Annotated in this window: 50 protein-coding genes, 1 pseudogene and 2 riboswitches (1 of these 53 running past the window's edge); of the genes and pseudogenes, 38 read left to right on the top strand and 13 right to left on the bottom strand. The window is 48.0% G+C overall.

The window, feature by feature from the left end; all coding sequences use genetic code 11:
• The 3 genes from JWH17_RS15645 to pstC form a co-directional block, all read right to left on the bottom strand.
• Window positions 1-785 carry the 5' portion of a PstS family phosphate ABC transporter substrate-binding protein gene (locus tag JWH17_RS15645; RefSeq protein ID WP_205223571.1) on the bottom strand. It extends 268 nt beyond the left edge of the window, so the window shows 785 of its 1,053 coding nt (coding positions 1-785); the start codon lies at window positions 783-785; its stop codon lies off the left edge, out of view.
• A gap of 105 nt (window positions 786-890) precedes the next feature.
• Window positions 891-2,162: a phosphate ABC transporter permease PstA gene (pstA, locus tag JWH17_RS15640; RefSeq protein ID WP_232371120.1), complete on the bottom strand. Its 1,272-nt coding sequence runs from the start codon at window positions 2,160-2,162 to the stop codon at window positions 891-893.
• A 26-nt stretch (window positions 2,163-2,188) separates the two neighbouring features.
• Window positions 2,189-3,574 (bottom strand): phosphate ABC transporter permease subunit PstC, encoded by a 1,386-nt coding sequence (gene pstC / locus JWH17_RS15635; protein ID WP_205223570.1) that lies wholly within the window; start codon window positions 3,572-3,574, stop codon window positions 2,189-2,191.
• Between the two features lie 336 nt (window positions 3,575-3,910).
• Here pstC and JWH17_RS15630 point away from each other — a divergent pair, with 336 nt between their 5' ends.
• Window positions 3,911-5,065 (top strand): 6-phosphofructokinase, encoded by a 1,155-nt coding sequence (locus JWH17_RS15630; protein ID WP_205223569.1) that lies wholly within the window; start codon window positions 3,911-3,913, stop codon window positions 5,063-5,065.
• Window positions 5,066-5,310: 245 nt separating this feature from the next.
• Window positions 5,311-5,646 (top strand): hypothetical protein, encoded by a 336-nt coding sequence (locus JWH17_RS15625; protein WP_205223568.1) that lies wholly within the window; start codon window positions 5,311-5,313, stop codon window positions 5,644-5,646.
• 443 nt (window positions 5,647-6,089) lie between these two features.
• Here the strand turns inward: JWH17_RS15625 and phoU are convergent, their stop codons facing one another.
• Entirely contained in the window at window positions 6,090-6,755 is a 666-nt protein-coding gene (gene phoU / locus JWH17_RS15620; protein WP_232371119.1) for a phosphate signaling complex protein PhoU, read from the bottom strand.
• Between the two features lie 173 nt (window positions 6,756-6,928).
• Between phoU and JWH17_RS15615 the strand changes: the two genes are divergently transcribed.
• From JWH17_RS15615 to JWH17_RS15595, 5 genes are all read left to right on the top strand, one after another.
• The gene (locus JWH17_RS15615) at window positions 6,929-7,627 is read left to right on the top strand and encodes a response regulator transcription factor (protein WP_205223567.1); all 699 of its coding nucleotides are present in this window, start codon (window positions 6,929-6,931) and stop codon (window positions 7,625-7,627) included.
• An 82-nt stretch (window positions 7,628-7,709) separates the two neighbouring features.
• The gene (locus JWH17_RS15610) at window positions 7,710-9,518 is read left to right on the top strand and encodes a HAMP domain-containing sensor histidine kinase (protein ID WP_205223566.1); all 1,809 of its coding nucleotides are present in this window, start codon (window positions 7,710-7,712) and stop codon (window positions 9,516-9,518) included.
• 739 nt (window positions 9,519-10,257) lie between these two features.
• Window positions 10,258-11,307, top strand: coding sequence for an efflux RND transporter periplasmic adaptor subunit (locus JWH17_RS15605; protein WP_205223565.1), 1,050 nt, complete (start codon window positions 10,258-10,260; stop codon window positions 11,305-11,307).
• A 5-nt stretch (window positions 11,308-11,312) separates the two neighbouring features.
• Complete coding sequence (locus JWH17_RS15600; protein WP_205223564.1) at window positions 11,313-14,447, top strand: efflux RND transporter permease subunit; 3,135 nt, start codon at window positions 11,313-11,315, stop codon at window positions 14,445-14,447.
• Between the two features lie 58 nt (window positions 14,448-14,505).
• On the top strand, window positions 14,506-16,005 hold the full coding sequence (locus tag JWH17_RS15595; protein WP_205223563.1) for a sensor domain-containing diguanylate cyclase: 1,500 nt from the start codon (window positions 14,506-14,508) through the stop codon (window positions 16,003-16,005).
• Window positions 16,006-16,037: 32 nt separating this feature from the next.
• On the opposite strand, the gene JWH17_RS15590 is transcribed toward JWH17_RS15595, so the two are convergent.
• A complete protein-coding gene (locus tag JWH17_RS15590) occupies window positions 16,038-18,497 on the bottom strand; it encodes a cache domain-containing protein (RefSeq protein ID WP_205223562.1) in 2,460 nt (819 codons plus the stop codon).
• A 365-nt stretch (window positions 18,498-18,862) separates the two neighbouring features.
• Here JWH17_RS15590 and JWH17_RS15585 point away from each other — a divergent pair, with 365 nt between their 5' ends.
• Window positions 18,863-20,287: an NAD-dependent succinate-semialdehyde dehydrogenase gene (locus JWH17_RS15585; protein ID WP_205223561.1), complete on the top strand. Its 1,425-nt coding sequence runs from the start codon at window positions 18,863-18,865 to the stop codon at window positions 20,285-20,287.
• Between the two features lie 55 nt (window positions 20,288-20,342).
• On the opposite strand, the gene JWH17_RS15580 is transcribed toward JWH17_RS15585, so the two are convergent.
• From JWH17_RS15580 to JWH17_RS15565, 4 genes are read right to left on the bottom strand one after another with little or no spacing between them, the layout of a single operon-like run.
• Window positions 20,343-20,543, bottom strand: a complete 201-nt coding sequence (locus JWH17_RS15580; protein ID WP_205223560.1) for a hypothetical protein — start codon at window positions 20,541-20,543, stop codon at window positions 20,343-20,345.
• A gap of 30 nt (window positions 20,544-20,573) precedes the next feature.
• The gene (gene cbiB, locus JWH17_RS15575) at window positions 20,574-21,542 is read right to left on the bottom strand and encodes an adenosylcobinamide-phosphate synthase CbiB (protein ID WP_205223559.1); all 969 of its coding nucleotides are present in this window, start codon (window positions 21,540-21,542) and stop codon (window positions 20,574-20,576) included.
• A gap of 7 nt (window positions 21,543-21,549) precedes the next feature.
• Entirely contained in the window at window positions 21,550-22,626 is a 1,077-nt protein-coding gene (locus JWH17_RS15570) for a pyridoxal phosphate-dependent aminotransferase (RefSeq protein WP_205223558.1), read from the bottom strand.
• On the bottom strand, window positions 22,623-24,137 hold the full coding sequence (locus JWH17_RS15565; protein WP_205223557.1) for a cobyric acid synthase: 1,515 nt from the start codon (window positions 24,135-24,137) through the stop codon (window positions 22,623-22,625). Before JWH17_RS15565 ends, JWH17_RS15570 begins: the two co-directional genes overlap by 4 nt.
• Before the next feature lie 535 nt (window positions 24,138-24,672).
• A riboswitch (cobalamin riboswitch) is annotated at window positions 24,673-24,857 on the top strand.
• Between the two features lie 492 nt (window positions 24,858-25,349).
• Here JWH17_RS15565 and JWH17_RS15560 point away from each other — a divergent pair.
• The 30 genes from JWH17_RS15560 (at window position 25,350) to JWH17_RS15415 (ending at window position 54,627) form a co-directional block, all read left to right on the top strand.
• On the top strand, window positions 25,350-26,252 hold the full coding sequence (locus tag JWH17_RS15560; RefSeq protein ID WP_205223556.1) for a sirohydrochlorin cobaltochelatase: 903 nt from the start codon (window positions 25,350-25,352) through the stop codon (window positions 26,250-26,252).
• Between the two features lies 1 nt (window position 26,253).
• Complete coding sequence (locus JWH17_RS15555; RefSeq protein WP_205223555.1) at window positions 26,254-27,294, top strand: FecCD family ABC transporter permease; 1,041 nt, start codon at window positions 26,254-26,256, stop codon at window positions 27,292-27,294.
• The gene (locus JWH17_RS15550) at window positions 27,275-28,105 is read left to right on the top strand and encodes an ABC transporter ATP-binding protein (protein ID WP_205223554.1); all 831 of its coding nucleotides are present in this window, start codon (window positions 27,275-27,277) and stop codon (window positions 28,103-28,105) included. The genes JWH17_RS15555 and JWH17_RS15550 overlap by 20 nt, the downstream gene beginning before the upstream one ends.
• A complete protein-coding gene (locus JWH17_RS15545) occupies window positions 28,099-29,040 on the top strand; it encodes an ABC transporter substrate-binding protein (protein WP_205223553.1) in 942 nt (313 codons plus the stop codon). The genes JWH17_RS15550 and JWH17_RS15545 overlap by 7 nt, the downstream gene beginning before the upstream one ends.
• A complete protein-coding gene (locus tag JWH17_RS15540) occupies window positions 29,037-30,407 on the top strand; it encodes a cobyrinic acid a,c-diamide synthase CobB (RefSeq protein WP_205223552.1) in 1,371 nt (456 codons plus the stop codon). Before JWH17_RS15545 ends, JWH17_RS15540 begins: the two co-directional genes overlap by 4 nt.
• Window positions 30,401-31,030 carry a precorrin-8X methylmutase gene (locus JWH17_RS15535; protein ID WP_205223551.1) on the top strand — a complete coding sequence of 210 codons (630 nt, stop codon included), beginning with the start codon at window positions 30,401-30,403 and terminating at the stop codon, window positions 31,028-31,030. Before JWH17_RS15540 ends, JWH17_RS15535 begins: the two co-directional genes overlap by 7 nt.
• Window positions 31,031-31,035: 5 nt before the next feature.
• Window positions 31,036-32,130 (top strand): cobalt-precorrin-5B (C(1))-methyltransferase, encoded by a 1,095-nt coding sequence (locus JWH17_RS15530; RefSeq protein WP_205223550.1) that lies wholly within the window; start codon window positions 31,036-31,038, stop codon window positions 32,128-32,130.
• Window positions 32,117-33,328 carry a precorrin-6y C5,15-methyltransferase (decarboxylating) subunit CbiE gene (cbiE, locus tag JWH17_RS15525; protein ID WP_205223549.1) on the top strand — a complete coding sequence of 404 codons (1,212 nt, stop codon included), beginning with the start codon at window positions 32,117-32,119 and terminating at the stop codon, window positions 33,326-33,328. The genes JWH17_RS15530 and cbiE overlap by 14 nt, the downstream gene beginning before the upstream one ends.
• Entirely contained in the window at window positions 33,325-34,089 is a 765-nt protein-coding gene (cobI, locus tag JWH17_RS15520) for a precorrin-2 C(20)-methyltransferase (RefSeq protein WP_205223548.1), read from the top strand. Before cbiE ends, cobI begins: the two co-directional genes overlap by 4 nt.
• Window positions 34,086-34,868, top strand: a complete 783-nt coding sequence (gene cobM, locus JWH17_RS15515) for a precorrin-4 C(11)-methyltransferase (protein ID WP_205223547.1) — start codon at window positions 34,086-34,088, stop codon at window positions 34,866-34,868. The genes cobI and cobM overlap by 4 nt, the downstream gene beginning before the upstream one ends.
• Window positions 34,869-34,886: 18 nt before the next feature.
• Entirely contained in the window at window positions 34,887-35,867 is a 981-nt protein-coding gene (locus JWH17_RS15510) for a cobalt-precorrin 5A hydrolase (RefSeq protein ID WP_205223546.1), read from the top strand.
• 20 nt (window positions 35,868-35,887) lie between these two features.
• Entirely contained in the window at window positions 35,888-36,658 is a 771-nt protein-coding gene (cobJ, locus tag JWH17_RS15505) for a precorrin-3B C(17)-methyltransferase (protein ID WP_205223545.1), read from the top strand.
• A 6-nt stretch (window positions 36,659-36,664) separates the two neighbouring features.
• Window positions 36,665-37,249 (top strand): class I SAM-dependent methyltransferase, encoded by a 585-nt coding sequence (locus tag JWH17_RS15500; protein ID WP_205223544.1) that lies wholly within the window; start codon window positions 36,665-36,667, stop codon window positions 37,247-37,249.
• A gap of 173 nt (window positions 37,250-37,422) precedes the next feature.
• Window positions 37,423-37,496, top strand: a riboswitch (cyclic di-GMP riboswitch).
• Window positions 37,497-37,566: 70 nt separating this feature from the next.
• Window positions 37,567-38,496, top strand: a complete 930-nt coding sequence (locus tag JWH17_RS15495; RefSeq protein WP_205223543.1) for an MBL fold metallo-hydrolase — start codon at window positions 37,567-37,569, stop codon at window positions 38,494-38,496.
• A 90-nt stretch (window positions 38,497-38,586) separates the two neighbouring features.
• The gene (locus JWH17_RS15490) at window positions 38,587-39,036 is read left to right on the top strand and encodes a NifB/NifX family molybdenum-iron cluster-binding protein (RefSeq protein ID WP_205223542.1); all 450 of its coding nucleotides are present in this window, start codon (window positions 38,587-38,589) and stop codon (window positions 39,034-39,036) included.
• 275 nt (window positions 39,037-39,311) lie between these two features.
• Window positions 39,312-40,349, top strand: a complete 1,038-nt coding sequence (locus tag JWH17_RS15485) for an Mrp/NBP35 family ATP-binding protein (RefSeq protein ID WP_205223541.1) — start codon at window positions 39,312-39,314, stop codon at window positions 40,347-40,349.
• 1 nt (window position 40,350) lies between these two features.
• A complete protein-coding gene (locus JWH17_RS15480; protein WP_205223540.1) occupies window positions 40,351-41,382 on the top strand; it encodes a putative manganese transporter in 1,032 nt (343 codons plus the stop codon).
• 128 nt (window positions 41,383-41,510) lie between these two features.
• Window positions 41,511-41,783 carry a hypothetical protein gene (locus tag JWH17_RS15475; protein ID WP_205223539.1) on the top strand — a complete coding sequence of 91 codons (273 nt, stop codon included), beginning with the start codon at window positions 41,511-41,513 and terminating at the stop codon, window positions 41,781-41,783.
• 145 nt (window positions 41,784-41,928) lie between these two features.
• On the top strand, window positions 41,929-42,246 hold the full coding sequence (locus tag JWH17_RS15470; protein ID WP_205223538.1) for a hypothetical protein: 318 nt from the start codon (window positions 41,929-41,931) through the stop codon (window positions 42,244-42,246).
• 42 nt (window positions 42,247-42,288) lie between these two features.
• Window positions 42,289-43,365, top strand: coding sequence for a V-type ATPase subunit (locus JWH17_RS15465; protein WP_205223537.1), 1,077 nt, complete (start codon window positions 42,289-42,291; stop codon window positions 43,363-43,365).
• Window positions 43,349-45,355, top strand: a complete 2,007-nt coding sequence (locus JWH17_RS15460) for a V-type ATP synthase subunit I (protein ID WP_205223536.1) — start codon at window positions 43,349-43,351, stop codon at window positions 45,353-45,355. The genes JWH17_RS15465 and JWH17_RS15460 overlap by 17 nt, the downstream gene beginning before the upstream one ends.
• 114 nt (window positions 45,356-45,469) lie before the next feature.
• Complete coding sequence (locus JWH17_RS15455) at window positions 45,470-45,790, top strand: ATP synthase subunit C (RefSeq protein WP_205223535.1); 321 nt, start codon at window positions 45,470-45,472, stop codon at window positions 45,788-45,790.
• A gap of 13 nt (window positions 45,791-45,803) precedes the next feature.
• Window positions 45,804-46,112, top strand: a complete 309-nt coding sequence (locus JWH17_RS15450) for a V-type ATP synthase subunit F (protein WP_205223534.1) — start codon at window positions 45,804-45,806, stop codon at window positions 46,110-46,112.
• A 6-nt stretch (window positions 46,113-46,118) separates the two neighbouring features.
• Window positions 46,119-46,736 (top strand): V-type ATP synthase subunit E, encoded by a 618-nt coding sequence (locus tag JWH17_RS15445; protein WP_205223533.1) that lies wholly within the window; start codon window positions 46,119-46,121, stop codon window positions 46,734-46,736.
• On the top strand, window positions 46,733-48,547 hold the full coding sequence (locus JWH17_RS15440; RefSeq protein ID WP_205223532.1) for a V-type ATP synthase subunit A: 1,815 nt from the start codon (window positions 46,733-46,735) through the stop codon (window positions 48,545-48,547). Before JWH17_RS15445 ends, JWH17_RS15440 begins: the two co-directional genes overlap by 4 nt.
• Window positions 48,548-48,600: 53 nt before the next feature.
• Window positions 48,601-50,040 carry a V-type ATP synthase subunit B gene (locus JWH17_RS15435; RefSeq protein ID WP_232371118.1) on the top strand — a complete coding sequence of 480 codons (1,440 nt, stop codon included), beginning with the start codon at window positions 48,601-48,603 and terminating at the stop codon, window positions 50,038-50,040.
• Window positions 50,041-50,157: 117 nt separating this feature from the next.
• Window positions 50,158-50,775 carry a V-type ATP synthase subunit D gene (locus JWH17_RS15430; protein WP_205223531.1) on the top strand — a complete coding sequence of 206 codons (618 nt, stop codon included), beginning with the start codon at window positions 50,158-50,160 and terminating at the stop codon, window positions 50,773-50,775.
• A 182-nt stretch (window positions 50,776-50,957) separates the two neighbouring features.
• The gene (locus JWH17_RS15425; protein ID WP_205223530.1) at window positions 50,958-51,419 is read left to right on the top strand and encodes a universal stress protein; all 462 of its coding nucleotides are present in this window, start codon (window positions 50,958-50,960) and stop codon (window positions 51,417-51,419) included.
• A 201-nt stretch (window positions 51,420-51,620) separates the two neighbouring features.
• A complete protein-coding gene (locus JWH17_RS15420) occupies window positions 51,621-53,624 on the top strand; it encodes an ABC transporter ATP-binding protein/permease (RefSeq protein WP_205223529.1) in 2,004 nt (667 codons plus the stop codon).
• An 823-nt stretch (window positions 53,625-54,447) separates the two neighbouring features.
• Complete coding sequence (locus JWH17_RS15415; protein WP_205223528.1) at window positions 54,448-54,627, top strand: hypothetical protein; 180 nt, start codon at window positions 54,448-54,450, stop codon at window positions 54,625-54,627.
• A gap of 732 nt (window positions 54,628-55,359) precedes the next feature.
• On the opposite strand, the gene JWH17_RS15410 is transcribed toward JWH17_RS15415, so the two are convergent.
• From JWH17_RS15410 to JWH17_RS15395, 4 genes and pseudogenes are all read right to left on the bottom strand, one after another.
• Window positions 55,360-55,746, bottom strand: coding sequence for a hypothetical protein (locus tag JWH17_RS15410; RefSeq protein WP_205223527.1), 387 nt, complete (start codon window positions 55,744-55,746; stop codon window positions 55,360-55,362).
• Window positions 55,733-56,983 carry a group II intron reverse transcriptase/maturase gene (ltrA, locus tag JWH17_RS15405; protein WP_205223526.1) on the bottom strand — a complete coding sequence of 417 codons (1,251 nt, stop codon included), beginning with the start codon at window positions 56,981-56,983 and terminating at the stop codon, window positions 55,733-55,735. The genes JWH17_RS15410 and ltrA overlap by 14 nt, the downstream gene beginning before the upstream one ends.
• Entirely contained in the window at window positions 56,980-57,315 is a 336-nt protein-coding gene (locus JWH17_RS15400) for a hypothetical protein (protein WP_205223525.1), read from the bottom strand. The genes ltrA and JWH17_RS15400 overlap by 4 nt, the downstream gene beginning before the upstream one ends.
• 26 nt (window positions 57,316-57,341) lie before the next feature.
• Window positions 57,342-57,671: pseudogene (locus JWH17_RS15395) on the bottom strand (hypothetical protein); the annotation flags it as partial.

Here is a 57,671-nt window from a genome sequence, read left to right as displayed (position 1 = left end):
ATCTTGTCACCATTCTGATCGAGAAAGCTGAATCCGAAAATGCCCAGGCTCTGTGGGTTGGCATCAAGCTTCTGCACAATCAGGTTATCGTTTTCACCGGCTTCAATGTATGCACCGTCTTCACGAACAGTGTGACAGATGCCTTTGTAGGCATTCTTGTCTGATTTCTTCATTGCCTTGATAAAATCAAATTTTTTGCAACCACCTTCCATGGCGAGTTCTACAAATGCATCACGGGTGCCGGAGGTAGGAGGAGGTCCGAGGACTTCAATTGCTGTTGCAGGTAACTCTGGGTTAACATCCTTCCAGGTTTTATAAGGATTAGGCACAACCTTTTCTCCACCCTTTGGATCGGGTACATCCTTGGCTAAAGCGAGGAAGAGATCCTTGCGGCTTAATTTGAGTTGTTCAGCTTTTTTGGAATTGGCTACAACAATCCCATCGTAACCGATCTTGATTTCAACAATATCCTTTACACCGTTATCCTGACATTTTTTGAATTCAGAAGACTTGATGCGACGGGAAGCATTGGTGATATCCGGGGATTCAACACCAACACCTGCACAAAACAACTTCATTCCCCCGCCCGAACCCGTGGATTCAATTTTCGGAGTTTTAAACTTGGTGGTCTTGCCGAATTGCTCAGCCACAGTGGTTGCAAACGGGTATACAGTTGATGAACCGACAATGGAAATGTAGTCTCTTCCACCTGCTGCCGACGAGGTATTCACAGCGGACACAGCCAGTAAAGATACTGCTCCAAAAATAAGCCCTTTTTTCAACATTACTCTTCTCCTAATAATTAGTTTAAAGCCAATTGTTAATTGTTATCAGTGAAGGACTGCTTGCCGCTTCACTATAAAAAAACACTTCTACAACATTTCCTTCTGTTACCAGCGCCGTTCAAATTTCTTTCTCAAAAATACGGCCACCCCGTTCATGCAGATCAAGAAAGTAAGCAGCACCATGATGGCAGCGGAAGTACGTTCGACAAAAGCTCGTTCCGGTGAGTCGGCCCAGAGATATATCTGGACCGGCAGCACTGTGGAAGGATCAGTAAAAGAACCTGGAACATCCACGATAAAGGCAACCATACCAATCATCAAAAGGGGTGCTGTCTCACCGAGTGCCTGGGCCATGCCGATTATAGTACCGGTCATCATGCCAGGCATAGCAAGCGGTAAAACGTGATGAGTGATGGCCTGCATTTTTGATGCACCCACCCCAAGAGCAGCTTCCCTGATGGATGGAGGGACAGACTTAAGCGACGCTCGACTGGCTATGATAATGGTCGGCAGCGTCATCAACGTCAGTACCAGCCCACCAACAAGCGGAGCAGAGCGCGGTAAACCGAAAAAATTAAGAAATACGGCCAGGCCGAGAAGACCGAAAACAATAGAGGGAACCGCAGCCAGGTTATTGATATTGACTTCAATAAAGTCTGTCCATTTATTAGATGGAGCGAATTCTTCCAGGTATACGGCTGCTGCCACACCAATAGGAAAAGACAGGGCCAGTGTGACCAGCAAGGTGAACATAGATCCCATTATTGCCCCCTTAATACCGGACAGTTCAGGTTCTCTGGAATCGCCTGCAGTAAAAAAAGTGGTATTAAATTCAAGCTGCAAACGGCCTGCTTCCACCAGTTGATCCACCCAAGCAATCTGCTCATCGGAGATACGGCGTTCCGACTCCGGGACGTCGCGGGAAATATGTCCTTTGAGCAGCATATCCACCTCATCATCAACCGGAAGACGAACCAGCTTGGTCGTACCTATAAGTCCGGGATCACTTAACACCATGTCCTGCAATTCAAACGCGGCTCCGGAGCTGACAAGTTTGTTCAATCGACGCGTCTGCGACCTACCGCTTACATCGGGAAAAAGCTCGGCCATGGAGGTTTTAATGAGTTTCCCGTAATTGGCATTGCGCAGGTTCTCCACCTGTAGCGCCTGCTCATCAAAGGTAATATCGAGATATATTGCCCCTTGCCGAAAGGCAGTCCATCCGTTGGCGACAATTGAACCAAACAGAAAGACCAAAAACATAAGACTAGCTATAATTGCCGACAGGCCAAGCAGTTTAAACTGTTTTTCCTTACGATATCGCCTGGCAAGACCGCGATTGACGATATCCATAGTCGATGGGGTTTGTTTTTCCATGCTAAGATCCAAACAACGAGGTGGTATTATTCGTACTCTTCGCGGTATTTGCGAACCACATAAAGAGCGATGACATTGAGTATCAAGGTGATAACAAATAGCAATAATCCAAGGGCAAAAGCTGCCAAGGTCTTGGGGCTGTCAAATTCCTGATCCCCAACTAGCAAGGTGACAATCTGCACCGTAACAGTGGTGACAGCCTGTAAGGGGTTGGCAGTCAAATTTGCGGAAAGGCCCGCAGCCATCACCACAATCATGGTCTCACCAATAGCCCTGGACACTGCCAGCAATATGGAACCAACGATTCCCGGCAATGCTGCCGGCAGGATAACATTGGTAATGGTTTCACTCTTTGTCGCTCCAAGTCCATACGATCCATCCCGTAGCGACTGGGGAACGGCATTAATAACATCATCTGAAAGTGACGAGACAAAGGGTATAATCATCACGCCCATAACAATGCCTGCTGCAAGGGCACTTTCAGAGGAAACAGACAGGCCGAATGTCAGGCCGGCATTGCGAATAAATGGTGCAACAACAAGAGCTGCAAAAAATCCGTAAACAACAGTGGGAACACCGGCCAGGATTTCAAGCAGCGGCTTCACGATTGCCCGGAACCGATTGCCTGCATACTCTGAAAGATATATAGCTGCCATCAGCCCAATTGGAACGGCAACTGCCATGGCAATCCCTGAAATCATAAAGGTTCCGGCGAGCACAGGAATCGCACCAAAACTACCGGAGCTGCCTGCCTGATCGGCCCTGATAGCCATCTGCGGGCTCCATTTAAGGCCGAACAAAAAGTCAGTAACCGGTACCTGCTGAAAAAATCGGTAGGATTCAAAAAGGACAGACAGGACGATGCCGACAGTGGTAAGAATCGCAATTGCAGAACAAAAAATCAGAAATATTTTTACAATACCTTCCACCTGATTCCGCGCTCTCATGGCCGGCTTTATTCGCGAATAAACAAATAAACAGCCGATCATGGCACAGGCAAACATAACAATGCCCAGTGCTATCGTACCAACACGCTCCATGGCAATGTATCTGTCTGCAGCAACCTGCAACTGCGGATCTACATCAGCGGAAAAGTAATTTCCGGCGACCAGGTTACGCAAATCATTAACCAACAGGTTAACCTGCGCAGTGTCTACGGGGGCACCATGACCAACAATAGCCCCCATAACCATGTTGGTGAGGACAGTGTCTGCTACAAACTGCCATACACCAAAAATGAGCAGTGCAGGAATCCCGCACCACAGCGCCGTAAGTAATCCGTAATAACCGGGACGAGAGTGCAACCTTACAGACTCATCCTTACGTACAAGTGCAAAAGCTTTCTTCTTCCCAACCCCATAGGCAAGGGAAGACAATATGAGGGTAAAAATAACGAGCAGATTTGGCGACATTATGGGTGCCCCTAAAAAAAAGTATGATTTTCAAATCTCAGACCCAAACAATACCGCCTCTTTGTTAACTGTTCATTCGGCGATTGTTAGAATTCTGTTAAGACGGTTGCAACTCCATCTCTTTTGCGCTTATTGTAAGAATACAATATGGGGTTATGCCATGAGTTGTAGTCTACCTACCTCCCAGGTAAGAAAACGCTATCTTGAACACAAACGACCTTAATTCAATATCATCAGCCTCGCACCCAGGCTCAGTTCTGGTAAACTCGTGGATAATGAATATTGTATTCAATTATTTTTCAGGCATAAGCAATAACGATGTCAAAGGAGAACAGAATGGGAAAATGCATAGGCGTATTGACAGCAGGTGGTGACAGCCCAGGGCTGAATGCCGCAATTCGTGCCATCGGCAAAAGTGCTCTCAATTCTTATAACATGCAGGTTATTGGTTTTAGAGACGGTTTTCGAGGACTCATGGAAAACCGAACAGTACAGCTCCAAAGTGATACGCTCTCCGGTATACTGACCCTTGGCGGTACCATTCTGGGCACCAGTCGCGACAAACCGCATAAAATGCCGGTAGGATCAAAGATGCAGGACATGACCGAAGTCATGCTCGACAACTACCATCGTCATCATCTGGAAGGACTCATTTGTATCGGTGGCGGGGGTACCCAAAAAAATGCACTCCGCCTTGCCCAGGCCGGCATGAACATCATTACCCTGCCCAAAACCATAGATAACGATGTTGCCCAGACCGACATCACCTTTGGCTTTGACACCGCCCTTTCCATAGCAACGGACGCCATAGATCGGTTGCACTCAACAGCCCACAGCCACCACCGTATTATTGTAGTCGAGATCATGGGGCACAAAGCCGGCTGGTTGGGACTCGGCGCCGGCATGGCCAGCGGAGCTGATGTTATCCTTATCCCGGAAATCCCTTATGACGTGAACCTTGTGGCAGAGGCCATTCGCAGAAGAAGACACAGAGGAAAAAATTTCAGCATTGTGGCGGTTTCAGAAGGTGCTCTGGCAAAAGATGACGAGCAACTTTTCACCGAGTTACAAGCAAAAAAGAAAAAAGCCAAAGAAAACAGTGACGAAAAAAAACTGAAAAAAGTCTTGGATTCACTTTCGCAATTTAAGGCAGTCCAGAAAAAAAACACCTTGCTCCTGTCCAGTAAACTGGAAACCCTGACAGGACTGGAGAGTCGGTTGACCATTCTCGGTCACCTGCAAAGAGGTGGAACGCCTTCGGCTGCAGACCGAATTTTGGCAACGCGGCTTGGTACCAAAGCCGTTGAAGCAATAGCCAAACAACAATACGGCAACATGGTTGCCGTCAGTGGGGAAAGCACTAAATTGGTCCCTCTGAAAGAAGTTGCCGGGCAGCGAAAAATAATCCCCCTCGATCACCCGTGGATTCACTCTGCCATCGAGACCGGAACCTGCCTTGGAGAGGAAATCTCTTTGCATGACATAATGTAGATTGGTTCAGGAAAACTCTGTAACGAGCTTGAGCCACCTTTGATTTACTTGACTGGAGAGGAGCGGATTCATTTTGAAATCCATGTCTTCCCAGGCATTACCCAAACTAAACAAGTTCCGATGCAGTGATAGAAAATAATGCCAACCAGTGGTAAAGTACTTTCACATCACGTGGTAACACTATATAGCATACTGCCCTATAATTACTGACCCGGACAAAGGGAACTTACTCGAAAGGTTTTAAGATGACATTTATAGAATTCAAAAAATTACTGCTGGATGCAGAGATAACACTTCCTAAATTTTGCAAGCTGATAAAGGTCAGTGATAAAAATATCCAGTCATACAAAAAGAAAGGCTATGTTCCCAATACGATAGCAGTCATAGTTACATGCTTTGCAAAGATGCAAGCAGACCAGGTAGATTACCGCGCCCTGATAGATAGTCTTGAATTAAAAAAGCAGACTAAAAAAGGAGGATTCAAAAAAAAGAATCCTGAGGTTGAAAATACGTCTACGGAGAGCAAAATTTCAGGCTCGGACCCTGCATCTTCAGTGGCTGAAAAAAAGAACAATGCATAATGAAAAACTTTGAAGCTGACGCCGCCTGAACTGATGAGAAATCCAGGTTAAGCATTTCGATGTGGCTGCTAAAAAATGCCGGTTTCAGCAGCACCCTACACTGTCTGCTGAAACCGGTTTGTAGTTGACCGTTTTATTTTACCGGCCTGTCAATAGCCTTGAAAAGGCTGACGACAGGATCAAGGTAGATCAAATCCGTCAAAATTCATTACTCTATCCCATGCGGCTATAAAGTCGGCCAGAGACTTGTCCTGAATCAAGATACTGCCTGGAATCATTGAATGTACCATCTTTTTGTGAATGTCAATTCAAGCAGGAGCGCCACGCCACGCTTATACAAGTACTATGGCCACCGCTTACAACACTTTTCAACAGCACCAGACATCGGGTTCTCTTTGCCTGACCCATGCTGACCCATGCTGACCCCTCCAGCACAAAAGGGATTACAGATTTCCTCCCCCGCGAACGATTTCCCCTTCCACCAGATAAATTACCTCTTCGGCAATATTATTGGTTCGATCACCAATACGTTCGAGATGGCGTGCAATAAGATACATGTTGACCAAACCGGCTCCATCCCCTCTATGCTTGTCAATTTCCTCAATCACAGCTTTATAGGCAAGGTTACGATACCTGTCGACCTCCTCGTCCATATGGAATATCTTGCGGGCAAGATCAGCATCTTCCGACACTAGCGCATCCAAACCGACCTTGACCATTTCCAACACCTTTTCAGCCATGGGCTGATAGTCAAAATGAAAACTAACATTGTCCGTCTTTTCTATGGTTAGTACCCTTTTAGCAATGTTAACGGCATAATCGGCAATCCTTTCCAATTCACTGTTTATTTTTATGATAGCTACAATCAAGCGTAGGTCTCTGGCCACTGGTTGATGCAGAGCTAAAATTTTCAAACACTCTTCTTCAACCACGATCTCCATATCATCTATTTCCCAATCTGAATTAAGAAGAGCGTTAGCCTGCTCGTGATCGTGATTTTCAATGATACTACAGGCTTTTCGAACTCTATCTTCGACCAGGCCGCCCAGCTCAAGTATTTTCTGTTTCAATCCTTCAATTTCACGATGAAAATGCATGTGTCTACCCAAGATACCCTCCTGTTGGTACAGTAAATTAAAATGAGACTATATTAAAATCACCTGGCGTTACCTCGTTGTTAGGAAATGATTAGGAATACATTAGCATTTTTCTTTTTTCTTGCAACAGCACGGCCAAAGGGTAATGTACTTGTTATTTGCTAAGGGAAACAAGAGGATAGAAAGTGAGTAAACACCGCATTTTGATCGTCGAAGATGATGCCGACATCCAACAGCTGGTCAGTTATAACCTGATCAAGGCTGGTTATAATGTGACCTGTGCCGACACCGGGGAAGAAGCATTACAGATCCTGGAAAACGAATCCATCGATGCCATGCTCCTTGATCTCATGTTACCGGGACAAGACGGCATGGAAATATGCAGTGCTGTCAGGGCGACCGAAAAGACATGTGCTCTGCCCATCATCATGCTCACTGCAAAAGGTGAAGAGGATGATGTTGTCTCAGGACTGGAATATGGTGCCGACGATTATGTTACCAAACCTTTCAGTCCACGGGTATTGCTTGCCAGAATCGAAGCTGTGCTCCGCAGAAAATCAGGTCGACAGCTAGAAGATCAAGGTGATGAAAAAGACGGTATTTTTCTCCATTCCATGGAGATCCATCCTGGTCGCCATGAAGTTCGCATCGAAGGCGTGAAAATACACTTAACCATCACCGAGTTTACAATCCTCACCTTGTTGGCGAGTCGACCGGGTTGGGTTTTCTCCAGGCAGCAAATTATCGATCACGTTCGCGGCTATGACTATATGATTACCCCTCGCGCTGTGGATGTGCAAATATTTGGTCTGCGCAAAAAACTTGGCCAGGCAGGCAGTTATATCGAGACCGTACGAGGCATTGGCTATAGAATTAAAGAGTAGACAATCCCATATCATATCAACGGCATACACCTGACAGGCTGCACTAACCAGCCCTCCTCACCTTTTCAACTGATCCAAATTCATGAAAAACATACGTCTTTTTTGGCAAATATTTCCGGCAATCATCATTACCACCATGATTACCCTGGTTACTGTTGTCTGGTATATCTCAACAACAAGTCGTGATTTTTACCTGGAACAACTCCAGGTAGGACTGCAAGACAGAGCCCTGCTCATTGAGTCGTCCATCGCCTCGTATGCAGCAACCTCCCAGGAACGACTCCATTCATTTATTCGGACCGCAGGCAGAAAGGCATCCACCCGCATTACCCTGATCGACAAAGACGGGCTGGTATTAAGCGACTCCAATGAAGACTATAAACAAATGGATAATCATGCCAACCGTCCGGAGATCCAAATGGCCAGGGAAGGGAAAACAGGGACATCCATCCGGTTCAGTAAAACCCTCGGCCAGTCCATGCTCTACGTCGCTCTTCCGATTCAGCTTAAAGATGGAGAACAGGCAATTCTTCGTCTTTCAGTGGCCACCACCTCCTACGAAGAAAAACTCAAGTCGATTTATACTAAAATTGGATTAATAGGTATCGGCATATTTTTTATTGCCGCCTTGCTCGCCCTCTTTAGCGCACGCCGTATCAGTCGCCCATTGGAAAAGATGAAAAAGGGAGCAGAACAGTTGACCAAGGGCCGGATTGATCATTTAATAAAAATAAGCAGTGACCATATGTCAGTAGAAATGGCTGGTCTTGCCGGAGCTCTCAACCAGATGGCAGAGGAAATCAACCGTCGGGTTCGAGTTATTATCCAGCAACGAAATGAATTAGAAGCGGTTTTCGCCAGTATGGCCGACTCAGTGGTGGCCATTGACGCAGAGCAGAAAATTCTCCGTATGAACAAAGCCGCAAGCGGATTGTTTACCCTCTCTTCGGAGGCGGTAAAAGGAGTGCCCATTCATGGAGTAATCCGCAACCAGAAATTGCTCAGCCTTATAGAGCAGGCATTACAGGAAAACGTCACCATCAAAGAAGAGGTTACTCTTTTTAACGGTACCCAGCCGCTTATCCTGCAAGTTCATGTAGTGCCACTGTGCGACGAGCAACATCCCTTGGGAGTACTGTTGGTCATGCACGATCTCACCAAACTCAATCGACTTGAAAATATCCGCCAGGACTTTGTCGCCAATGTATCCCATGAACTCAAAACCCCAATTACAGCAATAAAAGGTTATGTAGAGACGCTGTTGGACGGTGCTTTGGAAAACCACGACGATGCCGTTAAATTCCTGACAATTGTCGCAAAACAGACCTCCCGGCTCAACTCAATTATTGATGATCTTCTGGCCCTTTCACGGATAGAAAATAAACAAGAAGCCGGGGGAGTGGAGCTGACGCTCCAGCCGGTAACTCCCCTTTTTGAAGCGGCCATACAGACGTGCAACAGCCAGGCTCATGAAAAAAACATGACCGTTACAATAGAAAATAATGATGAGCTCCAGGTCCCCATGAACCGCCCGTTACTCGAACAGGCCATCATCAATCTGCTTCAGAATGCTCTGGCCTATAGCCCGGAACACTCAAAAGTGATTCTCAGAGCCGCAAGCAGTCAGACCATGACAGGTGGACAGATGATAAATCTCAGTGTTATTGATCAGGGACCTGGAATTGCCAAAGAACATCTTCCTCGGCTTTTCGAACGCTTTTATCGATGCGATAAAGCAAGGGGAAGGAATTTGGGAGGAACAGGTCTGGGACTGGCCATTGTTAAACATATAGCCCATACTCACAACGGCAGAGTGGATGTGACCAGTTCCCCGGATACGGGTTCTACCTTTACCCTTACAATACCAATCAATGCAGCAGAGTTAAGTTAACCAGTGAGGCAAAGAAAGACTCGTTGAATAAAAAAGGTGCCGCATGCGGCACCTTTTTTAATTTTTTGGGGGTATGTTGAATTGTTACTATTTAGTTCGAGGTCAGGTCAGCCTCAACAGGGTGATTTCATGCTGCACTATTCTTAATACAACTCCAACAAGTTACTTTTAAACCAGAACATTCTTTCATAGGTACGATACGGTTATATTAACCCGTTAGTTAATAACACGAGAGAATTATTTTGGATCTATCCCAAGTTGTCGTCCGTCCAGCTCAGCTTTACGCCACGTAGAGTTCTCGATTATCTAAAATTAACAGGAAATACACTCAGGCTATATCAACAGCTTGACAATTAGCATGATTTTATCCTGGGCAACACCCTGTAAATATAAATTTTTAAAAGTCAACCATAACTCCTCCCCAACACAAACCGGCGGGATCCCACCCCTTGAAAGCAAACAGGATGGGGGAGATATGACCCGCTTGGCGTAAAGTGATTTTCACCATGTCCTTTCTCTACCTGCAAAGCCTGTTTACCGAAAAAGCAGTTGAGTTTACAACTGGGCTACATTATTGTTATAGGTTAATTTTTCTTACATGAGGCCATCGATACCGCTTCATGCAAATACCATCTTGGTGTCACCTGCACAGTGTTACCCGGCACACTCCGCCGGGGATTCCACATGTGAATCAAAATCGAACAGGTGCTATCGGAAACCTTTTATCCAAGGAAATGCAATGCGTCTTTTTTTGCTTGTTTGTTTCTTTTTCTCCTCTCTCGCAGTCACAGGTTATTGCCAGGATCCTCCACCGGCAAAAGTGCGAACTGCACCCATCACCAAAGAACAGGTTTCCAGAAATAAACCCTTCCTGGGAATCCTGTATTACGACAGGTTGAGCAAGGTTTCCAGTGAGGTAGCCGGGCTGGTGGAAACGATTAATGTCAGGAGCGGTGATAGAGTCAAAAAGGGGGAGCCTTTGGTACAACTCAACACCGACTTGCTTGATCAAGATATCAAGTTAAGTACCACCAGGGTAAAACAGAAAAAACTGGAAAACGAACTGGCACAAAAAAACTACGATCGACAAAAGAGCCTTCTCGAAAATCGGGGAGCCAGTCAAAAAAAGTACGATGATGCCCAATTTGCCTATAATAATTCCATGATGGAACAACAGGCGGCACAGCATATTCTGGCAAGATTACGCCTCCAACAGAAAAAATCCCTGATTACAGCCCCGTTTGACGGTATCATCCTTGAAAAAAATGTAGATTCAGGTGACTGGGTACAACAGGGTGGGCAGGTTGCGGTAATTGGCGCCTCTGATGCCCTTTTTGTAAAAGTTCCCGTGGGTGAAACGCTGCTCCAATTCATTCAACCAGGTGCGGAAGTGGAAGTGGTTATCAATGCTTTTGCTCAATCCCTGACCGGTACCATTGACACCATCGATCCTCGAGCCGATACAAAAACAAAAAATGTTTCCATTAAAATTCGCATCCCCGTGATTGCAAAAAGTGTGGAAAACTTATCAGCCACGGTTCATCTCCCCATCAGCAACAAGCAGCAACTCAGCATCATCCCCAGGGATGCCCTGATCAAATTCAAAGGCAAGGATTTTGTGTACACGGTAAAAGAGGGAAAGGCCGGCATCCTTCCTGTGAATATCGTCACCTTTCTTGGTGATAAGGTTGCAGCAGACAACCCCTACCTCGCTCCGGGTATGCCGGTTGTTATTGAAGGTAACGAGCGTCTTCGCCCCGACCAACCTGTAACCATCATAGGGGAATAAGCGCTATGGATATCATTCGCTACTCCCTTGAAAAACCAGTCACGGTAGCAGTTGGGGTTATTCTGGTCATACTTTTCGGGATCATCGGTCTCAATGCTTTACCGGTCCAACTGACTCCAGACGTAGAGACACCGCAAATAACGGTCAACACCAGCTGGAGCGGAGCAACGCCCTATGAAGTGGAAAAGGAGATTATCGAGCAGCAAGAAGACACCCTGAAAGGATTGCAGGGGTTGACGAAAATGGAAAGCGCCAGCTACAATTCATTTGGAGAAGTCACCCTTTCGTTCCAGGTCGGCACCAATATTGATGATGCCCTGCTCCGGGTCTCCAATAAGCTCAACGAGGTTTCCGACTACCCTGAGACTGCCAAAGAGCCCGTTATTGAAGCTGCCGGCGCACAGAGTTCCCCTGTCATCTGGATGGTCATTCGCCCCAAGCCTGATAACAAAGAACCCATTAACCACTATCGTACTTTTTTCGAAGATACAGTACGGCAGCACTTGGAAAGGGTACCAGGAGTCGGCTCCCTGTTCGTCTTCGGCGGCACTGAGAATCAACTCGAGGTTGTGGTGGCCCCACAGCAAATGGCTCGTTTCGATGTCTCGATTAACCAGATTGTACAGGCTATCCAACAGGCCAACAGTAATATAGCCGCAGGCGTGCTCGGTATAAAAAATAAGAACTACCGAATCAGAACCGTCAGTCAGTTTCAAACTGCCGGTGATGTCCTCGACGTTGTCATTGCTGACGACGGCGTCAACCGGGTCTACCTCCATGATGTGGCAACAGTTGAAAATGGTCACAAAAAGGAAGACGTCTCTGTATTGCATAACGGAGACCAGGTTATTGTTGTCGGAGTGCGTCGAGAGCAGGGCGCAAATGTACTGCACATGACAGATCAGCTTGAAATTGTCATTAACAGGCTCAACACCTCCATGCTCGACCAGGAGGGCTTATACATTGATTGGGTCTACGACCAGAGACCGTACATCAACCGGGCTATCTCCATTGTTAAGCAAAATGTCCTTATCGGTGGTCTGCTCGCTATAGGGGTACTTTTACTTTTTTTGCGCAGTCTCAGATCCACAGCAACCATTGCCATGGCCATCCCTATCTCCGCCATTGGAGCCTTTGTTTTCCTTTGGCTGACAGGTCGAAATCTGAATGTGGTCAGCCTGGCAGGTATTTCTTTTGCCGTCGGTATGTTGGTGGACAACTCCATCGTTGTTTTGGAAAATATTGATCGCCATCGACAAATGGGCAAAACTGCCATTAAGGCTGCCTATGAAGGTACTCAAGAGGTATGGGGCGCCATTTTTGCTTCGACCGCGACCACGGTAGCCGTATTCCTGCCGGTTGTTTTTATCCAGGAAGAGGCAGGGCAACTCTTTCGTGATATTGCTATCGCCATCACTTCCTCAATTCTCCTCAGTCTTGTTGTTTCCATTTCCGTGATACCCACCCTCATTAATCTGCTCTATCGTAACAGGGGAGTGAGTCAAAAAAACAAACTACAGCGTTCCGTTGTTGGCCCATGGCTTGCGGCTTGGATCATGCGTTTTTCCAATCTGTGCATGAAAAACGTTTTTACCCGGATCACCTCGGTGGTGGCATTTACAGCGATGTCCATAGTGCTGATAATAAGCCTGCTGCCCAGTGCTGAATATCTTCCCCTGGGAAACAGAAATCTGATCCTTAACATTTTGATCCCGCCACCGGGCTATTCTGTAGCGAAACAAAAAGAACTGGGCCGTTATATATACAATGAAGCAGCCCCTTACTTTAAAGAGGACGGCAAAGACGGTGTTCCACAGATAAAACAGATGTTTTACGTAGGTGCTGACCGCATCAACCTTTTTGGCGGGATCAGCGAGCATGAGACCAGGGCCAGTGAAATGATGCCGCTTTTCAATCGAATTATGCAATCTATACCCGGCATCTTTGGCGTGAGTATCCAGGCAGGAATCTTTGAATCCGGCATAGGCAAAGGACGTACAGTAGAGGTCAATATCGCGGGCAATGACATCGACGCTATTATTGACGCGGCTCGAACTGTCTACGGCATGACCAGCCAGAATATTAAAGGGGCACAAATAAGACCGGTTCCATCGCTTGAAACGAGTTATCCCGAGGTCAAAATCATACCCGACAAAGAAAAGTTACGCGCCAACGGTTTAACCGAATCAGATCTCGGCGTGTATGTGGATATCCTCATGGATGGTCGAAAAATAGACGAATATCGTCCTGAAGGTACCAAACAAGTCGACTTGGTTATCAAAGGGGACGAAGCACTCTTTCTCACTCCGGAAGACATTCTTAACGCGACCATTGTCTCGGGTTTGGGTGATCTGATTCGTATTGGAGACGTGGCGGAATTATTCTATACCCAGGGAATGCCGCAAATCAACCACCTGGAAAGAAATCGGACCATCACCCTCCAGGTCACGCCCCCTCCTGAGGTTGCCCTGCAGGCGGCCATGGAAATCATTGAAAAGGACATCGTGGGTTCCCTGGCAAAGGCAGGCAAACTGAACAATGTTACGGTTTCCATTGGCGGCAATGCCGACAAACTCACCGAGACCCGTAAGGCACTGCAATGGAACATGCTACTGGCTCTGGTTATCACCTACCTCTTGATGGCCGCGCTTTTTGAAAACTTTCTCTACCCCTTGATCATCCTCTTTACCGTCCCCCTTGCCGCGGCCGGAGGGCTCATAGGGCTCCGTGCTGTTAACGCTCTGGTTGCACCCCAGGCACTGGATGTGCTCAGCATGCTTGGATTCATTATCCTTATCGGCACCGTGGTTAACAATGCGATCCTCATTGTGCACCAGTCGTTGAACAATATACGTTACAAAAACATGGCTGGGACGACAGCCATCTCAGATGCAGTCAAAACCAGAATACGACCCATTTTCATGAGTGCCACCACCAGTGTACTCGCCATGTCGCCCCTGGTTATCGCCACAGGATCAGGGAGTGAACTGTATAGGGGATTGGGCTCTATCCTACTGGGGGGATTAGGTATATCAACCATGTTCACGTTATTTGTTATTCCTTCGCTGCTGAGTTTTTTTATTGTTTTTGAAAAGCCCAAAATCCAAACAGATTCTGCAAATGCAAAAGATGCCCTATAGAGCATGGATATTCCGGCAATTGCTCAACACGACTTTTTTCCTAAGGAAAGACTACTAGATGACGGATTTGCAAGAGTTTATAAACCAGACGACCCGATTACCTACACCCCCTGCAATTGCACTGAAAATTCTGGAGGCGGTTCGCAGTGATGAGATAAATTTTGAAGAACTGGCAGATATCGTCATGGCCGATCCGGTACTCACGGCTCAAGTCCTGAAAGTTGCCAACTCTTCGCTTTACAGCTTGCCCAAGCAAGTCACCTCCCTGTCCCAGGCCACAGGACTGCTAGGCACCCAAACGCTCAAAAACATTGCCCTTTCTTTTGTCATTGTCGACAGCTTTAAAGACATCCCACAGGGGGGATTTGATCTCGACCTTTTCTGGAAAAGATCCATTTCGACAGCGGTTTCTGCAAAAACACTGGCAAAAAAAACAGGCATTGCCGACGAAGATATATTCATCACGGCTCTACTCCAGGATATAGGTATACTAATCTTCTTTCTGGTAGATGCACCCGCCTTCACAGAAATGCTTGATAAAAACCGCATCACCGGGAAACGCTTTTACGAGGCAGAAAAAGATCAATTCGGATTTGACCATACAGAACTTGGGTCCCACCTGCTCAAATCCTGGAACCTGCCGGAAACAATTTACAATCCTATTAGGTACCATCACACCAGCGAAACCTTTGACAACCAACATGGGCCTGCCCAGCTACTCAACATATCCGACAAGATCTCTTCAATATACCATAGTTCACAATCAAACAAAAAATTTGCAGAAGTCCATAACTCGCTGGCAAAAAATTTTGGGGTGGAGCATGAACAGATAGATGAGTTGATTGATTCCATTGGTGAAAAAGCAAGAGAAGTAATGGGTCTATTTGCCGTGGATCCAGGAGAGATGAAACCCTTTTCTCAGCTGATGCAGGAAGCCAACGATGAGCTACGACGACTTAATTTCTCTTATGAACAAGTTGTACTGGAGCTGAAACAGGCCAAGCAGACTGCAGAACAACTGGCTCTCAATCTGAAAGAAGCCAATGACAAATTGCGAAAACTCGCCTTTCGTGATGATCTAACCGGACTCTACAATCACAGATATTTTCAGGAAATCCTTGAAGCAGAAATTCAGAGGTCAATCCGATACAAACATTCTGTCTCTCTTTTACTACTGGATGTCGATTTTTTCAAACGAGTGAATGACACCTACGGCCATCCTGCCGGCGACCATGTACTCCGCCAGGTCAGTCTGAAAATGGCTAAATTGGTTCGCCACTGCGACATAGTTGCCAGATATGGCGGAGAAGAATTTGCCATTATACTCCCCGAGATAAAGAAAAGCGGTGCCAAGGTTCTTGCCCAGCGTATCCGCCGTGGCATAGAACAACTGGAGCTCACCATCAACAGCCAGCAACTTAAAATTACAGTCAGTGTCGGTGTTAGCAGCACCGATGATATAGAGGGAGTTAAAGACGCTAGACCAGCACTCATCAGCAACGCTGATCAAGCTCTGTATACTGCCAAAAGAAATGGTAGAAACAGAGTCGAAATTTAAATAAAATGGCAGGCCCTATGACCCACCAGTTGTCACCGCCTCGGCTCGGCTAAAACCCGCTTGATTGTCAAACCTATTTTTTCAACGGTATATGGCTTTTTCAGATACTGCCCCACGCCAAGCATCATGGCCGCTTTCACCCTTGCGGTTTCAGCATATCCGCTGGCTATAATCGCCTTTTGCCCCGGGTAGAGCTGCACAATTCTTTTGTAGGTCTCCAGTCCGTCCATATAGGGATCAGCCAAAATCATATCCAATACCACCAGGTCAACTCTCTGCCGCTGAAGATAGGCCAATGCCTCTTCGCCGCTGCTAACCGCATCGGCCTGATACCCGAGTTGGGTAAGAATAGCCACCGCCAGGTCACGCTGCTCCACTACATCATCAACGACCAGAAGCCGTTCCCCGTGACCGCGAACATCATTTTGGTTCTGCAATCGCACTTCCTGTGCAATATCTTCACGGGTTGCTCGAAAAAAGAGTTCAAAAGTAGTCCCTTTTCTCTCCTCGCTGGTAACATTAACAAACCCCTCGTGATCCTGAAGAGTTGCCCACACAACGGCGAGCCCGAGCCCGGTCCCACTCTTTCCCAACCGTTTTTTTGAAAAAAAAGGTTCAAAAACATGCCCGATATCCTCCTGGGCTATCCCATCGCCCTGATCGACGACCCTCAGCACCACATATTCCCCTTCCTTAACCTGCTGGAAGCCATCAAGAAAATGGTCAACATATTTATTTTCAGTGGTAATGAGAACATGCCCTCCTTGGGGCTGAACCTCGATGGCATTATTAACAAGATTGAGGATCGTTTTTTCCAGATGTAATGGCGCTCCCTTCATTTTCATCAACTCAGATTCCAGCTCTACATCCACCACTACTTCAGGATGCTGCTCCAACATTTTTGTATACTCGGAGGACCCAAGGTACTTTTCTATCAGGTTATTTAAATTAAGCACCATCCGCTGCTCAACTCCCCTCCGGGCAAGGGTCAGTAAATCTTCAACTACATTGGCAGCTTGCAGGCCGGCCTCCTTAATTATAGTAATAGGCTTCCTTTGCGGACTATCAGGCGGCAGACTGTTCATAATAAGGTCAGGATAGCCGATCATTGATGAAAGAATGTTATTAAGATCATGGGCAACACCGCTTGCGAGGAGCCCCAGAGCCTCCATTTTTTGACTTTTTACAAGCTGCTCCTGCACATTTTTCAAATCTTCTGCAGCTTTTTCCTGCCTGTCCACCATCCTGTTAGCTGCTCGGACGAGCCCTTGAAACTCTTTGAAATGAACATCTTGGGCCTCTATTTTCCTTACATCTTGTAATGATTGTTCTAAAAAATCGGTAAACAGGACAATATTATTACCAATACCTCGGGTCAAATAACGAGATAACAAAATAATCGGCACCATGCTGACAAGTAATATAAACAAGAAAATAACAGCATGATTTTGTATCTTTTCTATCAGCGCCCTTCGTTTTAAAGCGAGGGTTTGGTTAATTGCATCCACATACAGCCCGGACCCAACCATCCACTGCCAGCCATCCACACCTCGCGAATACCCTACCTTTGGAGCAGGCAATCCGGTACTCGGTCTGATAGTCCCCACATATTCCAGAAACCCACTTCCCTCGTTACGGGCCATACGGATAAATTCCTGCAGCACCGCCGTTCCGTTAGAATCCATAAATGTCCAGCGATTCACTCCGATATTTTCAGGTTTATAGTGGGCCAGGGTCGTTCCCTCGTAATCATAGACAAAAATATACCCTTCCTCGCCATATCGAACCTGATTTATCCAGCCCAGTGTTCTCTGCTGAATTATTTGCGTATAATTTTCAAGATAAGTGCCTGTCCCAATGTACCATCCAAGAGGCTCAAAAGATTTGATGAAGCCTAGCTTTTCCTTCATCTTTGCCGACTTATCGGGTTCATACCAATACCAATTTAAAAATCCCTCCCCTTTGGTTTTGATCAACTCAATTCCTCGCCTGACCGTATACCCCCCTTTGCTGTCCTTTAAATCAATCATGTTGGTCCCTTCCAGCTCAGGTGAAAAGGGGAGCAGTATGTTATTGCCGTCCAGGTCATAAATAAAAAAATAACCGGCTCCACCATCAAAGCGAACATTGCGCAGTGCCTCGGTAATAAGCAGCTTTACCTCCTGCTCACTTTTTGAGCCTGCAAAGCCGGCATACAGAGTCTGCGCAATATTGATAGCCTCCTCAACCCTGGCTCGCAGAGTGACTTTCAACTCCCTTTCGGTTTGCCTTCGCTGGTAGTTGATAAAATCAACGATCCTGTCGACTTCCATACGGGCAACAGCTTTGTGTTCTTGGACATACGCCTCTTTCCGGGCTTTGGCTTCGGCATCAAACTTTATAAATTGATCGGCAACCCAGAGCGCGCCGACAGAAAAATAAACAAGCATTATGATCAAGATTATGCTGGCAGTTATTGTTCCCTGAAAGCTCAAGCGTCGCAGCCACTGCATAAATATCCCCGATTCTTTAAGAAAGGACTGATAATACAGCCCATATAATGCACACAAAAAGATATGAGTGTGTAGCTCACCTGTCCGGCCTAGCACAAACACTAACTAAAAAAGGGCTATGCGATTTCCACCCTTGACCGTTACACTATATGATAGGTATAAAATTGTTGTCAACAAGCCAGTCATCAGGCCCTTTGTACAAAGCCCTCTGCATAAAAAACATATATTTGCAGCCTAACCCGAATTTCTCATCAGTTCAGACGGTGCCGGGTTAAATGCTCATGAAAAATTCCGGCTGAACGTTTCGGCTGCCTGTGTAACAATCGAGTCTCATACCAAGGAATTCGACTCTCAAGGAGACGTACATGTTTATCAACGGACAATGGATACAAACAAAGGCAACCTTTGCGGTTATCAATCCAGCTACCGGGAATACCATTGCCAGGGTGGCCGATGGTGGGATTGAAGAGACCCGTTTGGCCATAGCAGCCGCCGAAAATGCGTATTCTTCCTGGTCAGCAACAACCGCCTACGAACGCTCAGCATACCTGTACCGTGCTCATCAAATAATGCTCCAGGAAAAACAAGCGCTTGCCGAAATGATGACCATGGAGCAAGGAAAACCTCTCAAAGCAGCCACCACTGAGGTGCAATATGGAGCCGATTTCCTCCTCTGGTTTGCAGAAGAAGCAAAACGGATTTACGGCGAGACCATCCCCTCATCGCGCAGTAACCAGCGTTTTCTGGTTCAGAGGCAACCGGTGGGTATTGTTGGTGCCATCACGCCGTGGAATTACCCTGTTTCCATGATTACCCGTAAAATTGCCCCGGCTCTTGCTGCAGGATGTACGGTGATACTTAAACCGGCAGAGGCAACACCGTTATGCGCCATAGCCTTGTTTAAAATTTTTGAAAAAGCAGGCATTCCCACAGGAGTAGTGAATCTGGTAACCGCAGCTGATCCCGTCCCTGTGGGGCATGAGCTGTGCACCAACCAATCTATACGCAAAATCACCTTTACCGGCTCCACCAGGGTAGGCAGACTACTTGCCACAGAGGCTGCGCCACAACTCAAGCGTGTTTCCATGGAACTGGGTGGGCATGCGCCCTTTATAGTCTTTGCTGATGCCAACCCTGTTCATGCTGCCAAAGGTGCTGCCCTGGTCAAGTTTCTCAATACCGGCCAGGCATGTATTTGTCCAAACCGCATTTATGTCCACCGGCGTATCCTCACTCCCTTTCTTGAGACCCTAAGTGAACGTATCACAGCTATGCAAGCTGGAAATGGGTTGAAAAAAGGCATTACCATCGGCCCCCTGGTCAACCAAACGGCACTGGACAAAGTGGCCAACCAAGTAGAAGATGCACGCGCAAAGGGTGCCGAACTCCTTGTTGGAGGCAGAAGAATATTGAAACAAGGACTGGAGAATGGATTTTTCTATGCCCCCACCCTGCTCAGTGAAGTAACGCCGGAGATGCTGATTTACCGTGAAGAGACCTTCGGCCCGGCAGCAGCGGTGATACCTTTTGACGATAACGATGACATTATCGGCATGGCTAACGACACTGATTACGGGTTGGCAGCATATATCTACACCAACGATATTAACCGGGCAATACGCACCTTTGAACAACTCAAATTCGGTATGGTCGGCATTAATGATATAAACCCTACCAGTGCGGCAGCGCCCTTTGGCGGTATCAAACAAAGCGGATTGGGGAGGGAAGGCGCCAGAGCAGGGCTTGAGGAATACCTTGATACAAAACTTGCGGGTATTGCGCTCTCCTGATCAGGTACTTTAAAAGAAATGTCACCTGATAGGTGTGGGTGTGGGAGGAGTTAACCTAGTCGGTTTTGTCCCATACCTCTCGTACCACCTGCTTTTTATCTTCCGGGCTCATGACCCGGCAGCCGATAACCCCTTCTTTAAAGGTTCCATAAAGAGAATAAGCAGGGATTCTCAGCGTTCCGTCATCTTCAAGTGGCACCATTGCCACGACGTCACCACCATTGCCCAGGGTCAGCTCACAGGGTATTTTTTTCATCCGTGTTTTCCTCAATATCGTTTTTCATCGTTACAAAACACTTTGCAAAAGCACGCCCAATCCCCATGCAAGCAGACATCCTATCTCCGAGGACCGTAACATGAGCCGGCAGGCTATCTTAATATGCTCCACACCAGGGGGATCAAAGCGCATACCAATAAATGGCTTTTCAACAAGCCGGCCACCGTAATAATTAGGTCCATTCAGTCTGATGCCCATAGCTCCGGCAAAAGCGGCCTCTGGGTGGCCTGCATTAGGACTGCTGTGATTTCGCCCTTCTTTTCGTGCTACAGCAAGTGCACGACAGCCACTTTTCAATACAGAAAATTGTGCGGCAAGCCCAATAACATAGATGGAAAGTCGGGCTGGAATAAAATTGGCGACATCATCTATCCTGGCAGCAGCCCTGCCAAAATAAAGATACCGTTCATTCTTATAACCAACCATGGAATCCAGGGTATTGACCATCTTATAAGTAAGGGCCAGGGGACCGCCTCCAATAACCGCAAACAAGAGGGGAGACAGGAAACCATCAACAAAATTCTCGGCCACTGTTTCCACAGTTGCCCTGGCAATATCGTCTGCCTGGTACGACTGGACATCCCTGCCAACAATCATTGCCACTGCGTTGCGAGCCTGGTCAACCTGACCACTCGCCAACAACTTGTGTATGTCCAACCCAGCCTGGGCAAGTGACTTGGACGAAAAACAATAAAAAACCATAACTACTTCAGTGACAAACCCAACAGCAGGATGGATCCACTGCATGGCCATGAGCAAAAGAAAACAAAGCAACCAGCAACCGCTGATCAGAATCAAAGCGAATAAGGTTCCTGCTATTTTTTCATTTTTAAAAAGGTTTCGAAAAAAAGGTTCACAGCTGGTGATGGCGTTGCCCATCCACCGGATAGGATGTGGCAGGGAGGGAGGGTCACCTATTAACCTGTCCAGAGCAAAGGCTGTCGGCAGTACCAGCAGGTGTAACCACAAAAAAGACATAGCAGCCTCACCTCCCGATAGCAGCAACAAAAAGCCGAGCTGCCATTCGGTTGATCTCTGCTTTTTTCAAGGATATCCGAACATATCCACTATCAAGCCCATGAAAATTACTGCAATTCCTGATCAAAAGCCGATCATCTACCAACCGTTCGCAAACCTCCTCAGCCGTATGGCCACGAGGTAACCCGATCAACTGATATGGGGTTACACTGGGATAGAGCGTGGCACCACACCCTGCCAGTTGGCTGCGAAAGGTCGCCATTTCTTCGGCCAAATACATTTTGGTCTTGCTGACAAAATCTTCAAGTATCTGCTTATTTGCTGCCAGGTAACCAATTGCCTCCTGGGCCAGACTGTTTGCGCACCAAGGCTGCATATAGCGCCTGAACTGCTCGACTACACCTGCACTGCCAATCAGAAAACCAGCCCGCAATCCGGGAATACCATAAATCTTGGAAAGTGACCAAAGAACAATCACATTCTCACATGCACAGCTGGTCATACTCTGGTCAACCTGCTGTGGTGCAAACGGCAGATATGACTCATCAATGATAAACTTCGTCTGCGGGAGACGTTTACAAAGTGCAAGCAACTCCTGATGGGGAATCAAGGCCCCTGTAGGGTTATTAGGGTTGCAGATGAAAACGGTATCAAACTCGCTAGCCTTTTCAGCCAGTTGTTCACAGTTTACCTGAAAATCTTCCCCTGGTTGTGCCAAAAAATAGTCAGGGACTATACCATGCATCCGGCAACTGGAGGTGTAATCAGCATAGGTCGGCCCAACGATTAACACCTTTTTTGCGCCAAGGGCAGGGCAAGCAGTATAGATAAATTGAGTTGAGCCTGTTCCCATCAGCACCCGTCCTGCATCAATCCCCAGAATATCGGCAATACCGGCAACCGCTGCTCCGGCATCAACCTCAGGCAGTGACATGACGGTGTCCAGTCGCTGGTGCAAATGCTCAAGCAAACCAGGCACAACCCCCAGCGGATTGATATTACTGCTCATGTCAACAATTTCATCAGGCTTGCACCCTAATCGGGCTGCCACTGAGGCAACATTTCCGCCATGTCCCTGGATCATGCTTGTTCTCCACTCGTGGTTGTGTCAATCAATTCAAGAATGGCCTCAATGTCGAGATGTTGCGCTGCATGTTCGGCAAGCTGGTCATAGGCTTTGTCGCGGCCTGCAGGACCGTGCAACTGCTCTTCAGGCTGCAGCCCGTCAAGACCGATCAAGCGCAACCAATGACGGGTGACCGAAGGGCTATCAAAAAAGCCATGTACATAGGTACCAATGACATTTCCATTATCATTGACACAGCCATCTCTATCCTGACACTGCTCCTGATTTCTGGACAGCACATCCACCAGTGGTTGCCCACCGGCGAGATGGGTTTGTCCCATGTGAATCTCGTAGCCGCATCCTTGCTGCCCAGCCCAGGAAAAATCGGTAAGAGTGGTTGTTTTAGGGGCCTTTAAGGTCGTTTCCACCGGGAGCAAACCTATTCCCTCGGTGGACCCGGGCCTTCCTTCGATACCGTCTGGATCATGTACCCAGGTTCCCAGCATCTGATAGCCACCGCACACTCCCAACACATGACCACCGTTTTCGGCAAACACTGTGATATGATCCAGCCAGCCACTGGCCCGCAGCCAGTCAAGATCGCTACAAGTACTTTTTGATCCAGGCAAAATCACAGCCTTAAAGGCAGACAAATCCTGTGGCTGCTGCAAGTACGCTAAATGAAGCCCCGGTATATGCATCAGTGGATCAAAATCGTTAAAATTGGAGATATGAGGCAACTTGATGACAGCAACGGCAGTGTCTCCAGCGGCTGCAGGGACATACGAAGGCGCATTCTCAATAACCACCGCATCTTCTGCCTCAATATGAAAATGTTTGTACCAGGGCAGTACCCCATAGACACGTTTGCCGGTTTTTTGTTCTATCCAGTCAATACCGTCTTGAAACAACTTGATATCGCCGCGAAAACGGTTGACCATAAATCCTTTTATCTGTTCCTGCTGGGCTGCATCCAGGCAGGCTAGAGTACCGACAATCTGGGCAAACACCCCACCTCTATCAATATCAGCAACAAGGATAACCGGGGCGTCTGCATAAGCTGCGCAACGTAAATTAACGATATCATTGGCCATGAGGTTAACTTCTGCGCACGATCCGGCACCTTCCATAACAATCACATCGTATTGGTCGCGCAAACGATCAAGGGCGGCACAGCTCTCAGCAAACAGATAGTCTTTTTTTTCATAATAAGAGACCGAAGAAGCCTCCATCCAAGCCTTACCGTTAAGCACAACCTGGGAGCCGACATCGCTGGTGGGTTTTAGCAGCACCGGGTTCATATCCACATGTGGCGCTATCCTGGCTGCCTCTGCCTGTACAATCTGAGCCCGACCCATTTCCAGCCCGTCAGCAGTAACCCCTGAATTATTAGACATATTTTGCGCCTTAAAGGGTGCTACTCGATACCCCTTGTTCACCAAAATACGGCAAAGGGCGGAGGTAACAATGGATTTGCCCACGTCGGATCCCGTTCCCAATACAGCTATGCACACCGCTTTGTTAGCCATGTTTCCCCACTATATTTCATGTAATTGTTTATCCAGAACAATGTATATGCAGCACAACTCCACTCGCCGGCAGAGTGGACACAAAGCTGACAACATAATACGAATCAACCACATGAGCCACCCCTTTCCATTCAACTCTGCAGGTCAGCCTGAAAAATGAGTTTTTTCTTTCAAGCGTGAGACATGCGAAAAAAAACAATTCTGCAGGGTAGCCTGGGACAGGAGCCCATTGATCAGCTCTCTATATCTTTTTGAAAAAACACGTTCAAGAGAGGAACCATAGACTCACTCGAAAGAGGGATTTCACTAGACTAGCGGGTATTACCTGCTTGACTATCCAGAGACCTGCAGGTAAGTTAGCTCGAAAATTTTGGTAACTGTTCAGCAGCACTCCAACTCTCCACGATCTGCCCGCCCAGCATACCGATGTACCGAAGTCGGGGCTTATCTGCTAATCGGTCAGCTTGTGAATATTTGGAGCACTGCTGAACAGTTACAGTTCGGGGTAGATTGTCAGTTTTTAGATCTTCGCTGAATAGTTACAAATTTTGTAGGTTTCTACTGAAATAGAAAAAGGGAATCCGGTTACAATCCGGAACGGGCCCGCCGCTGTAACCGGGAACAAATCTCACAAAAAACCACTGTTTGTTTAGCAAATGGGAAGGTGTGAGAGGAGAATGATCCGGGAGTCAGAAAACCTGCCTGCAAAAAATGACCATACTTCCGGCAAAAAGTTGGTCCTCCGACTCAGGGATTAAAGGGATAACCTGAATCAACACTCTAGTTGATTCAGGTTTTTTTTTTGACAAATTGACAGTGAAGACCAGCCCGGATTTCTCATCAATAAAGTTTTTCGCAGGGCAAGGCACAAACCACGCAGTAGGTAAGCGAAGACTCCGGGTAAGCGAAGACTCCGGGTAAGCGAAGACTCCGGGTAAGCGAAGACTCCGGGTAAGCGTAGACTCCGATAGTAAACTACCGCAAGTGGTTTGTAACGTAGATCCTGCGGAAAAATCTATTGACCCGAAGGGAGAACTTTTTGATTTAAAACGAAAAACAGACTGTTAATTGTACAATTAGCCTTTAAGCAATAATATCAATTAATTGAGTTTGAAATCAAAAAGGTCATGAGAAATTCGGGCTAGGACCTTGTGCTCGTCTGACTCCCTATACCTTTTCCCATAAGCGCAGAGGTTACAAAGGCAAAATAGTATGGCCCCAAAAAATGCAATAGTACTTGCCATGTTCGGCACAACCGAGGAGTCGGCCCTGCCCGGCCTGCTGAAAGTTCACGAATGTTTCCGGCAAGCCTACCCCCTCACACAGGTTCGCCTGGCCTTTACGTCTAACATCATTCGCAATGTCTGGCGGAAACGTGCTCATGATACCGAGTACAGACTAAAAAATACGTTTATTCCCGAAGAAATTTTCACCGTGCAGGGCCAGCTGGCTGCCATTGCCAATCTCCAGGATCAGGGATACAGATCCATAGTAGTCCAGGCGATCCAAATGGCACCTGCCGAGGAATTCCATGACCTGGCGAGCTATGTCAAGTCACTGGCAGGAATTCGGACCATGAAACCCCGATGGCAGCCGTTTGAAAAACTTGTTATCGGGCGACCGATTCTTGGCACCTATAGCCCGACGCACCCCTACGGCAATGATATTCTGGAGCTTGCCAAAGCCCTGGAAGAGGATGTCAAACAAGCAGCAAAACACGGCGCTGCTCTGGTCTATATGGGACACGGCAACCCTTTTTTTCCATCCGGCGGTCTCTATCTTGAACTCGAATCGAGAATGCGGACCATGTATCCGCAAATACCAATACATATAGGCACCGTCGAAGGGTATCCGTCTCTGGATGAGGTCCTTGCCGGGCTTGCAACACAAGGTGCACAAAAGGTATTGCTCAAGCCGCTGCTGATTGTTGCAGGCAGCCATGCTCTTAAGGATATGGTCAGCCAACAACCTGCTTCGTGGCAATCACGGCTGGCCACAGCAGGACACCAGGTTATCCCCATGATCAAAGGGTTAGGAGAACAAACACCGGTCGCCCGATTATTTGTTCAACACGCTGCCCAGGCAGCAGAAAATGCCGGTATCGAGTTGCAGTAAAATGAATATCGTTACCAAAGAATTATATCCCATTCTTTTTCTGACCACGGCACTTTTTCTTTTAATTGCCGTTTCCGCCACCATGGGATTTTTATCGGTTTCGGTGATGGATGTGGTCCGAATCATAAGTGCAAAACTGTTACAGCAACCGCTGCCGGACATTGATCCGGTGGCAGTGACGGTGGTTACCGATGTCCGGATGCCACGCATTGTTGCGGCAGTGCTGGTGGGCGGCATGCTGGGGGTCAGCGGGACGGTTTTCCAAGCCATCCTTCTCAACCCACTGGCTGATTCCTACACCCTCGGCATCTCCACAGGTGCTGCTTTCGGAGCCTCCCTAGTCATCGTGCTGCAAATTTTCGGTCTAGCTCTGCCTCCCGCTGTATCGGTTCCTATTTTTGCCTTTGCCGGCGGCATTGGCACCCTGCTGTTGGTTCTCTTTCTGGCCTCCGGAGACCGTCGCCTGTCATCAACCAATCTCATTCTCGCCGGAGTTATAGTCGCGGCTATACTTTCTGCTGCCATCGGCTTTCTTAAATTTTTGGCTGATGAACAGGTGGGCATCATCATCTTCTGGCTCATGGGCAGCCTTTCCGGTGTATCCTGGTACAACATTCTTCTCCTTCTCCCCTTTGCCTTGATCGGCACAGGCCTGGCTTTTTTTTACGGCAGAGACCTTAATATCATGGCAACCGGCGACAGAACCTCTGTTTCGTTGGGTGTGAATACTGTCCGCCTCAGAATTTTCCTTTTAGTCTGCTGTACGCTCATGACGGCGCTTTCGGTTGCGGTTGCCGGCATCATTGGCTTTATAGGCCTTATAGTTCCCCACCTGCTGCGCCACCTCACAGGCCCCGATAACCGACGGTTGATCCCTTTTTCCTTTTTTGCAGGTGGAATGCTGCTGCTGGTTGCTGATACCATTACCCGTGCAGTGCTGCCGGCAGAGGTTCCTATTGGTGTCCTCACAGCTCTTCTCGGAGGGCCATTTTTCTGCATCATCTTCAAGAAGAGGCAACAGGATGGTAACGCGGGATTTTAAAACAGACACATCATCTCCCCTGTGGTCACTTTCCGGTATCCGGTTCAGCTACGGCAAGACAGAAGTACTACAAGATATCAACCTCAAACTTTTCCCGGGTCATTGCTACGGTATTCTCGGCCCCAACGGCAGCGGCAAGACCACCTTGCTTGATATCCTGGCGGGTGTATTAAAGCCCATCGCCGGCACGGCAACTTTCCAGGGAAAACCACTCAACCAGTGGCCCAAAAAACAGTTGGCAAGAGTGCTTGGCCTCGTGCCCCAGGATTTTATGGTTCGTTTTGGTTTTACCGTCCGTGAAGCGGTGGAAATGGGACTCCACCCCCACATGCACCGTTTTGCAACGCCCAGCGAGCTGGACCTTGCCTTAATTGACAAAGCCCTGCAAGAGACCGGCATCAGTGCAATGGCTGATCGTCCAATCACGCAATTATCAGGCGGTGAAAAACAACGGGTGGCCCTTGCCAGAACTTTAGCGCAAAATCCGGATGTGCTCCTCCTTGACGAGGCCACATCCAATCTCGACATTCACCACAGCCTGGAAATTCTCCGCCTCATCAGGCAGCGCTATGAAAATAATGACATCCATGTGGTGGCGGTTATGCATGATCTCAACCTGGCCAGTTTTTTCTGCGACGAACTTATTTTCATTAAACATGGCAAGATCGTATACCAGGGAACGACCGACAGTATTCTGACACCCGATGTGATTGCCGATGTGTACGAAGTAGAATCCGAGGTTGTGTACAACCAGTTCACCAGCTGTCGCCAAGTGAGCTTCCGCCTGCCGTTGGAGGAAAAAAAATGCTAGCCGGACAACGTCTTTCTCTTCTTTTAATCGCCTGGTCCCTTGTTTTCATTTCGAGCTTTACGTCTCCTTCCATGGCCGAAGTTACAGTTATCACAGACAGCGATAAACGTACCCTGGTCTTTAAAAAACCATTTACACGCATCATATCGCTCTACCCTGCCCATACCAGAAACCTGATGGACCTGGGAGCAACAGACGCTATTATTGCCACCGGCAGAAGCGACGATCAGCTGCCGAATCTGGCAAAAGTACATTTCCGTGATGACCCGGAACGTCTTATCGCCCTCCGACCTGACCTGGTACTTATCCGCCCAATGATCAGCAGGAGCTATCCGCAGTTGATAAAACGGCTTCAACAGGTCAACATCCAGGTAGCTTCCCTGCAGCCTTCCGGGATTGATGAATTATTGAGCTACTGGACGACCCTGGGCAAGCTGACCGGCAAAGAGCAGGAAAGCATGGGACTGATCAGCCTGTTCAGTCAGCGACGACACGATCTTCAGCAGCAGCTTGCAGCGGTTCCTGAGACTCAGCGCAAGCGAGTCTATTTCGAAGCCATTCATAAACGCATGAAAACCTTTGCCCCCCAATCCATGGCCATGTTTGTTCTGGAGACGGCCGGAGGCATCAATATGGCAGCAGACGCACCACAGGTCCGCTCCACCAATATTGCGGCATACAGCAAAGAACGAATTTTGGCCAAGGCAGACCAGATCGATGTCTTTCTTGCCCAGCAAGGACGCATGAATCCAGTGACCATTGAAGAGATTCGTAATGAAGCCGGGTTTGCCATGATCAAAGCAGTTCGCGAAAACCAAATTTTTCTCATCGACGAAAAATTGGTTTCTCGGCCAACCATGAGCCTGTTGGATGCTGCCGCCATAATAATGGAAATACTGTATCCAGAGGCTACCGACCGAGGAGCATCGACATGAAAGACCACCCAGCCGTACTGATTGCCGGGACGCATTCCGGTTGCGGCAAGACCACTGTCACCTTAGGGGTTATGGCTGCCCTTCGAAAACGGGGCATGCAGGTTCAGCCATTTAAATGCGGACCTGACTTTATCGACCCCACCCTGCACCAAATGGTCACAGGGCGGATCTCCAGGAACCTTGATGCCCGCATGTGCGGTCCTGAGTTTACCCAAGCCACCTACCGCCGCCACGCTGCTGACGGAGACTGCTCGGTTGTTGAAGGTGTCATGGGACTCTTTGACGGCGGCGATGGTTCTGCTGCTGCGCTGGCTACCCTGCTCAACTTGCCGGTTATCCTGGTGGTTGATGTTCGATCTGCTGCGGAATCGGTCGCTGCCATCATCAAAGGGTTTGCCACCCTGGATGAAAATGTCCGATTGGCAGGGGTTATCTGCAACCGGGTCGGCTCAGATAAACACCGCCAAATGATCAGCGACGCCGTAGAGCAATACTGCCAGGTACCGATTATCGGCTTTCTTCCCCGCAATGAGGAAATATCGATTCCTTCACGCCATCTCGGACTGCACATGGGGGAAGAGAACCCGCTGCAGCAGGGAGGTATGGAGCAGCTGATTGAACTTATTGAAACCCATATTGATCTGGATCACCTCCTCATGTTGGCCAAGCAGGAGGATTCAACGCCAACTGGCAAAAATCAGGCTCTCTTCAAGCCGCAGAATCCCACCGCCCCTGTCCGAATTGGAATAGCGCGTGACAGCGCCTTTTGTTTTTATTATGAAGACAATCTCGACATGCTCGCCGAGGCCGGCGCGGAACTGGTCGAGTTCAGCCCTCTTACAGACAACACCTTGCCGGAAAATCTCCAGGGCCTCTACCTGGGCGGCGGGTATCCTGAACTCTATGCAGAGCAGTTGAGCAACAATCACACCATGCGAGCAGCCGTGAAAGCATTTTGTTCGCGTGGTTACCCGGTCTATGCTGAGTGCGGTGGTTTTATGTATCTGACCCGCTCCATAACCGATAAGGAAGGCATCACTCTTCCAATGGCCGGTGTTTTTGAGTTTGACACAATCATGCAACCAAGATTGAGACGCTTGGGTTACAGGCAGCCCCGACTGGTGAAGGACTCTATCCTTGCCCTTCAAGATACGGTTCTTCATGGACATGAATTTCATTATTCAGCAATCACCAACAATACCACTACCGCCGGCGCCTACATCCTTGATGATGGCAGAGCGGAAGGTTACACCTATAAAAATACCTTGGCAGGCTACGTTCATCTGCACTGGGGGCGAACCCCTCAAGTGGCAGAGCACTTTGTACAAACCTGCCGGAACCTATTGACCACACATACATCATGGTAGAAATTCTTCAGATCGCCCCTCAGGATATTGAAGCCGAAAGCTTTCGCATTATCAGCAGCGAACTCGGCCCAACATCGTTTACAGCGGAAGAGTTTGCCGTTGTGCAACGTACCATCCACGCAACCGGTGATTTCAGTTTTGCCGACAATCTGCGTTTCCATAATAATGCCATTGAAGCAGGGCTTACGGCCATTCGTTCCGGGAAAAATATCCTGGTGGATGTGAATATGGCTGCAAGTGGCGTGTCCAAAGCAATGCTGGCACACTTCGGTGGCAAGGTTATCTGCCACATTAATGAACCCGAAACAGCAGCGATGGCAGCAGAAAACGGGACCACCAGATCAGATGCAGCCATTGTCAGAGCAGTAGAAGAAAATATAGGTATTGTTGCCGTAGGCAATGCACCCACTGCGTTGCTCAAAGCAATGGAGCTCGTCGAGGCAGGAACCTTTACTCCAGACTTGATCATTGGTGCACCGGTTGGATTCGTGAATGCTGCCGAGTCCAAGGAGCTGTTGGCGCAAAAGCCATATGCCCATATTGTTGCCCTGGGCAGGAAGGGTGGTACGCCGGTGGCGGTAGCTTCGGTCAATGCCCTTATTCGCCTTGCCAAAGCCTCCTAAGAGCTGTGAACAAAAAAAATAGAAAATTACGTTCGGGATACACCACCGGTGCCTGCGCAGCAGCCGCGGCCAAGGCAGCTGTGCTCAAGCTTATAACCGGCAGTGCGCCGGAAGAAGTTGAGATTCCCTTTCCCGATAAATCAAGACATCGCTTTTCTTTATGCCGATGCCTGGCTACAGGCAAAGGGGTTTTGGCCTCAGTGGTTAAGGATGCCGGCGATGACCCGGACGTGACCAATGGTGCGGAAATAGGGGCAGAAGTTGCGTTTACCGGGAAAGACAGCCCGCACAAGGAACAAATCCACCTGATAAACGGTGAAGGTGTCGGCGTCGTAACCAAACCTGGTTTAGCGGTTTCGGTCGGCGAACCCGCCATTAATCCTGTTCCACGAGAGATGATACACACAGCAGTGGCCGAATCTCTTGCAGAAACAGGACATCAAGAGCAGCGACTCACAGTCTCCATCTTTATCCGTGACGGAGAGGAGCTTGCTAAAAAGACGCTGAACCATCGACTAGGGGTCGTCGGAGGTCTCTCCATTTTAGGGACAACCGGCATTGTACGTCCTATTTCAGCAAAAGCATGGACCGATACCATTGAGGCATCAATGAGTGTCGGAAGAGCAGCGGGCCTGGAGACGGTCATACTCTCCACCGGCCGCACTTCGGAAAAAGCTGTACAGCAATTGCTGCATCTTCCGGAAGAATCGCAGGTAATGATGGGCGACTACCTGCTGTATGCGCTGGAAGCAGCGAAGCGCCAAGGGTTTTCAGCTATTATATTGTCAACCATGTGGGCCAAGCTACTCAAAGCAGCGCTAGCGGTCCCCCATACCCATGTGCGCAATGGTGCCTTGGAACCTGTCCAGGCTGCAGAGCTACTGGAAAAATTAGGTCTGGAAAATGAAAAGGCGCAGGCCATGGCCAACGCCAATACCGCCCGGGAAATTTACGACCGACTCATGGCAGCCGGGCGTAAAGACATGGTAGACGCGGTCTGCAAAAAAGCGCAGCAACAGGCTGAAGAGTGGTCGGAGCTACCGGTTTCCATCTACCTGGTTACCTCGGAAAATGGAGTTGTACATCATGTCCCGCATTGAACTTATAGGCATAGCCGGTCCGGTTCTCGACCAGCAGCAACAAGTACTCATCTCCGGGTGCTGTGCTGTTGTAGCTTCAGCCCGGCATCAAAAAATGCTGAGTGAACTTACCCAGCCGATCATTCCCATCGCACCGATCCAGCAAATGGTGGACGAGGTCACGCAACAATTACACCTAGGTAGTGTCGCGATCCTAGCCAGTGGCGACCCCCTTTTTTACGGGATAGGAAAAACCCTGCTCAGCCATTTCGATCCCTCTCAGCTGCGTATTCACCCCGCACTTTCCGCTCTCCAGCTTGCCTGCGCGCGATTCAAGATCTCTTGGGATGACCTAACCCTGATCAGTCTCCACGGCCGAGCTGCGGGAGACATCGCGGGAAAGATTCTCGGCCATGCTAAGGCCATGCTTTTCACCGATAACACCAACACCCCGGCATTCATTGCACAACAACTGCTACTAGCATTGGAGGCAACACAGGACCAGAAACGGATTGATGGATTACGGATGCGAGTGGCGGAAAACCTTGGGCTTCCAGACGAGGCCCTCTACGAAGGGGACCTTGAGTCTATCAGCAGGAAAAAATTCAGCCCTTTGAATATGGTACTGGTTGAGCAAAAGAATATTCCATCGCAAACAAGCTGTTTTGGACTCAATGAAGGCGACATTCACCATTCGCGAGGGTTGATAACCAAAAATGAGGTCAGAGCAGCATCGTTGCATAAACTCTGCCTACCGCAGCAAGGCGTTTTTTGGGACATTGGCGGCGGTTCGGGCAGCATTTCCCTGGAAGCAGCCAGACTGAACCCGGATCTGACCGTCTATACCATTGAGAAAAAGCCGGAAGAACAGGAAAACATTCGGCGCAACATCAAGGAATTCAACACCTACAACATGCACCTTGTTTGCGGAGAAGCTCCGCAAGCCCTGCTAGAACTCCCCTCGCCTGACCGCATATTTATTGGCGGCAGTGGCAGTCATCTGGAGCCCATCATTGCTCATTCTGCACCAAAGCTAGCCAAGGGCGGAAAAATTGTTGTGAATGCAGTCCTTCAAAAAACAGCTGAACAAGCGCCTGACTGTCTCCAGCGACATGGGCTCCTGGTTGAAACAGCTACAATTGCGGTGACAAGAAAAGAAAAAAACGAACGACAACCAACCATTTTTAATCCTATCACTATAATCACAGGCAGCTCATGAGCACGGAAAACACAAAGCCGATTGGCCGACTCTACCTTGTCGGCATCGGTCCAGGCGACCCTGAATTGATCACCTATAAAGCAGGCCGTATCTTGGAAGATACTGCAATATGGGCCGTCCCTAAATCAAAGAACACCAACGGCTCTAGTGCTCTGCAGATTGCCGGCGGCCTCATAGATGCTTCAGGTAAAAAAATTCTTGACCTGGATTTTGCCATGAAGAAGGTTTTTATGGGAGAGACGCTCGACCCGCGCCTCCTTGATGCCTGGCGCGTCTCCGCTGCTGAAGTCATAAAGTATCTTGACCTGGGAGAAGATGTCGTTTTTCCCACCTTGGGCGATCCAACACTCTATTCCACCGCTTTTTATCTGCTGCCGATGATCCAGGAAAAGCGCCCTGACGTGCAGGTTACTGTCGTCCCGGGGATCACAGCCATGGCCGCCTGTGCCGCGGGCCTGTCGTCCCCGCTGGCACTTGGTAACGACGTACTCACTGTAGTCCCGGCAGCCTTTGACGATGACAGGCTCAGAGACATCCTGACCACCCTTGATGCCATAGTGCTCATGAAGGTGCATCGTAAAATGGATACCCTGGTTGCCTTGCTCACCGAGCTGGACATGGTTGACAATGCAGTGCTGTTTGAACGCTTTGGTCTTCCCGGCCAAACAGTCTACACCGATATCCGCACCGCCGTGGGCAAAGATCTGCATTATTTTTCCACCATGGTTATAAGAAAAAAGCACATACAGGTAGAACAATGACAGTACAGGACTCTACAATATCCCAGCCCCCTTCTCACCCCGTTGTTTTCCTTGGTGCCGGTCCGGGAGATCCGGAGCTGATCACCCTTAAGGGACGTCGCCTGCTTGACCAGGCAGACCTGATTATTTACGCAGGCAGCCTGGTAAACAAGGAACTGCTGACCGGCGTACAAGGTGAATGTTTTGACAGTGCGGGTATGGATCTTGAGCAAATCCTGAAGCACATCATAGCAGGCTACCGCAAAGGACAAAAGGTTGTCCGCCTCCACACCGGCGATCCTGCCATTTACGGTGCTATTCGTGAACAGATGCAATGGCTTGACAAGGAAGAGATACCTTACGAGGTTGTCCCCGGGGTCAGCTCAGCCTTTGCCACCGCCGCCACCCTCAAAAAAGAACTGACCGTGCCTGAGGTAACCCAAACAGTCATTCTCACTCGGCAGGCAGGCCGTACCCCGGTACCGGAGAGGGAATCTCTCCGTAATCTTGCAGCCGCACAGGCTACCATGTGCATTTTCCTCAGTGTCTCCATGATGGACAAAGTTGCTGCCGACCTCATTGACGGAGGCTATACGCCGGAAACTCCGGTGGCTGTGGTTGAAAAGGCAAGCTGGCCCGAAGAAAAAAAGCTGACCGGCACCCTGGCAAACATTGATGAAAAAATTAAAGCATCCGGCATAAAAAAAACAGCCATGATCATTGTCGGCCCGGCCCTGGACATGGAGAGCACCATTGCCTCAAAGCTCTACGACACCAAGTTCAAACACGAATACCGATAGCATTCGCCAACCCTTGCTATGAAATATGCCATATTAGCCATTACCAAAGGTGCGACCCTGCTCGGCGAGCAGCTTGCAGGACAACTGGAAGCCGACTTTTTTCCATGCAAAGGCAAACTGCGCACCACACTGGAAACGGTCTGGACCAGGTACGAAGGCATTATCTGCATCATGGCTACCGGTATTGTCGTCCGTACCGTTGCCCCGCTGCTCAAGGATAAAAGCAAGGATCCGGCAGTGGTGGTCTGTGACGAGCAGGGCAAATTTGCGGTTTCGCTCCTTTCCGGTCACTTAGGCGGGGCAAATGCTCTGGCTGAGAGGGTAGCAGACGCGACAGGCGGTCAGGCAGTGATAACCACGGCTTCTGATGTCCTTGGCCAAACAGCCCTTGACCTCTGGTGCAGGGAGCTTGACCTGGTGATCGGCAACAAAACACGCTTTACCCAAAAAATGGGAAAACTTGTTGATACAGGCTCACTGCAGGTGTATAGCCGGTATCCATTACCCCCGCTCCCTCCGGATCTGATTCAAACAGAGACAGTGGAGTCAGCAGACCTCATCATAACCAGCCTTGCCGAAATACAGACTGACGCGGCGCTCCTTCATCCGAAAACATTAGTATTCGGTATCGGTTGTAAACGCGGAACCCCTGCGGCCCTCATTGAGCAATGTATAGAGGCTACCTGCAAAAAACACAATCTCGCCCCGCAATCCATTGCTCTCATCGCCTCCATCACCCTAAAGCAGGACGAACAAGGGCTTCTTACAGCTGCCGCCGGCAAACAGCTGAACCTTCGTTTTTTCACCAGCGAGGAACTCAACACCGTACCTGGAATCACAGCTTCGCCGACCGTCCTGCGCGTAACCGGTGCAAAAGCGGTTGCTGAACCAGCGGCAATGCTTGCAGCAGGTGCAACTTCGCTACTCGTCGGCAAGATGAAATGGCAAGGAGCAACCACGGCAGTGGCAGAAATACCCACCCCTTTTACAACACAATAACAAGGAAATAACAACACAACATGGCGCACTCAACACCGGAAAACCAACCAACTCTCTTTGTTGTCGGCATTGGCCCAGGAGCTCATGACCTGATGGCCCCCAGAGCTGAAAAGGCTATAACCACCGCTGATGTCGTCATCGGCTATCGTACCTACCTGGATCTGGTAAAAGATTGTATCCCAGCAAAAGCAGAAGTCATTTCCTCTTCGATGATGCAGGAAATCGACCGCTGCCGTAAGGCGTTGGAGCTTGCAGAAACAGGGAAAAATGTGGCGCTGGTCTGCGGTGGAGATCCTGGCATTTATGCTCTTGCTGGTCTGGCCTTTGAGCTAGCCAAGGCAGTAGATTCTCCAGTCAATATCGAGGTCATTCCTGGCATAGCAGCGCTCAACGGCTGCGCAGCCATTTTAGGTGCGCCGCTCATGCATGACTTTGCAGCCATCAGCCTCTCTGACCTGATGACGCCGTGGGAGGTCATTGAAAAACGCCTCCAGGCAGCGGCCTCTGCAGATTTTGTGGTGGCGATCTATAATCCTAAATCCAAAAAAAGGACCAATCAAATTGTACGTGCCCAGGAAATTTTTATGGAATATCGAGATCCCAACACCCCGGTGGGGATTGTCCAGGGCGCTTCAAGGGATAACGAATCAGTGGTGCTGACCACCCTTGAAGATATGCTGAAAAAAGAAATCGGGATGCAGACCACGATTATCATCGGTAACTCGCAGACCTTTCTCTGGAATGACAAAATGATTACTCCTCGGGGATACAGCAAAAAATATGGCTTATAATGCATCATGAATACAGGAAAAAAATTCAACCCAAAAAAAATTCAGAAGCTGACTGATCCGGGCAGGAAGGTCTTCCAGAATCCTGACCTGATATGGGATACGCTGAACCTGAGCGCCCCTGAGATTTTAGTCGACATTGGTGCTGGTGCGGGTTTCTTTGCCATGCCGTTGAGCGACAAGGTTCCAAAAGCGACCGTCTATGCGTGTGACACCGCTCCGGAATTAATAGAATGGATGGAGACCAATATACCGACCCGCTATGCAGGACGAATTCGCGTTATCCGTTCAGAAGAAAACAGTATTCCCCTTGCCGACGGTATAGCCGATCTTGTCTACATGATTAACCTGCACCACGAGCTTGATTCCCCCCTGACCATGCTCAAGGAAAGCCGGCGTCTCCTCAAGCCCGGGGGAGCTATCCTGGTTATTGACTGGAAAAAAGAGGAAACTCCCATGGGGCCACCTGTGTCGATACGGATCAGTCCCAAGACGGTAAGCGAACAACTGCAACAGGCAGATTTCCACCTGGTCACTGAACACGATCTCCTGGAATACCATTATTTTGTTACAGCTAAAAAACCTGGTGCCTGATCTCATCCTTTATTGACCATACCCTTTAATAAAGTCGGTCGACCAACCGACTTTATTCATCCATTGCATCTCTTTTCCCATCTCCCGGCTTTACAGTGGCTAATTTATTGTTTTTTCTCAAACAAATACCACTTTGTTCCCTTGAAAAGTACACATTGATTCATATGGTTGGAAGAAGATAAAGCCAAACCTGCCGGAAGACAGGGACGGAAAGCTACGGGTCTTCAGAGATAGCCGAGTTACCAGAACATTAGGTAGCTCGGCTTTTTTTATGCCCGGTTTTTTTCTATTTAAATTGAGATGGGATCATACATTCAATGAATGAATCCATTGAAATTATCGGCACTGAATCTTTAGGGGTTCGAGGCCTAAGTTGTTTTATCACAACCAAAAACCGCAAGATTCTCATCGATCCCGGTGTGGCATTGGGCTATATCCGCCACGCTCTTCTTCCTCACCCCATCCAGGTAGCAGCAGGCGAACGGGTACGAAGACGCATTATTGAAAATCTGGTCGAAGCAACGGATGTTGTATTCAGTCATTTTCATGGCGACCATATCCCTTTCAAGGAGGCCAATTGCTATCAGTTGGCATTACAGGATCTTCCTGAAAATGTTCAGAAGCTCCGCTGCTGGAGTAAATCAATTGACTCACCCCCTGGAAAAATAGAACGGCGCGGTCAAGATCTGCAATTTTTTTTTGGCAAGAATTTTCATGTGGCCGAGTCACTTACAGATGGTCCCTTGACCTTTTCTCAAGCTGTTCCCCATGGTGTTGAAAAGAGCAAACAGGGGAGGGTTATGATGACACGGATTGATTTAGGTCACAGCGTTTTTGTCCATGGCTCAGATATTCAGTTGCTGGATCCCGACACTATTGATTGCATCATAGGCTGGCAAGCAGACGTAATTTTAGCTGCAGGGCCACCTCTCTACCTTGAAAAACTCTCTGGAGAGCTGCGCCAAGTTGCCTGGAGAAATGCACTCCATTTAGCCAAAAATTCAAAAATGCTCATTCTTGACCATCACCTCATGCGTGATCAACAGGGGCCTCAATGGCTTGAAGCACTCTCTGCAAAAACAGGGAAGCATATTTATTGTGCTGCTGATTTTATGGGTAAAAAACCTCAACTGCTGGAAGCCGATAGAACTCAATTATACGAGACATTTCCAGTACGCCCCCACTGGCATGAAGAGTATGAACGGGGAAGAGCCTACACGAACTCGTATCTGGCTGAAAATGTCTAATAAAAAGCAAGGAAATGGATATGTAATATTGCAAAATCGCTTGTTGCACTATCCACCAACACACTCTTTTAAGAATGAATGGAGGAAGATATGAAGCTTTGCATAACAGCAGCAGGAAAAGAACTTGAAGCAAGAGTAGACGCTAGATTTGGGCGTGCCCCCTGGTTTTTGATTGTTGATACAGACACCGGTACGTTTGAGGCAGTTGAAAACACTGCTGCCAACCAGGGACAAGGAGCAGGAATTAGCGCTGCTCAGCTGGTGACAGATAAAAGTGTTGACGCTGTACTTACCGGCCGTGTGGGCCCCAACTCCATGAGTGTGCTCCAAAAAACAAATATCAAATTATTCGAGGGCGTGTCTTCTCAAGATACAGTGAGTCAGGCTCTGGTCAAATTCAAAAATGGCACATACAGTGAAACTTCTTCAGCAGCAGGTGCTTCTCCCCGTATGCAGGGAGGAGGAGGAAGAGGTATGGGCCGTGGTATGGGCGGTGGAGGAGGACAAGGGATGGGAGGTGGCGGGAGAAGACGCCGCTAACATTTTGAAAATCCAAATTTAAAAGACATCGTAAACGGCAGAGTATCTTAAATTATCAGCAATTGAGTTCTCAGGCAGGTAAGCAATGACGCCGAGGCATGCGATAATTTTTGCCACAGGCATCTACTTACTATCGGCGTCAACGCTACTACCGAGCATAAAATCAGCATAGCGAGGTACGCGCAAGACTCCGGGTGATCAGTATAAATGGTAATTATTCAAGATAGCCGACTATTTCCATGGCCCCCTCCCTGGAAAAGAAAGGAGTGAAAGTGATGGATGAACAACACATTGTAGAATCCTTACGCCCTGTTCTACATCCAAAATTTAAAAAAAGCCTTGTTGACCTTGGCTTGATACGCAACGTTTCAATACAGGATGGGATCGTTAGTCTTACCCTGGCCCTAAAAAGTGATACTTCTCCTTTGAAAAATATACTCATGGGGGAAATTAAGAAGGTAGTAGGTGCATTGCCCGAGGTCTCTTCTGTCCTGGTAAAGGTCGTTGCTCTCAGCAAAGAAGAATCTGCCCGATTATTTCCCAAGGCCCCATTAAAAGGCATTGAAAAAGTAAAGCACTTCCTTGCTGTGGCAAGCGGCAAGGGTGGAGTCGGTAAAACCACCATTGCCGTCAACGTGGCGCTGGCACTTGTTGAGAAAGGGTACAAAGTCGGTTTATTGGATGCTGACGTCTATGGGCCAAGTGTCCCCTTGATGCTTGATATTAGAGAAGCGGTAGATCAGGAAAACAACATGATCATTCCCATAGACAAATATGGGATGCGTATCATGTCGCTGGGGATGACTGCCGGACAAAACGATGCATTCATCTGGCGAGGACCACTTGTAACAAAAATACTCCATCAGATGCTTGATCAAGTAAAATGGGGCGAACTTGATTACCTGGTCATAGACCTTCCCCCCGGAACCGGAGACCCATCAATCACCATTGCCAAGGCTCTTCCCAAATGTTCAATCTTAATGATAACCACACCCCAGGAAGTCGCCTTGGCTGATGTTCGCCGATCCATTTCTCTGTTTAACAAAACCGGTCATTCCATTGTCGGCCTGGTTGAGAACATGTCTTATTTTCTCTGCGGTCACACAGAACAGCCAATTGAAATTTTTGGCAAAGGAGGTGGGAAACGGCTGAGCGAGGAGGCCAATATCCCACTGATAGGTACAATTCCGCTTGATTTAGCCCTGGGACAAGGTGGTGATAGCGGGGTACCCTTGATGGTATCAGCACCACATTCCACAACAGGTGTTGTTTTCCAAGAAATTGCCAAAAATATTGCAGTTCGTCAACAGTAACGTGATAACTTCGTTGCAACACATAACCACACACGCCCTTATGATAAGCGGTTTTGTGTTCATGATGATGTTGATCATTGAGTACCTGAACGTCTTATCACAGGGTGTCTGGCAGCAATGGCTGCGAGGCGGTCGCTGGCGCCAATACTTGCTTGCATCCTTGTTGGGAGCAACGCCGGGATGCCTGGGGGCCTTTACGGTTGTTTCGTTGTACCTGCATAAGGAGATAAGCCTGGGAGCACTGGTTGTGGCAATGGTTGCCACAAGTGGTGATGAATCATTTATTATGCTGTCCATGATTCCGCACCAGGCGCCTTTTGTTTTTATCCTCCTTTTTTTTATAGGTATTGCTGCCGGCTATGTAACAGATCTTTTTTTGGACGGAAAAATATCACAAAACGCCATCTGTCATACTGAATTTCACGTTCACGAGGAAGAAGCCTGCTGCTGTTTCCCTCGGGGTCACATCATAGAGCAATGGACCCGGTGTTCTTCTTCCCGAGGAATTCTGACAGGTACGTTACTGATGTTTCTTTTTGCGGTGGTGACGGGTCAATTGGGCCCTGCAAGCTGGAACTGGATACGAATCACCCTGCTCCTTCTTACTTCTATCGCGCTGTTCATTGTCTCAACCGTTCCTGATCATTTTCTTGAAGAGCACCTTTGGGACCATGTTGTGAAAGCCCATCTGCCAAAAGTGTTTATGTGGACTTTTGCGGCTCTGCTGCTCATGCATATTTTGGTGAACCATCTCCACCTTGAAGGCTGGATGCAGGAGCACCAGCTGGTAGTCTTGCTAATAGCCTGTCTTGTTGGGCTTATTCCGGAATCAGGCCCCCACCTCCTGTTTCTCACCCTTTTTGTTGAGGGTGCCATTCCATTTAGTATTTTTTTAGCAAGTTCCGTTGTCCAGGATGGTCATGGCATGTTGCCTTTACTTGCCGAATCACGTTGGGATTTCGGAAAAGTGAAGACAATCAACTTCGTGGTCGGACTTTTGTCTGGACTGGTGGGATATTTATCGGGATGGTGAACTATAAAAAAAAAATCAATGATCTTAATCATTATGATATAATTTATAGTGAGTGAAGAAACTTTTATCTAACAGATAACATTCTGGACCTACATGTGCTGTTACACCTTTGACTTGAGGAGAAAACGATGAGCGCAAATACTACAGCAGCCGACAAAAAGGTTTTCAAAGATTTTGAAAAAACAGGGAAGCAAATTCGTAAACAGGCGAAGAAACAAGGCATGCTCGTTATCAGTAATCGTGCTCGCTTGTTTATTGACGGTCGTCCAAAAAGACGATGGTGGTTTGCCGATGCTACATCCGGAATACTGGTTTCTGAAGAACACGGCCTGTGTGATGATGAGGCGCTGGCAAAACTTGCTCGTTGCAACAAGCAACCACAAGACAGCGAATTATCTTAGCCCGAATTTCTCATGAACTTTATTGATGAAAAATCCGGGTTAGGCCGCTCTGGCAAGGAAATGCAAATACGTTATTACTGCCATATCAATGGCAGGTACTTGGGTTCCACCCATGCCCATTGGTTGACCAGCAATCTAAGCTATTATGAATTTTGTGATTGAGCAGATACTTTCTGCCGATGAAGCGGCAAGAAGAAACGTTGAACGTGCTGAACAAAAAGCTACCAAGCGTATACATGAGGCCAAGCAGGAGGCACAAAATATACTCACTGAGCTTAAGGAGCACATTCGTGCAACGGAGGAGCGTGAAATTGTACCTATCATTACCAATGGGCATAATCAAGCACAACTCACAGTAGAGGATACACAGCGATATATCGAGACACTTCGGCAAACGATCGAAACGAAAAGGAAAAATATCATCGAAACTTTCATCAACAATATACTCAACACTGAGAAGTGATGTAATCAAGACCTTTATGATTCCTGAAAACAAGGAGGGAGCATGTTGCCGGCGGCAGCAAAATATGGGTATCTCAATGCGAAAGTAAGAGCTCTGCGCAGCAGAAAGCTTACTCAGGAAGATCACCATTTTCTCCTTGCCGCAAAAGACCTGCCGGCCTGTCTCTCCTACCTGGCAACAACCTCCTATAGCTCCTGCCTTCCTGAGTTTGAACAGGAGGCGCCGGAACTCCGCTTCCTTGAACGGCAGCTTGCCCGTCCGTTACTCACTGATTATGCCAAGGTTATCCGCTCATTGCGTGGAGCAAAGCAGCAAGAGGTAATACTAGCCCTGTTCAGACGTTTTGAAGCGGAAAACCTGAAAATTCTCCTCAGAGCTCAGTTCGCTCATTTAACCAGAGAGGCTGTCTCTCATTTATTGTATCCAATTGCTCATATAAGCCGGCTACCGTGGGAAACACTCTGGGCATGTACATCCATTCAGCAGTGCATAGACCATCTTCCACCGGATATCTTTGGCCGATCATTGCAAAACGCCCTCCCCCAATTTGACGCGCAGGGAAGACTTTTTCCACTGGAAATGGCCCTTGATTTTTCCTGTTTTCATCTATTATGGGAAGCGATTTACGGCCTTGGCAAGAGCTATAATCGAACTGTTTCAAAAAACATTATCGCTCTCTACATTGATATTCTTAATACACTATGGGTGATACGGTTAAAAATCGAGTACCAGCTGCCTGCTGAAGAAATTGTCAACTACACTATCCCAGGGGGCAACATTATTTCCCTGACCTGCCTGAACAGTTTGGCAAGGGTTCAAGATATCACAATGTTTATCAACCTTCTTCCCCACTCTTTTCACCAACAACTCTCCGAAATCAAAGACTGGGGAAATATTGACCGGAGCCTTGAAGCATATTTTTTACACTACCTGGCCCGTGTATTTTCCGGTCAGCCATTTCATATAGGTATTGCCGTGGCGTATCTTTTGGAAAAAGAGATTGAACTTTCCAATCTGATCACCCTGCTGCAGATGAAGGCCCTTAACTTTACGATAAAAGAATCACTTGCCAGGCTGTCCTGGCAGCTACAGGAAAACGGTTATGTTCCGGCCAGTTAAACTCACTAGAGTTACTATCCAAACACCTGAAGAGCATATAGCAGAAGTGATGGCCATCATGGGGGACTTGCGCTTAATGCACTTAATTCGGGTGGAGGATACGCCTCTTGGCCATATGGGATATGTTGCCCATGTGAACACTGAGCTCCTGGGTCGTTATGACGCCTTACTCATCCGAGTCAACAATCTACTGGAAGCACTGCAGGTTTCGAGTCAGCCCCCTGTGATAAGCCAAACACCTCGCCCGGATAAACTCATTTTTCGCTTGGAAGAAGAATGCACCACCATTGAAAAAGATTCTCTCGAAACTCTTGAAAAAAAGCAACATCTGCACAGCATTTTGGGTGCACATCAAGCCCTGATTGCCCGCCTCCAGTTATTAGCACCCCTTGAAATAGAAATCGAACGATTATTTGCTTTACGCTACACCACCTTTCAGGTCGGCCTTATTCCTGAAGAAAACTTCCAACGCCTGCAAACCAGTCTTGACGGAATACAACATAGCCTGATCCCTGTGAACAACAAGGAGGGAAGGATTATTTTGTTGGCAATGGCACTCAAAGAAGATGAAGCGATATTACTGCGAGCCTTAAAAAGTGCTTTCTGGGATCCCTTGGAATTAAGCACATCGTTGCAGGGTACTATTCCCTCTATTCTTGCAAAGCTAAGCACCGAAAAACAAGAAGAAGAGAAGGGATTGGCAGACCTGGAGGCTCAATGCAAGAAGCTGGCTGTTCAATTTGGGGGAAAACTGCTGCTGTTGCGGGAAGAACTCCTGCTAGCTCGACAACTCCTCCTTGCACAGGAAAAATTTGGTCAGATTGATCACACATATCTTTTGTCAGGATGGCTGCCGAAAACGCTTTTTAAGGAGTTGCAGCAGCGAGTGATGGCTGCTTGTGCCGGAGAGGCAATTATAGAGCAAGTCGATCCGGCACATGTCAAAGAGGTCCGTTCCGGTATCCTTTCCATCCCCATCCTGTTCAATAATCCTGCTTTGATCAGACCCTTTGAACGGTTAACGACTCTTTACGGCACCCCAACCTATGAAGAAGTAGAGCCGACCGGTTTTCTGGCAATAACATTTCTGCTTCTGTTCGGCATGATGTTTGGTGACGTCGGTCACGGTGCGGTGCTCTGCGTACTTGGCTATATCATCTTCAAAAAAATCTATCGTTACATCGACTATGGCATCATCCTGATGGAGTGCGGTCTTTCGGCCTCGGTTTTTGGTCTACTGTATGGCAGTATCTTCGGCCTTGAAAACATTATTCCTGCCCTATGGATGCACCCCATGGAGAACATAAACTATTTTATGACAGTGGCTGCAGCAATTGGGGTGGCCATGATCAGCACTGGACTTATTCTCAATCTAATCAATATAGTCCGTCAGCATCGTTACCAAGAACTCTTCTCTGCTTCAGGACTCGCCGGTGCTCTTTTGTACTGGCTGCTGGCGGCCCTTGGCGTACGCTATTTCCTCGTCGGCCCGCCCACACCATTTGAAATAGCCGTTGCCAAAGTGAGCAGTGGCCTGCTCTTCACGCTGATGATTCTCCAACGCCCGGCCAGACTGCTCTTAACCAGGCGGAGCCAACACAAAAAAGGCCCCCTTTTGCTGCAGGGCATGGGGATCACATTTCTTGAATCGCTCATCGATGTCCTGGACGAGCTCCTGCGCTACCTTGCCAACACGGTCTCTTTTGTGAGGATTGCGGCATTTGCACTTGCCCATGCCGGCCTTTTTTTAGCAGTTTTTACACTTGCAGATATGATCCAACATGCCCATGGTCATGGCTTTTTTTACTGGCTGACTCTCTTGATCGGCAACGTGATTATTATCGGATTGGAAGGGTTGGTCGTTTCCATTCAAACCGTACGATTGGAGTACTATGAATTTTTCAGTAAATTTTTCAGGGGTGGCGGCAAACCTTTTCAGCCCCTGTTTGAAAAAAAAAGAACACCGGAAAGTACCCATAATCATAATTGATGGCGTCGTAAAAAGTCCGATCTACGATGTTGCACTTAGCCATCTTTAGTGTGTGATGGACTTTTTACGAGTCCATCATAATTAGGAGTCTGTTGGAAAAGAAGGAGAAAAACTATGCAATGGAAAAAGTACTGGATGTGGCTGATCAGCCTCTTCTATGTTCTCGTACCAACATTAAGCTTAGCCCAGGAAACCGTGACCGCTGCTCCCCTTTCACCGGAAGCGATCAAGTGGGGATTTATAGCAGCAGCCATAGCTGTCGGCGCGTCTTCTCTTGGCGCAGGAATCGCCGTTGCCCTGGTAGGATCATCTGCCATGGGAGCATTGAGCGAAAAACCGGAGTTGGCAGGTCGAGCTTTAATTTTCCTTGGTTTAGCTGAAGGAATTGCCATTTACGGCCTTATTGTTGCGATAATGATCTTAGGTAAAATCTAAATATCAACGAATAATGCAGATAATTGTTATTGGCGACCCAACCACATGCCTGGCCTTTTCCCTGGGTGGTATAACAACTCGCGCTGTAAAGGGAAGGGAAATGATCTTGGAAGCCCTGAAATTTGCAGTCGACAACCAGATGATCGGCCTTGTTTTAATAACTGAAAAAAATGCAGCTCTTGTTCGTTCAGAGGTGGATACAATTATCTATACAATGCATAGGCCCTTAATCGTTGAAATTCCAGACACTACGGGTTCTTCTCCGGAACGTCCTTCTGCCGGGGAATTAATACTTTCCCTTATGGGAACCATCAAGAGGTGAGCAAAAGTGACAATACCTGACCGGGATGCTCTTCTTTGCCGGGCAATCCGCCAAAAAGGGCAAACAGAAGCTCAAAAAATTCTCACTCAAGCTGAGAAACAGGCGCAGGGTATTGTTCAGGATGCACAACAGCAGGTTAACAGTGAATTTGAACAGCATCTTGCCAAGCTCAAACAAGATGCTTTTCAGCAAGCCAAAAAGCTTAAGGACGGAGCGACATTAAAAGCCCGCCAAATGCTGCTGCATGCAAAAGAAGATATAATGCAACAGCTTTTACAGGAAACCCGACAGCAGCTTGACCGGATAAGTAAAGAAAAACACTATCCGGAGCTTTTGCAATCGATCGTTTTACAGGCAATCAGGGAACTCCCTGGAAACGATTTCTGGATTCAGGTGAGGCAATGTGATCAGCCCCTTATAAACGAATCATTTTGTCAGTATATCTCAGAGCAGAGCAATAAAAACGTCCACCTCCTCCCGGAGCCAAAATCGATTACCGGGGGCTGCCTGGCATATAGTTATGATAAAAGACTGCTTGTCGACTTCTCTTTTTCCGCCCTGCTCACCCGGTCACAACCTCACCTTAGAGAATTACTTGCCCGGGAAATGGTGAAGCAGCCATGAACAACTCACCTACCGCAACACAGCTTGCGCCCACAGAATCGCTGCCTGTTGTCACCATGATCAGTGGGCCGGTACTCAAAATATGCCCGGCCTCTGCACTGTCCATGAATGAACTGGTTGAAGTCGGCAAGGAGCGTTTGCTGGGAGAAGTCATAAGTCTTGACCATGATGTGGCAACCGTGCAGGTCTTTGAGAACACCTCCGGTATAAGGCCGGGTACCAAGGTACAGGGGCTGGGACTTCCTCTCTATGTTGAATTAGGTCCAGGGCTTATCGGTACTATTTTTGATGGCGTACAACGTCCCCTGCAATATCTCCAACATCAGTGGGGAGATTTTATTCAACGGGGAAAAATAGGTCATCCTCTTGACCGGGAACGTGTTTGGACCTTTTCTCCTTTGTTGTCTGCAGGTGATCAGGTTACCGCCGGCTCTATCCTTGGCGAGGTAGCAGAGTCATCAATCGTTACCCATCGAGTGCTGATTCCGCCGGGCAAAGAAGGAAAATTGGAACTGATAGTTCCCGCCGGAAAATATACCCTTGATGATGTGATCGCCAACGTGAAAACACCTGACGGGACCATTCACGGATTAAAACTCTTTCATCGCTGGCCGGTACGAAAAACTCGTCCCTATGCAAAACGGCTCATTCCCGCTGAACCTCTGATAACCGGTCAACGGGTTATCGACACGTTTTTCCCCCTTGTAAAAGGAGGCACTGCAGCAATTCCAGGAGGGTTTGGTACGGGAAAAACTATAACTCAGCACCAACTCACCAAATGGACGGATGCAGATATTATTGTCTACATCGGCTGCGGCGAACGAGGCAACGAAATGACAGGCGTGCTGGTAGACCTGCCGCAACTCCTTGACCCACGAAGTCAACACCCGCTCATCGAAAGAACTATTCTGATTGCCAACACCTCCGACATGCCGGTCGCCGCGCGCGAGGCAAGTATTTACACAGGAATTACTATTGCCGAATATTACCGTGATATGGGCTACGATGTCGCGTTGATGGCCGATTCAACCTCCAGATGGGCCGAAGCCTTGCGCGAGATATCCGGCCGGCTGGAAGAAATGCCTGCTGAAGAGGGGTTCCCTGCCTATCTTGCCAGTCGGCTTGCTGCTTTTTATGAACGAGCCGGTCAGGTGGAAACCTTGAGCAACAAAAAGGGATCAGTCACCCTCATCGGCGCAGTCTCTCCCCCGGGTGGAGATTTTTCCGAACCGGTGACCATGCACACCAAGCGTTTTGTGCAGTGTTTTTGGGCGTTGGACAAGGAAATGGCCAGTGCCCGTTATTTTCCCGCCATCAACTACCTGCAGAGTTATTCCGGCTACAGCCGCAAGGTCGAGCCATGGTGGAGCGAACAGGTTGCCTCTGGATGGCTTGAACTCACGGAAAAAGCCATGCAAATACTCCAGGAAGACGCCAAGCTGCAAAATACGGTCAAGCTTTTAGGCGAAGAGGCCCTTCCCGACGATCAAAAACGCATCATCGAAGGAGCAAAATTATTGAAAAACGATTTTCTTCAGCAAAGTGCCTTTGATGCTGTTGATACCTATGCCAGCCCTCAAAAACAATTCCTGCTTCTGGATATTATCCTGTATTTTTTTGATCGCCTGGCTGAAATCGTGGCCGTCCGGATTCCTTTGTTCAGGGCATTGGAGCTCCCGGTGGTGGTGGAGATTCATCGGCTTAAATTTACCCAAAAAGGTGATGAATCTGCCCCTTTTCTTGCCATTAGGCAACAGATTGATCAAGAAATAGAAACGCTTCTACAGCAGCATCATGAAAACTCATTTTAAAAGAGTGTTGTTTTTTCAGAAAACAAATAACTGCGGCTGACACGGAGGACTTTTTGAAAAATCCTGATCACATCACAGGTCCTGCAGGTCCGATTTTGGAGTATATAGGCCTTGAACGTATCAACGGTCCACTGCTGGTCGTACAAGGGGTCAAAGGAGCAGGTTTTGACGAACAGGTAGAGATCGTCACTCCTGATGACAAAATTCGTCTAGGCAGGGTGCTCTCTATCAGTGAAGATGTAGCGGTCATTGAGGTATTCGAAGGAACAACAGGGCTCAACCAGCTTACCGCCAGAGTCCGCTTTCTTGGTCATCCTTTTGAAATAGCAGTGTCCCGTGAAGAATTGCTCGGCAGAGTCTTTGACGGCCTGGGAACCCCCCTTGACGGTGGTCCGACTTTCAGTGAAGGATCACCCCGCGATGTCAACGGACTGCCTATCAATCCTGTAGCCCGCGCTTATCCTGAAGAATTCATTCAAACCGGGATTTCCGCCATTGATGGTATGAACACATTGGTCCGCGGCCAAAAATTACCCATTTTTTCCGGAAGCGGTCTTAGTCACAATGATCTCGCGGCACAAATTGTTCGCCAGGCCAGGCTTCTAGCCGATGATGAAGGCTTTGCCGTTATCTTTGCCGCCATGGGAGTGCGTCACGACGAAGCTGAAGGATTTCGGCAGAGTTTTGAGGAAAGTGGTGTTCTCAAGAATGTAGCGATGTTCCTTAATCTTGCTGATGATCCCGCAGTCGAAAGGCTGATTACGCCGCGAATTGCACTCACGGCAGCAGAATATCTCGCTTTTGAGCAAGGAATGCATGTTCTGGTAATACTCACCGACATGACAAACTACTGTGAAGCGCTAAGAGAGGTGGCAACCTCCAAAGGAGAAATCCCCAGTAGAAAAGGCTATCCAGGCTATCTGTACAGTGACCTTGCTTCTCTCTATGAGCGTGCCGGTCGCCTGCAAAACCGGCCAGGTTCGGTTACCCAGATTCCAATTCTGACCATGCCGGATGATGACATCACCCACCCCATCCCAGACTTAACCGGCTATATCACAGAAGGACAAATTGTTCTTGACCGCACCCTGGCCCGCAAGGCTATCTACCCTCCTATTAATGTACTGCCATCTCTTTCACGGCTCATGAGTGATGGTATCGGCCCGGGAAGAACACGGGAGGATCATCAAAATATTGCCAATCAATTGTACGCAGCCTATGCAAAAGCCAGGCAAATCGAGCGATTGGCATCTATCATTGGTGAAGAAGATATTTCTGCCACCGACAAACTCTATCTCAGCTTTGCCAAAGCATTTGAACAACAATTCCTGAAACAAAATGACGATGAAAACCGAACCATCAATGAGACGCTCGATCTAGCCTGGCAACTGGTGGCGCTTCTCCCGGAACACGAACTGACCAGGCTAAAGCCGAAAGAAATAAAGACGTACGGTACAAAAAAGGGATCTGCAAGTGAAGATGCTATTGATTAAAAGGCTAGGCATCGGATTCCGCGTGGATGCGCTGCGCTTATCCACCCTACGCACTATACGGTTCGCTGGCGAAAATGGGGTAGCGGTGAACGATTACAAATAAACGACTAAGCAACTATGGAACGTATCGAAATCCCGGCAACCAAAAGCAACCTTATTCGCCTAAAAGATGAATTGGTCTTTGCCGAGGATAGTCTCGATCTTCTCGACCAAAAAAAAGAGATCCTGGTTCGTCAAATTTCTTCTCTTGCGGTCCGGGCGGAAAAAGTTCGAGAAGAGATGAATCAGCGCCTGATTGTCGCCTATGAGCGGTTGCAGGAAGCCGTGATCCAGTATGGAGAAGCAACCGTGGCATCGGTCGGTTTAGGACTTCAGGCAGGAGAACAGCTTCGGGTGCGAGAAAAAAGCCTGATGGGGGTCGTCCTCCCTCAAGTGCATATTGATATTCCACCGCTCAAACCAGGGTACGGTTTCTATGCGACCGGGAAAGGCATAGACTCCACAACCGTCGCCATTCATCGAGCAATGGAGCTGGCCGGAGAACTGGCCGAAGTGGAAGTCGGCATGGAACGGCTTATCGTAGAACTAAAAAAAACGTTGAAGCGCATCAATGTGCTTTCCCATATCTATATCCCAAAATACCAGGCAACAATAAAAGCAATAGATATAAGCCTTGAAGAAAAAGAAAGAGAAGATTCGTTCAGGCTCAGGCGAATCAGAAATAAGGGAATGTAACGAAATAATTATATCAATATCGAGCTGATTTTTCCGTTATTTTCAAGGCGCGAGAAGATTCGCGGAGTATTGCCAATGTGGTTTTTTCGCGGCGCAGAAAAGAAGCGAAAAGACAAACAAGATGTCACAGTTATTTTGGCACAGCCCCCCAGTGAAGCACAATCAGAAAGAGGACAAAAGAGATGAAGGAGACGCATACACTGTTCGCCAAAATTCTGGTCCCCGTTGATGGATCAAAATTCAGCCTCCATGCGGTCAACCTTGCCGGACGATTGGCACTTTACCATAATTCTTCTTTGCTTTTGATGCATGTCCTGGATGTAGCAATAGTCAAGCAATTGCAGCGTTTAGGCAACAAAAGTCATGACGAGGTAGTGGTCGAGATGGAGAAAAATGCCAGAGGATTTTTAAAAAGTATGGGCTTGGAAATTAAGGGACAACACACACCCGTTGCGATGACCATCAAGGAAGGCGTACCACACGAGGCCATTCTAGAGGAAGCTGAACGTTGGCAGGCAGATTTAATCGTTATGGGAAAACTTGGTAAACGTGGAATAGGGAGAATCCTACTCGGTTCCGTTGCTGAACGGGTCATAGAGTTTTCCAAGCTGCCGGTTATGCTGGCAACGGGAAATCAACCTTAGCGGTAACGATTCAGCGAAAATCTACAAACTGACAATCTACCCCGAACTGTAACCTTTTTTTGTTTATCTAATTGTTGTGTTCCAGCGGTCCGGAAGGGTATCCTGAAGAGATATTTTATCCATATGTAGTTACCAGCTTGCTTCTCTTTAGTTGGGGAAACAGCCGGCTATGAAAGTATTATTGAAGAGGTTACAGGCAGTATGACACATAACAATGATCACTCTGAAATGTCAGGGCTTTCACGGCTTGATTTTAAATTATGGAAGGAATACCTGGATATTGCACAGGAATTCTGGCTGCCACCCGGCCTGAAAAGCAAGACCCGTTTTCTGATCTTACTTTGTCTCTTGATGGCTTTTGTAGCCTCGTTGCTCTTTTTCTTCATTGCCGCGACGGTAATGGTTACCCATGCATTTGTTCCAGATTTTGTCGCAGGAAATGCCCCGGGGTTATTGCCATGGATCAGCGGACTGTTGCATTCCTGGATTTTGTATCTGATGGTTGCCGGTTTTGTCGGGCCGGTGCTGGTGTTCGGCATATATTCGAAAAAACTGAGCGTTTTTCTCAAGCCTTGGGCCGTGCTGGGGATGCTGCTGCTCCTTTCTTTTACTGTCAGCGGCTTGAACGTAGTGATTAGTTATGTGGGCCGTTTTTTTCAGACTGCGCTGGCGCAAAAGGATGCCCCTACCTTCTGGCGCTTTCTCTATGTCTATGCCTCGGTTTTTGTGATCGGTACACCCATTGTGGTGATGTATTCCTATATCAGAAAAAAGCTGGGCCTTTTCTGGCGGGAATGGATAACAGAGACTTTTATTAGTAATTACCTGAAAAACAGAGCCTATTATGGACTAACTGCCAACAGGGACATTGATAACCCGGATCAGCGGCTTGCCGAGGATTTAAAGGAATTTACGGTCACGAGTTTAAGCTTTCTGCTGATTATTCTGGGAGCTGTTATCGACCTCTTTGCCTTTACCGGTATTCTCTGGTCTATCTCCAAACTACTTTCCGTTATCCTGCTGGTCTATGCCTTTTTTGGTACCCTGATAACGGTGCTGATCGGGAAACGGCTGGTCGGGTTGAATTATAATCAGCTCAGAAAAGAGGCCAACTTCCGTTACGGGCTTATTCATATCCGTGATAATGCCGAGTCTATTGCCTTTTACCAGGGGGAAACCGGAGAAAAAGAACAGATCCACAAGCGCTTTTCCCAGGTCCTGAAAAATTTTAATTTTCTGATCGGCTGGCAGCGGAACCTGGATTTCTTTACCACCGGTTATAATTACCTGGTCATTATCCTGCCTGCACTGATTGTGGCGCCCATGTATTTTGCAGGTAAGGTTGAGTTCGGGCAGATTTCTCAGGCATCCTTTGCCTTTAGCCAGGTACTCGGCGCTTTTTCCATTATCGTCCAGTATTTTGACAGTATCAGTGCTTTTGCCGCCGGCATTAACCGTGTATCGACCTTCAAGGAAAAATTGTATGCTGCCTCAGGTGCCAAGATGGCGGAAGACAGTCCTTCTGCTGAGCATATTGAGCGGGTGCAACAGGACACTTTTCGCCTGCATCAGCTGACCCTGAAAACGCCTGATAATCGGCAAACCCTGATTCGTGACTTATCCTTTGATCTTGACGAAAGCAGAAGTGTTTTAATTATGGGACATTCGGGGGTTGGCAAAAGCTCTTTGCTCAGGGGAATTGCCGGACTGTGGATGACCGGCAGCGGCGTTATCGAGCATCCGCCCATGGACCAGGTGCTGTTTTTGCCACAAAAACCCTATATGGTACTGGGATCTTTGCGGGATCAACTGCAGTATCCTTCCGGGAAGTATTTGAGTGATGAACAGGCTGAAAAGGTGTTGGCCCAGGTGAACCTGAATGATTTCTATCGCAAGATGCAGGATGGTGCTGGGGGGCAACCTTTGTTGGATATGGAAATCAATTGGGAAGAGGTGCTTTCCCAAGGCGAGCAACAGCGGTTGGCCTTTGCCAGGTTACTGGTCAATAAACCAGGGTTTGCCATCCTTGATGAGGCAACCTCTGCTCTTGATATTGCCAATGAAAAGGCCTTGTATCAACTCCTGGCTGCGCTTGATATCCGCTATATCAGTGTTGGCCATCGGCCGTCGCTGGCAGCCTATCATAATCAGATTCTTACTCTGGAATCCGAAGGTGTCTGGTCGCTTCGGGATGAGATAGGTTGAAACAAATAGGGTCCAAAGCTGCTCATACATTATATTGCTGTATGACAACTGCTCACAGGCACCCCATTTTTGGACGCTCATGATCTCCCGCATCGATAGGCTACCGTAGTTTTCGTTTACTTGCGAAAAAACGAGCCAGTGCAGACATGAAGCACCTGTAACGGTTCATGATAACCGGCGACGACGAACTGCTTGCCAACCACCGCAATAATAGATTTTGCTTTTCTATTTAGCACAGACGTATTTTCCGTCCGGTTGATTATTTTGTTGGACGAAGCCGCTACGCGGCAGAAAGGCCGACATGCCGCCCAATGAAAAGGGGACAGATTTATTTTTTGTAGTGGTCAAGCAAAATCCTGAACGCGGAGTCGGTAATCATTTTCTTGTCACCGTGAGTGGACGTTTCTATAGCTCCAGGGCTGTGAGTTATTTCGGGGATACCCCACGAGGAATCCTACCACAGCCTGTACCTAGTCTGAATGCTGAGAAGATCTGTGTGGAAATAAGCGCTTCATCAGTTGCGTCTTTCACCCGTATCTTTTGGTAAAACTGCATGAAAAACGCCACCACGTTGCCACCAAATCTCCACTGCTGTTATCGTACTACCTCCCTGCCATATAACTCATAGTAGTTTTTACTGTTATTTTTTTACTATTCATCTCTTGTTGAATTATATATCAACAGCCTTACTGTGTAAGTTAATGAAGCGATGGAGCAGCAGAGTAGAAATAAAGATAAATTTCTCGCCGCTTAATGGCTGTACTTAGAAGGTATCAATAACACACAATATTAAATCTAATATTGAATATAGATGGAGGAAAGTATGCAAGGTCAAATTATCTCTCAACAATTTAGTAAGATGGTATGGGTAAGTGATAAAAATAGGGCACAATACTCCTGCTACATTGATCAAGATCGTAAGGTAAAAAATAAAGAAGATCTTTCCAAACATGAACAAGATAGTTGTATGAATCTCAACCTTGTTTTAGGTGACAGCTGGTAACATGGTTTCCCTATAATTCTCGCTCCCGCGCCCTCTGGTATTTTTTTACAGAGGGCGTTTTTGTTTATAGCTGTGGAGAGGGGGATGCTTCCAGTTTGGAAAATCTCGGCTGCTGAGCATCCATTCAGCGATTAACAGATTTTAACAAAAAAACATTTTGCCATGCTTGCTCCCAAGGCAGGATCAGCCCGAATTTCTCATGAGTTTTTTGATTTTCAACTTAAGTTTTTGATATTTAAAGAAAATACGGTAGCGCTAAAAAAACAGACTGTTTTTTCGTCGATAATCAAAAAACTCACCCTCCGGGTCAGCGGATTTTTCCGCAGACTCTTTGTTGCAGGCCATTTGCGGTAGCTTACTATCGGAGTTTACCTTACCTGCTTCGGAGTCTACGCTACCTGCCGAAGATGTGAGGCACCGGAGGCGCAGACGTATAAAAATACTTCAAGCCTTCGGTAACGTAGCAGATTTGGTGAAATTGCCGATCCCGAAGGGCGTTGAAGGTGAGAAAAAATAGGTTCACTCAGCAGTTCCCAGAGTAAGCCATCTTGCCTCAAATGAGTCTCGATAAGCCTCTGCTTCTATTACCTTTACCAGGCAACGTCTTTCTGGCGTGCAGTTTCTTGGTTGTGAGCTGCTGAAATGAGAACATTTTCTGCCGTTTGGGCATGGCTCACCGTTCGTCCCTGTTCTCTGTGATTTCAGGGGATTGATTTTTGAAAAGAAAATAGCTCACTCAACTTGGCTCAGCTTCTGCGGTTCAGGGTTGAGAATGACGCGATACAATTGCTCCATACTGTCCAGCATCATTACGCGAAAGAGTGAACGTACCCAGTCCCAGAAATTCTTTTTGCCTCTTGCCCTTTTCAAGGCAGCATTGAACAGCTGACAACAGAGTTGCTGGATTTGATCCACAAGGAAGGCCAATATCATTAACAAGACAAATACCGTGCTCAAATGCTGCTTGCCAAGACCATAATTATGCTCGAAGTGGTATCCCTGGTTCTTCAGTGTATTGAAGGTTTCATGGTGAGTAGGCCGGAGGAATCTCACCTCCAGCCTCTCGCAGAACGGTGCGTGAACCTCTCGATTCACACCGCTCCCATCAAGCAAACGCACCTACCATGCCCTTCTGCCAGTGTACAAAGAGGTGAGGTTCCTTTTGAGCAATTTGCTCAATGAACCTACTTGCTCGTATCTTATGACCTTTCAGCCTCTTGTATTTCCTCATCGCCCAGGCCACCAACGTTTTGTTGAAGTGCCTAAAAACCGGATACATTGCCGACCGATAATAATGTCCATAGTAAGTCAACCACCCCCGAAGGACTGGATTGTAATACGTGGAAATATCAGCCAAGCTCAGTTCCGTTCGATTCCGGAAATTCAGCTTACGAGTCTTTTGCCGCATAGCTTTAACAGCCTTACTGCTGACCGCTGGCGTAAAATTGAGGAATATACTTTTACGCTTGCGGTTCAACACCCACCGGGGCCGAAAGGTGTACCCCAGAAAATCAAATTCTGTTACCGGGTAGTCCTTTCTTCTGCTATTATCTTTGCAATAAGCGATTTTTGTCTTGTCCGGATGCATCTCAAGCGCACATTCTTTAAACCTGGCATCAAGTGCTGACCTAACTGCCTGCGCCTGACCCTCGGTTCTGCAATGTACCAGCCCATCATCCGCATACCGGCACCATGGGTTACCTGGAAAATACTTACTCATCCAAACATCAAATGTATAATGTAAGAACAGATTGGCCAAGATCGGACTAATTACACCTCCTTGAGGAGTTCCCTGAGTACGTTCTACCAAGGTACCGTCCATAAGCTGTAACGGCGCTATCAGCCACCGTTTTATATACAGCAAAGCCCATCTACATTTGACGTGCTTCTCAACTGCCCGAAGCAACAGGGCGTGGTCAATATTGTCAAACAGTCCTTTGATATCAAACTCCAGAACCCAATCATACCTCCAGCACCGTTCCCGCGTGACCCCGATTGCATCCAAGGCCGATCTTCCTGGCCTATAACCGTAGGAGTCCGGCAGAAACGTTGCCTCAATCTCGGGTTCTATCTCCTGCTTGACAACCATTTGCGCCACACGATCTGCTACGGTCGGGACACCTAAGATGCGTTCCCCGCCACTCTTTTTGGGAATGGCAACCGCCTTTACCGGGGGTGGAAAGTAGCAGCCTGAGGACATTCGATTCCAGATCTTGTACAGATTCGCTTTCAGATCTTTCTCAAACATCTTCAATGACTGACCGTCCACTCCAGCTGATCCAGCATTGGCTTTTACTGCTTGATACGCTTTGTACACCTGCCATTTGTCAATGGTAAATGGTTTTGATGCACTCATTCGTCTCCTCCTGTTTCCAGTTGAACGATAAATGCAGCGGCTTGACTCGATCCCTTCGCTCCAACCGCATTACCGGTCTTCCTCACTACTACAGATCGATCCGCCCCAGTGCTCCGTATCGGTACTCTCGCCTCGTGGCTTCTACCACTTGTGCTTCTCCCTATACACCGGAACGACTGGTTCCCGCAGTTCCATACAAAAGCCTGAAACAGATTCACGCCCCCTATACGCCGGCCGCCACTTGCCCAATAGTCAGGTAACCGACAAGCTTGTCCCAGAAGATGGAAACGCCCCTGGTTTTGACGACAAATCTTTGGTTTACGACGCGTCATCGGAAGGTTCACTTTCGTTCGTCTCTCTATTCCCTACCTGCTCGAGGTACAGCCTCGACGCTTTGACCCCAACGCTCACTACCGACGGCTCTTAACCGCAGCAGCTTGGGGTGGTTTGAGGCCCGCTCCTGAAAGCCGACCCCGAGGGACCTACCCTCATCTTCTGTATAGCTTTGCCACAGTCTGTCAGTCCATAGTCGAACCTCCTTTCTGTGTGCCTGCGGCACACTTTCGATTTTCCAGCGGGCACGGCCACCACGCATTATCTGCATGGCATTCTCTCGAGAAACCGTAAAATCGGTAATCCATGTAAAATGCAGGACTTTCCCTGTCTTACTATCATTTTGCCAGTACTC

Origin of the sequence: Desulfogranum marinum (assembly GCF_016918565.1) — a bacterium.
Lineage (GTDB): Bacteria > Desulfobacterota > Desulfobulbia > Desulfobulbales > Desulfobulbaceae > Desulfogranum > Desulfogranum marinum.
The sequence above is the reverse complement of the archived record's forward strand: the minus strand, read 5'-3'. Positions and strand labels throughout refer to the sequence as shown.

What these genes read in the sequence shown, in the direction of transcription:
- pstA (WP_232371120.1), bottom strand. Translation starts at nt 2,162, where the DNA reads ATGGAAAAACAAACCCCATCGACTATGGATATCGTCAATCGCGGTCTT.
- pstC (WP_205223570.1), bottom strand. Translation starts at nt 3,574, where the DNA reads ATGTCGCCAAATCTGCTCGTTATTTTTACCCTCATATTGTCTTCCCTT.
- JWH17_RS15630 (WP_205223569.1), top strand. Translation starts at nt 3,911, where the DNA reads ATGGGAAAATGCATAGGCGTATTGACAGCAGGTGGTGACAGCCCAGGG.
- JWH17_RS15625 (WP_205223568.1), top strand. Translation starts at nt 5,311, where the DNA reads ATGACATTTATAGAATTCAAAAAATTACTGCTGGATGCAGAGATAACA.
- JWH17_RS15610 (WP_205223566.1), top strand. Translation starts at nt 7,710, where the DNA reads ATGAAAAACATACGTCTTTTTTGGCAAATATTTCCGGCAATCATCATT.
- JWH17_RS15605 (WP_205223565.1), top strand. Translation starts at nt 10,258, where the DNA reads ATGCGTCTTTTTTTGCTTGTTTGTTTCTTTTTCTCCTCTCTCGCAGTC.
- JWH17_RS15600 (WP_205223564.1), top strand. Translation starts at nt 11,313, where the DNA reads ATGGATATCATTCGCTACTCCCTTGAAAAACCAGTCACGGTAGCAGTT.
- JWH17_RS15595 (WP_205223563.1), top strand. Translation starts at nt 14,506, where the DNA reads ATGACGGATTTGCAAGAGTTTATAAACCAGACGACCCGATTACCTACA.
- JWH17_RS15590 (WP_205223562.1), bottom strand. Translation starts at nt 18,497, where the DNA reads ATGCAGTGGCTGCGACGCTTGAGCTTTCAGGGAACAATAACTGCCAGC.
- JWH17_RS15585 (WP_205223561.1), top strand. Translation starts at nt 18,863, where the DNA reads ATGTTTATCAACGGACAATGGATACAAACAAAGGCAACCTTTGCGGTT.
- JWH17_RS15580 (WP_205223560.1), bottom strand. Translation starts at nt 20,543, where the DNA reads ATGAAAAAAATACCCTGTGAGCTGACCCTGGGCAATGGTGGTGACGTC.
- cbiB (WP_205223559.1), bottom strand. Translation starts at nt 21,542, where the DNA reads ATGTCTTTTTTGTGGTTACACCTGCTGGTACTGCCGACAGCCTTTGCT.
- JWH17_RS15570 (WP_205223558.1), bottom strand. Translation starts at nt 22,626, where the DNA reads ATGATCCAGGGACATGGCGGAAATGTTGCCTCAGTGGCAGCCCGATTA.
- JWH17_RS15565 (WP_205223557.1), bottom strand. Translation starts at nt 24,137, where the DNA reads ATGGCTAACAAAGCGGTGTGCATAGCTGTATTGGGAACGGGATCCGAC.
- JWH17_RS15560 (WP_205223556.1), top strand. Translation starts at nt 25,350, where the DNA reads ATGGCCCCAAAAAATGCAATAGTACTTGCCATGTTCGGCACAACCGAG.
- JWH17_RS15555 (WP_205223555.1), top strand. Translation starts at nt 26,254, where the DNA reads ATGAATATCGTTACCAAAGAATTATATCCCATTCTTTTTCTGACCACG.
- JWH17_RS15550 (WP_205223554.1), top strand. Translation starts at nt 27,275, where the DNA reads ATGGTAACGCGGGATTTTAAAACAGACACATCATCTCCCCTGTGGTCA.
- JWH17_RS15545 (WP_205223553.1), top strand. Translation starts at nt 28,099, where the DNA reads ATGCTAGCCGGACAACGTCTTTCTCTTCTTTTAATCGCCTGGTCCCTT.
- JWH17_RS15540 (WP_205223552.1), top strand. Translation starts at nt 29,037, where the DNA reads ATGAAAGACCACCCAGCCGTACTGATTGCCGGGACGCATTCCGGTTGC.
- JWH17_RS15535 (WP_205223551.1), top strand. Translation starts at nt 30,401, where the DNA reads ATGGTAGAAATTCTTCAGATCGCCCCTCAGGATATTGAAGCCGAAAGC.
- cbiE (WP_205223549.1), top strand. Translation starts at nt 32,117, where the DNA reads ATGTCCCGCATTGAACTTATAGGCATAGCCGGTCCGGTTCTCGACCAG.
- cobI (WP_205223548.1), top strand. Translation starts at nt 33,325, where the DNA reads ATGAGCACGGAAAACACAAAGCCGATTGGCCGACTCTACCTTGTCGGC.
- cobM (WP_205223547.1), top strand. Translation starts at nt 34,086, where the DNA reads ATGACAGTACAGGACTCTACAATATCCCAGCCCCCTTCTCACCCCGTT.
- JWH17_RS15510 (WP_205223546.1), top strand. Translation starts at nt 34,887, where the DNA reads ATGAAATATGCCATATTAGCCATTACCAAAGGTGCGACCCTGCTCGGC.
- cobJ (WP_205223545.1), top strand. Translation starts at nt 35,888, where the DNA reads ATGGCGCACTCAACACCGGAAAACCAACCAACTCTCTTTGTTGTCGGC.
- JWH17_RS15500 (WP_205223544.1), top strand. Translation starts at nt 36,665, where the DNA reads ATGAATACAGGAAAAAAATTCAACCCAAAAAAAATTCAGAAGCTGACT.
- JWH17_RS15495 (WP_205223543.1), top strand. Translation starts at nt 37,567, where the DNA reads ATGAATGAATCCATTGAAATTATCGGCACTGAATCTTTAGGGGTTCGA.
- JWH17_RS15490 (WP_205223542.1), top strand. Translation starts at nt 38,587, where the DNA reads ATGAAGCTTTGCATAACAGCAGCAGGAAAAGAACTTGAAGCAAGAGTA.
- JWH17_RS15485 (WP_205223541.1), top strand. Translation starts at nt 39,312, where the DNA reads ATGGATGAACAACACATTGTAGAATCCTTACGCCCTGTTCTACATCCA.
- JWH17_RS15475 (WP_205223539.1), top strand. Translation starts at nt 41,511, where the DNA reads ATGAGCGCAAATACTACAGCAGCCGACAAAAAGGTTTTCAAAGATTTT.
- JWH17_RS15470 (WP_205223538.1), top strand. Translation starts at nt 41,929, where the DNA reads ATGAATTTTGTGATTGAGCAGATACTTTCTGCCGATGAAGCGGCAAGA.
- JWH17_RS15465 (WP_205223537.1), top strand. Translation starts at nt 42,289, where the DNA reads ATGTTGCCGGCGGCAGCAAAATATGGGTATCTCAATGCGAAAGTAAGA.
- JWH17_RS15460 (WP_205223536.1), top strand. Translation starts at nt 43,349, where the DNA reads ATGTTCCGGCCAGTTAAACTCACTAGAGTTACTATCCAAACACCTGAA.
- JWH17_RS15455 (WP_205223535.1), top strand. Translation starts at nt 45,470, where the DNA reads ATGCAATGGAAAAAGTACTGGATGTGGCTGATCAGCCTCTTCTATGTT.
- JWH17_RS15450 (WP_205223534.1), top strand. Translation starts at nt 45,804, where the DNA reads ATGCAGATAATTGTTATTGGCGACCCAACCACATGCCTGGCCTTTTCC.
- JWH17_RS15440 (WP_205223532.1), top strand. Translation starts at nt 46,733, where the DNA reads ATGAACAACTCACCTACCGCAACACAGCTTGCGCCCACAGAATCGCTG.
- JWH17_RS15430 (WP_205223531.1), top strand. Translation starts at nt 50,158, where the DNA reads ATGGAACGTATCGAAATCCCGGCAACCAAAAGCAACCTTATTCGCCTA.
- JWH17_RS15425 (WP_205223530.1), top strand. Translation starts at nt 50,958, where the DNA reads ATGAAGGAGACGCATACACTGTTCGCCAAAATTCTGGTCCCCGTTGAT.
- JWH17_RS15420 (WP_205223529.1), top strand. Translation starts at nt 51,621, where the DNA reads ATGACACATAACAATGATCACTCTGAAATGTCAGGGCTTTCACGGCTT.
- JWH17_RS15415 (WP_205223528.1), top strand. Translation starts at nt 54,448, where the DNA reads ATGCAAGGTCAAATTATCTCTCAACAATTTAGTAAGATGGTATGGGTA.
- ltrA (WP_205223526.1), bottom strand. Translation starts at nt 56,983, where the DNA reads ATGAGTGCATCAAAACCATTTACCATTGACAAATGGCAGGTGTACAAA.
- JWH17_RS15400 (WP_205223525.1), bottom strand. Translation starts at nt 57,315, where the DNA reads ATGACGCGTCGTAAACCAAAGATTTGTCGTCAAAACCAGGGGCGTTTC.